The 55,155-nt window shown below is 76.1% G+C and carries 58 protein-coding genes and 1 tRNA gene (1 of these 59 only partly in view); 31 read left to right on the top strand and 28 right to left on the bottom strand.

Annotation, left to right across the window (positions count from 1 at the left end; genetic code table 11):
* Window positions 1-356: the end of an alpha/beta fold hydrolase gene (locus tag ACI78U_RS08955; RefSeq protein WP_456874950.1), read on the top strand. Its footprint begins 514 nt before the window's first position; 356 of the gene's 870 nt are visible here — the last part of the coding sequence; its start codon lies off the left edge, out of view; the stop codon is at window positions 354-356.
* Here ACI78U_RS08955 and ACI78U_RS08950 read toward each other — a convergent pair.
* A complete protein-coding gene (locus tag ACI78U_RS08950; protein WP_456874949.1) occupies window positions 292-621 on the bottom strand; it encodes a hypothetical protein in 330 nt (109 codons plus the stop codon). The genes ACI78U_RS08955 and ACI78U_RS08950 overlap by 65 nt on opposite strands.
* Window positions 622-714: 93 nt before the next feature.
* Here ACI78U_RS08950 and ACI78U_RS08945 point away from each other — a divergent pair.
* Window positions 715-790, top strand: a tRNA-Arg gene (locus tag ACI78U_RS08945).
* Window positions 791-885: 95 nt separating this feature from the next.
* Here the strand turns inward: ACI78U_RS08945 and ACI78U_RS08940 are convergent.
* Entirely contained in the window at window positions 886-1,335 is a 450-nt protein-coding gene (locus ACI78U_RS08940) for a hypothetical protein (RefSeq protein WP_456874948.1), read from the bottom strand.
* A 446-nt stretch (window positions 1,336-1,781) separates the two neighbouring features.
* Here ACI78U_RS08940 and ACI78U_RS08935 point away from each other — a divergent pair, with 446 nt between their 5' ends.
* The 4 genes from ACI78U_RS08935 (at window position 1,782) to ACI78U_RS08920 (ending at window position 4,753) form a co-directional block, all read left to right on the top strand.
* The gene (locus ACI78U_RS08935) at window positions 1,782-2,078 is read left to right on the top strand and encodes a hypothetical protein (RefSeq protein ID WP_456874947.1); all 297 of its coding nucleotides are present in this window, start codon (window positions 1,782-1,784) and stop codon (window positions 2,076-2,078) included.
* A 130-nt stretch (window positions 2,079-2,208) separates the two neighbouring features.
* Window positions 2,209-2,529, top strand: coding sequence for a GNAT family N-acetyltransferase (locus ACI78U_RS08930; RefSeq protein ID WP_456874946.1), 321 nt, complete (start codon window positions 2,209-2,211; stop codon window positions 2,527-2,529).
* A gap of 48 nt (window positions 2,530-2,577) precedes the next feature.
* A complete protein-coding gene (locus ACI78U_RS08925) occupies window positions 2,578-3,951 on the top strand; it encodes a cryptochrome/photolyase family protein (protein WP_456874945.1) in 1,374 nt (457 codons plus the stop codon).
* Entirely contained in the window at window positions 3,944-4,753 is an 810-nt protein-coding gene (locus tag ACI78U_RS08920) for an Fpg/Nei family DNA glycosylase (protein WP_456874944.1), read from the top strand. Before ACI78U_RS08925 ends, ACI78U_RS08920 begins: the two co-directional genes overlap by 8 nt.
* A gap of 83 nt (window positions 4,754-4,836) precedes the next feature.
* Here the strand turns inward: ACI78U_RS08920 and ACI78U_RS08915 are convergent, their stop codons facing one another.
* Window positions 4,837-5,148: a putative quinol monooxygenase gene (locus tag ACI78U_RS08915; protein WP_456874943.1), complete on the bottom strand. Its 312-nt coding sequence runs from the start codon at window positions 5,146-5,148 to the stop codon at window positions 4,837-4,839.
* A gap of 80 nt (window positions 5,149-5,228) precedes the next feature.
* Between ACI78U_RS08915 and ACI78U_RS08910 the strand changes: the two genes are divergently transcribed.
* A complete protein-coding gene (locus ACI78U_RS08910; RefSeq protein WP_456874942.1) occupies window positions 5,229-6,620 on the top strand; it encodes an FAD-dependent oxidoreductase in 1,392 nt (463 codons plus the stop codon).
* Here the strand turns inward: ACI78U_RS08910 and ACI78U_RS08905 are convergent.
* A complete protein-coding gene (locus ACI78U_RS08905; protein ID WP_456874941.1) occupies window positions 6,617-7,681 on the bottom strand; it encodes an inositol monophosphatase family protein in 1,065 nt (354 codons plus the stop codon). The two genes, ACI78U_RS08910 and ACI78U_RS08905, sit on opposite strands and share 4 nt — an antisense overlap.
* 68 nt (window positions 7,682-7,749) lie before the next feature.
* On the opposite strand from ACI78U_RS08905, the gene ACI78U_RS08900 reads away from it, so the two are divergent.
* Window positions 7,750-8,682 (top strand): glycosyltransferase, encoded by a 933-nt coding sequence (locus ACI78U_RS08900; RefSeq protein ID WP_456874940.1) that lies wholly within the window; start codon window positions 7,750-7,752, stop codon window positions 8,680-8,682.
* Here the strand turns inward: ACI78U_RS08900 and ppc are convergent.
* Window positions 8,679-11,486, bottom strand: a complete 2,808-nt coding sequence (gene ppc / locus ACI78U_RS08895; protein ID WP_456874939.1) for a phosphoenolpyruvate carboxylase — start codon at window positions 11,484-11,486, stop codon at window positions 8,679-8,681. The two genes, ACI78U_RS08900 and ppc, sit on opposite strands and share 4 nt — an antisense overlap.
* 56 nt (window positions 11,487-11,542) lie before the next feature.
* Here ppc and ACI78U_RS08890 point away from each other — a divergent pair, with 56 nt between their 5' ends.
* Window positions 11,543-12,442 (top strand): SMP-30/gluconolactonase/LRE family protein, encoded by a 900-nt coding sequence (locus ACI78U_RS08890; protein ID WP_456874938.1) that lies wholly within the window; start codon window positions 11,543-11,545, stop codon window positions 12,440-12,442.
* Window positions 12,443-12,450: 8 nt separating this feature from the next.
* Here ACI78U_RS08890 and ACI78U_RS08885 read toward each other — a convergent pair whose 3' ends face one another.
* The 3 genes from ACI78U_RS08885 to ACI78U_RS08875 all read right to left on the bottom strand — a co-directional run bounded on the left by ACI78U_RS08885 (window position 12,451) and on the right by ACI78U_RS08875 (window position 15,528).
* Window positions 12,451-13,311, bottom strand: a complete 861-nt coding sequence (locus ACI78U_RS08885) for a tetratricopeptide repeat protein (protein ID WP_456874937.1) — start codon at window positions 13,309-13,311, stop codon at window positions 12,451-12,453.
* A 115-nt stretch (window positions 13,312-13,426) separates the two neighbouring features.
* A complete protein-coding gene (locus ACI78U_RS08880; protein WP_456874936.1) occupies window positions 13,427-14,605 on the bottom strand; it encodes an ABC transporter permease in 1,179 nt (392 codons plus the stop codon).
* Window positions 14,602-15,528, bottom strand: coding sequence for an ABC transporter ATP-binding protein (locus tag ACI78U_RS08875; RefSeq protein ID WP_456874935.1), 927 nt, complete (start codon window positions 15,526-15,528; stop codon window positions 14,602-14,604). Before ACI78U_RS08875 ends, ACI78U_RS08880 begins: the two co-directional genes overlap by 4 nt.
* On the opposite strand from ACI78U_RS08875, the gene ACI78U_RS08870 reads away from it, so the two are divergent.
* Window positions 15,484-16,344: a UdgX family uracil-DNA binding protein gene (locus ACI78U_RS08870; protein WP_456874934.1), complete on the top strand. Its 861-nt coding sequence runs from the start codon at window positions 15,484-15,486 to the stop codon at window positions 16,342-16,344. The two genes, ACI78U_RS08875 and ACI78U_RS08870, sit on opposite strands and share 45 nt — an antisense overlap.
* Before the next feature lie 115 nt (window positions 16,345-16,459).
* Here the strand turns inward: ACI78U_RS08870 and ACI78U_RS08865 are convergent, their stop codons facing one another.
* Together ACI78U_RS08865 and pdxH are read right to left on the bottom strand one after the other, a co-directional pair.
* Entirely contained in the window at window positions 16,460-17,719 is a 1,260-nt protein-coding gene (locus ACI78U_RS08865; RefSeq protein WP_456874933.1) for an MFS transporter, read from the bottom strand.
* Window positions 17,716-18,363 (bottom strand): pyridoxamine 5'-phosphate oxidase, encoded by a 648-nt coding sequence (gene pdxH / locus ACI78U_RS08860; protein WP_456874932.1) that lies wholly within the window; start codon window positions 18,361-18,363, stop codon window positions 17,716-17,718. Before pdxH ends, ACI78U_RS08865 begins: the two co-directional genes overlap by 4 nt.
* Window positions 18,364-18,522: 159 nt before the next feature.
* Here pdxH and ACI78U_RS08855 point away from each other — a divergent pair, with 159 nt between their 5' ends.
* Both ACI78U_RS08855 and serC read left to right on the top strand, forming a co-directional pair.
* Window positions 18,523-19,653, top strand: coding sequence for a citrate synthase 2 (locus ACI78U_RS08855; RefSeq protein ID WP_456874931.1), 1,131 nt, complete (start codon window positions 18,523-18,525; stop codon window positions 19,651-19,653).
* 13 nt (window positions 19,654-19,666) lie between these two features.
* Complete coding sequence (gene serC, locus ACI78U_RS08850; protein ID WP_456874930.1) at window positions 19,667-20,782, top strand: phosphoserine transaminase; 1,116 nt, start codon at window positions 19,667-19,669, stop codon at window positions 20,780-20,782.
* Window positions 20,783-20,785: 3 nt separating this feature from the next.
* Here serC and ACI78U_RS08845 read toward each other — a convergent pair whose 3' ends face one another.
* A complete protein-coding gene (locus tag ACI78U_RS08845; protein ID WP_456874929.1) occupies window positions 20,786-22,039 on the bottom strand; it encodes an osmoprotectant NAGGN system M42 family peptidase in 1,254 nt (417 codons plus the stop codon).
* Between the two features lie 200 nt (window positions 22,040-22,239).
* Here ACI78U_RS08845 and sepH point away from each other — a divergent pair, with 200 nt between their 5' ends.
* Both sepH and ACI78U_RS08835 read left to right on the top strand, forming a co-directional pair.
* Window positions 22,240-23,121 (top strand): septation protein SepH, encoded by an 882-nt coding sequence (sepH, locus tag ACI78U_RS08840; protein ID WP_456874928.1) that lies wholly within the window; start codon window positions 22,240-22,242, stop codon window positions 23,119-23,121.
* A 92-nt stretch (window positions 23,122-23,213) separates the two neighbouring features.
* Window positions 23,214-23,687 carry a general stress protein gene (locus tag ACI78U_RS08835; RefSeq protein ID WP_456874927.1) on the top strand — a complete coding sequence of 158 codons (474 nt, stop codon included), beginning with the start codon at window positions 23,214-23,216 and terminating at the stop codon, window positions 23,685-23,687.
* 91 nt (window positions 23,688-23,778) lie between these two features.
* Here the strand turns inward: ACI78U_RS08835 and ACI78U_RS08830 are convergent, their stop codons facing one another.
* Window positions 23,779-24,579, bottom strand: coding sequence for a TrmH family RNA methyltransferase (locus tag ACI78U_RS08830; RefSeq protein ID WP_456874926.1), 801 nt, complete (start codon window positions 24,577-24,579; stop codon window positions 23,779-23,781).
* Between the two features lie 50 nt (window positions 24,580-24,629).
* Here ACI78U_RS08830 and ACI78U_RS08825 point away from each other — a divergent pair, with 50 nt between their 5' ends.
* From ACI78U_RS08825 to ACI78U_RS08805, 5 genes are all read left to right on the top strand, one after another.
* Complete coding sequence (locus ACI78U_RS08825) at window positions 24,630-25,586, top strand: NAD(P)/FAD-dependent oxidoreductase (protein ID WP_456874925.1); 957 nt, start codon at window positions 24,630-24,632, stop codon at window positions 25,584-25,586.
* 97 nt (window positions 25,587-25,683) lie between these two features.
* Window positions 25,684-27,084, top strand: coding sequence for an MFS transporter (locus ACI78U_RS08820; protein ID WP_456874924.1), 1,401 nt, complete (start codon window positions 25,684-25,686; stop codon window positions 27,082-27,084).
* Window positions 27,085-27,242: 158 nt separating this feature from the next.
* Window positions 27,243-27,965, top strand: coding sequence for an ABC transporter ATP-binding protein (locus tag ACI78U_RS08815; protein WP_456874923.1), 723 nt, complete (start codon window positions 27,243-27,245; stop codon window positions 27,963-27,965).
* Window positions 27,962-28,738 carry an ABC transporter permease gene (locus ACI78U_RS08810; protein ID WP_456874922.1) on the top strand — a complete coding sequence of 259 codons (777 nt, stop codon included), beginning with the start codon at window positions 27,962-27,964 and terminating at the stop codon, window positions 28,736-28,738. Before ACI78U_RS08815 ends, ACI78U_RS08810 begins: the two co-directional genes overlap by 4 nt.
* A gap of 56 nt (window positions 28,739-28,794) precedes the next feature.
* Entirely contained in the window at window positions 28,795-29,355 is a 561-nt protein-coding gene (locus ACI78U_RS08805) for a TetR/AcrR family transcriptional regulator (protein ID WP_456874921.1), read from the top strand.
* Here the strand turns inward: ACI78U_RS08805 and ACI78U_RS08800 are convergent.
* Window positions 29,352-30,164, bottom strand: coding sequence for a thioesterase family protein (locus ACI78U_RS08800; RefSeq protein ID WP_456874920.1), 813 nt, complete (start codon window positions 30,162-30,164; stop codon window positions 29,352-29,354). The genes ACI78U_RS08805 and ACI78U_RS08800 overlap by 4 nt on opposite strands.
* A gap of 28 nt (window positions 30,165-30,192) precedes the next feature.
* On the opposite strand from ACI78U_RS08800, the gene ACI78U_RS08795 reads away from it, so the two are divergent.
* Window positions 30,193-31,161: an aldo/keto reductase gene (locus ACI78U_RS08795; RefSeq protein ID WP_456874919.1), complete on the top strand. Its 969-nt coding sequence runs from the start codon at window positions 30,193-30,195 to the stop codon at window positions 31,159-31,161.
* On the opposite strand, the gene thpR is transcribed toward ACI78U_RS08795, so the two are convergent.
* The 5 genes from thpR to ACI78U_RS08770 all read right to left on the bottom strand — a co-directional run bounded on the left by thpR (window position 31,130) and on the right by ACI78U_RS08770 (window position 35,478).
* On the bottom strand, window positions 31,130-31,678 hold the full coding sequence (thpR, locus tag ACI78U_RS08790) for an RNA 2',3'-cyclic phosphodiesterase (protein ID WP_456874918.1): 549 nt from the start codon (window positions 31,676-31,678) through the stop codon (window positions 31,130-31,132). The genes ACI78U_RS08795 and thpR overlap by 32 nt on opposite strands.
* Before the next feature lie 23 nt (window positions 31,679-31,701).
* The gene (locus ACI78U_RS08785; RefSeq protein WP_456874917.1) at window positions 31,702-32,109 is read right to left on the bottom strand and encodes a hypothetical protein; all 408 of its coding nucleotides are present in this window, start codon (window positions 32,107-32,109) and stop codon (window positions 31,702-31,704) included.
* Between the two features lie 65 nt (window positions 32,110-32,174).
* Window positions 32,175-33,461 carry an MFS transporter gene (locus ACI78U_RS08780; protein WP_456874916.1) on the bottom strand — a complete coding sequence of 429 codons (1,287 nt, stop codon included), beginning with the start codon at window positions 33,459-33,461 and terminating at the stop codon, window positions 32,175-32,177.
* Complete coding sequence (locus ACI78U_RS08775; protein ID WP_456874915.1) at window positions 33,458-33,892, bottom strand: MarR family winged helix-turn-helix transcriptional regulator; 435 nt, start codon at window positions 33,890-33,892, stop codon at window positions 33,458-33,460. The genes ACI78U_RS08780 and ACI78U_RS08775 overlap by 4 nt, the downstream gene beginning before the upstream one ends.
* A 32-nt stretch (window positions 33,893-33,924) precedes the next feature.
* Entirely contained in the window at window positions 33,925-35,478 is a 1,554-nt protein-coding gene (locus ACI78U_RS08770) for an NCS2 family permease (RefSeq protein WP_456874914.1), read from the bottom strand.
* 108 nt (window positions 35,479-35,586) lie between these two features.
* Here ACI78U_RS08770 and ACI78U_RS08765 point away from each other — a divergent pair, with 108 nt between their 5' ends.
* Window positions 35,587-35,820, top strand: coding sequence for a DUF2530 domain-containing protein (locus ACI78U_RS08765; protein ID WP_456874913.1), 234 nt, complete (start codon window positions 35,587-35,589; stop codon window positions 35,818-35,820).
* Between the two features lie 3 nt (window positions 35,821-35,823).
* Here the strand turns inward: ACI78U_RS08765 and ACI78U_RS08760 are convergent, their stop codons facing one another.
* Window positions 35,824-37,140 (bottom strand): ArgE/DapE family deacylase, encoded by a 1,317-nt coding sequence (locus ACI78U_RS08760; RefSeq protein ID WP_456874912.1) that lies wholly within the window; start codon window positions 37,138-37,140, stop codon window positions 35,824-35,826.
* Window positions 37,141-37,271: 131 nt separating this feature from the next.
* Here ACI78U_RS08760 and ACI78U_RS08755 point away from each other — a divergent pair, with 131 nt between their 5' ends.
* Entirely contained in the window at window positions 37,272-37,709 is a 438-nt protein-coding gene (locus tag ACI78U_RS08755) for an Lrp/AsnC family transcriptional regulator (protein WP_456874911.1), read from the top strand.
* A gap of 15 nt (window positions 37,710-37,724) precedes the next feature.
* On the opposite strand, the gene ACI78U_RS08750 is transcribed toward ACI78U_RS08755, so the two are convergent.
* Both ACI78U_RS08750 and ACI78U_RS08745 read right to left on the bottom strand, forming a co-directional pair.
* Window positions 37,725-38,714, bottom strand: a complete 990-nt coding sequence (locus tag ACI78U_RS08750) for an IS481 family transposase (protein WP_456875006.1) — start codon at window positions 38,712-38,714, stop codon at window positions 37,725-37,727.
* A gap of 131 nt (window positions 38,715-38,845) precedes the next feature.
* Entirely contained in the window at window positions 38,846-39,658 is an 813-nt protein-coding gene (locus ACI78U_RS08745; RefSeq protein WP_456874910.1) for a DUF3027 domain-containing protein, read from the bottom strand.
* Window positions 39,659-39,755: 97 nt separating this feature from the next.
* Here ACI78U_RS08745 and ACI78U_RS08740 point away from each other — a divergent pair, with 97 nt between their 5' ends.
* Window positions 39,756-41,456, top strand: coding sequence for an MFS transporter (locus tag ACI78U_RS08740; protein WP_456874909.1), 1,701 nt, complete (start codon window positions 39,756-39,758; stop codon window positions 41,454-41,456).
* Window positions 41,453-41,959, top strand: a complete 507-nt coding sequence (locus tag ACI78U_RS08735) for a DUF2771 family protein (protein WP_456874908.1) — start codon at window positions 41,453-41,455, stop codon at window positions 41,957-41,959. The genes ACI78U_RS08740 and ACI78U_RS08735 overlap by 4 nt, the downstream gene beginning before the upstream one ends.
* 8 nt (window positions 41,960-41,967) lie before the next feature.
* Here ACI78U_RS08735 and ACI78U_RS08730 read toward each other — a convergent pair whose 3' ends face one another.
* Window positions 41,968-42,363, bottom strand: a complete 396-nt coding sequence (locus tag ACI78U_RS08730) for a cold-shock protein (protein WP_456872889.1) — start codon at window positions 42,361-42,363, stop codon at window positions 41,968-41,970.
* Between the two features lie 101 nt (window positions 42,364-42,464).
* On the opposite strand from ACI78U_RS08730, the gene ACI78U_RS08725 reads away from it, so the two are divergent.
* Window positions 42,465-42,824: a YidH family protein gene (locus tag ACI78U_RS08725; protein WP_456874907.1), complete on the top strand. Its 360-nt coding sequence runs from the start codon at window positions 42,465-42,467 to the stop codon at window positions 42,822-42,824.
* Complete coding sequence (locus ACI78U_RS08720; RefSeq protein ID WP_456874906.1) at window positions 42,821-43,120, top strand: DUF202 domain-containing protein; 300 nt, start codon at window positions 42,821-42,823, stop codon at window positions 43,118-43,120. Before ACI78U_RS08725 ends, ACI78U_RS08720 begins: the two co-directional genes overlap by 4 nt.
* Here the strand turns inward: ACI78U_RS08720 and ACI78U_RS08715 are convergent.
* Window positions 43,110-43,679 (bottom strand): nucleotidyltransferase family protein, encoded by a 570-nt coding sequence (locus ACI78U_RS08715; protein ID WP_456874905.1) that lies wholly within the window; start codon window positions 43,677-43,679, stop codon window positions 43,110-43,112. The genes ACI78U_RS08720 and ACI78U_RS08715 overlap by 11 nt on opposite strands.
* Window positions 43,680-43,705: 26 nt before the next feature.
* Here ACI78U_RS08715 and ACI78U_RS08710 point away from each other — a divergent pair, with 26 nt between their 5' ends.
* Window positions 43,706-44,485 (top strand): endonuclease/exonuclease/phosphatase family protein, encoded by a 780-nt coding sequence (locus ACI78U_RS08710; RefSeq protein ID WP_456874904.1) that lies wholly within the window; start codon window positions 43,706-43,708, stop codon window positions 44,483-44,485.
* A gap of 52 nt (window positions 44,486-44,537) precedes the next feature.
* Here the strand turns inward: ACI78U_RS08710 and ACI78U_RS08705 are convergent, their stop codons facing one another.
* Both ACI78U_RS08705 and ACI78U_RS08700 read right to left on the bottom strand, forming a co-directional pair.
* Window positions 44,538-44,765 (bottom strand): hypothetical protein, encoded by a 228-nt coding sequence (locus ACI78U_RS08705; protein WP_456874903.1) that lies wholly within the window; start codon window positions 44,763-44,765, stop codon window positions 44,538-44,540.
* 97 nt (window positions 44,766-44,862) lie between these two features.
* Window positions 44,863-45,402 (bottom strand): hypothetical protein, encoded by a 540-nt coding sequence (locus ACI78U_RS08700; RefSeq protein WP_456874902.1) that lies wholly within the window; start codon window positions 45,400-45,402, stop codon window positions 44,863-44,865.
* A 56-nt stretch (window positions 45,403-45,458) separates the two neighbouring features.
* Between ACI78U_RS08700 and ACI78U_RS08695 the strand changes: the two genes are divergently transcribed.
* Window positions 45,459-47,720, top strand: a complete 2,262-nt coding sequence (locus tag ACI78U_RS08695) for a helicase-associated domain-containing protein (protein ID WP_456874901.1) — start codon at window positions 45,459-45,461, stop codon at window positions 47,718-47,720.
* A 37-nt stretch (window positions 47,721-47,757) separates the two neighbouring features.
* Window positions 47,758-49,443: a DNA repair helicase XPB gene (locus ACI78U_RS08690; protein ID WP_456874900.1), complete on the top strand. Its 1,686-nt coding sequence runs from the start codon at window positions 47,758-47,760 to the stop codon at window positions 49,441-49,443.
* Between the two features lie 470 nt (window positions 49,444-49,913).
* Here the strand turns inward: ACI78U_RS08690 and ACI78U_RS08685 are convergent, their stop codons facing one another.
* From ACI78U_RS08685 to ACI78U_RS08675, 3 genes are read right to left on the bottom strand one after another with little or no spacing between them, the layout of a single operon-like run.
* Window positions 49,914-50,174 (bottom strand): hypothetical protein, encoded by a 261-nt coding sequence (locus ACI78U_RS08685; protein WP_456874899.1) that lies wholly within the window; start codon window positions 50,172-50,174, stop codon window positions 49,914-49,916.
* Window positions 50,175-50,218: 44 nt separating this feature from the next.
* Window positions 50,219-50,578, bottom strand: coding sequence for a hypothetical protein (locus ACI78U_RS08680; protein WP_456874898.1), 360 nt, complete (start codon window positions 50,576-50,578; stop codon window positions 50,219-50,221).
* 47 nt (window positions 50,579-50,625) lie between these two features.
* The gene (locus tag ACI78U_RS08675) at window positions 50,626-52,542 is read right to left on the bottom strand and encodes a DUF222 domain-containing protein (RefSeq protein ID WP_456874897.1); all 1,917 of its coding nucleotides are present in this window, start codon (window positions 52,540-52,542) and stop codon (window positions 50,626-50,628) included.
* Window positions 52,543-52,765: 223 nt separating this feature from the next.
* On the opposite strand from ACI78U_RS08675, the gene ACI78U_RS08670 reads away from it, so the two are divergent.
* Together ACI78U_RS08670 and ACI78U_RS08665 are read left to right on the top strand one after the other, a co-directional pair.
* A complete protein-coding gene (locus ACI78U_RS08670; protein ID WP_456874896.1) occupies window positions 52,766-53,071 on the top strand; it encodes a hypothetical protein in 306 nt (101 codons plus the stop codon).
* A gap of 188 nt (window positions 53,072-53,259) precedes the next feature.
* A complete protein-coding gene (locus tag ACI78U_RS08665; RefSeq protein WP_456874895.1) occupies window positions 53,260-55,047 on the top strand; it encodes a DEAD/DEAH box helicase in 1,788 nt (595 codons plus the stop codon).
* Window positions 55,048-55,155: the final 108 nt, after the last annotated feature.

The raw sequence follows: 55,155 nt of genomic DNA, 5'->3' as shown, positions 1-55,155 counted from the left end.
CGCGGGAGGGTTTCGCCGACTCCCGTGACTACTGGCGGACGCTGCTGTGGGCCCTGCTGGTGGACGTCCCGCGGGGCATGGACCGCATCGACTGCCCGGTCACCCTCGTCCAGGGCGTGGCCGACTGGATCGCCTCGGGGCAGACGGTGCGCTACCTGCCGCTGGTGCCGGGCTCCCGGTTCGTCCCGCTGCTGTGGGCCGGCCACGCGCCCCAGTCCGACCGGCCGCGGACGATCGTGCGCCTGGTCGAGGAGGCGGCCCGGCAGGCGGACGCCGACCTGCTGGCGGAGGTCAGCGCTGCTCCTCGGCGTTCAGGTACCCGCACCGGAACCGGGCGTCGGCCATCGCCTCGGTGAAGCGGGTCTCCCAGGCGGGGTCGTCGGCCGGGAAGGTGGTGAACACCCGGTCCTCGAGCACGACCGGCAGCCCGTCGGGGCCGAGGCGGGCGCGCCGCAGCAGCACCCGGGTCCGGCCGTCGACCTCGTCGTGCGCCGGCGCCCAGGCCGCCCGGGCCGGGGTCGGTCGCCGGTCCCGCGGCTCCGTGGACAGCACGCCGAGCCGGGACAGCAGCAGGCCGAGCACCACCAGCAGCACCACGATCTCGACCACCGCGAGCAGCACGCTCCGACGGTAGCCACCGGGGACGCCGCGTGGAGCCCCTCCGGTCGCCCGGTAGCCTCGATCGGCACCCCCGCCCGGCCGCCCGGCCGGCGAGCCCCCGTAGCTCAGGGGATAGAGCATCGGTTTCCTAAACCGTGTGTCGCAGGTTCGAATCCTGCCGGGGGCACCATCGGACCATTCCGTCGAGCGGTGCGGGAAACCGGGCAGAATGGCGCCGCCCCGGTCCCGTGGGGGTCGGGGACGGCGGTCAGGATCCGCCGGGGATCAGCGCGCTCCCCATCCGCGTCCGTGGCCCCCGTGGTGGTGCCACGCATTCCCGCGGTCGAACCAGCGGCACAGGTCGACGATCCGCGCGTCCAGTCGCACCCATTCCTCGGACACCGGGACACCCTCGGCGTCCACGTCGACCCGGACCTCCACTTCGCCCTTCTCCACGTAGGCGAGGTTCCCCGCCGGCAGTCCCGCGGCGTCCCACGCGGCCTGCTGGACCTCGTCGACCGGGAAGATGATGGACGGGGCCTCCAGGACGATCGTCGCGCCGGTGGGACCGGAGACCTCGACGCCGGGCCCGGAGATGTCCAGCTCGTCGATCACCGCTCGGTCACTGGCCCGGGTGAGGTCGACCGTGGCAGCGCCCCGGATCTCCACGGTCGTCGTGCCGTCGGGGTGCTCGGTGACCCGCGCCTCGACCTCGCGCACGTCACCGGGTTCCATCGTGACCTCGCTGCCGCACGCCGGGAACGTGATCGCCGTGTCGTAGTCGGGCCGGATCTCCTCGATCGGGACGAATCCGACGTCACCGGCTTCGTCGGCACCGTCGTGCGCCAGTGCGGGAGCCGCACCCGATCCGACGAATACAGCCGCCAGGACACCGATCGTGAATGCGCGTCACATCCCCATCCCCGTTCTCCCCGTTTCCCCCGTGACAGCGACTCCGTTTGTGTCCCATGCGTGTCAACAGGGTCCTTGGTCCCGATCGACCATTCCCGTCACGACGGGTCACTCGTCGGTCCCGCCACGCAATTGCGATCTCGTCGGACCATTGTCTGGTCGACACGCCATTCGGAGGACCGGGTCACCGTCCGTCGCCCGCACGGTCGTCCGGCAGGTGCTCCACGGCGTCCGCACGACCCCGGCCCCCGCGCGGGTATGGACCGTCCATGGCGACGCGCAACGCGGCGGTCGCGGCCGCCGGTCAGTGGACCGACCCCGACGACGGCATCCGCTACCCCTCGGGCGAGGTCCACGCGTGGGAGCGGGGACGCAACGAGACCGTCTGCGGGCTGTCCCTGTCGCGGTCCCGGCTCACCCGCTTCCCGCACGTGAGCTGGGCCGACGTGCAGCCGGAGTCGGGCCGGCACGCGGAGGAGGTGCAGGCGGTCTGCCGGCGCTGCCGCGCCGGGCTGGGCGGCCGCCGGGACGAGCGCAGGTGGACGCGCACCGACCCCCGGCCCTGACCGCCAGAGGCGACCCGCCGGCGGGACACCCCGACGAGGGAGACCCTGGCGGCTCCGAGGCGTTACCGTTCCAGATGCACGACGGAACCCCGGCAACGGCGCCGGGGCGATGCGGAGGTGGCACAGCACGATGGAGACCACGGTGGTCGACGTCCCGGAACGGGGACGCTTCGAGGTGCGGGTCGGCGAGCGCGTCGTCGGGCTGGCCAGCTACCACGTCGAGAACGGCACGATGGCCCTGCCGCACACCGAGGTGGACCCGGCGATGGGTGGCCAGGGGCTCGGCAAGGCCCTGGTGCGGGGCGTCCTCGACGCCGCCCGCGAGCGGGGGCTGACCGTCCTCCCCTACTGCTCCTTCGTGCGCCACTACATCCAGCAGCACCCGGAGGCGCTGGACCTGGTCGCCGACGAGGACAAGCCCCAGTTCGGGCTGGCCACCGCCGACCGCTGACCGGGCGCTGACCTGCGGTCCCGCGCCGGGAGACATAACCTGGCGCGGGTGCCGACAGCACTGCTCTGGTTCCGCCGCGACCTCCGGCTCACCGACCACCCGGCGCTGCTGGCCGCGATCGACGCCGCGGGCGCCGGCGGGACCGTGGTGCCCGCCTTCGTCGTCGACCCGCGGCTGTGGGAGACCTCGGGCCGGCCGCGGCGGGAGTTCCTGCGCGGCTGTCTGGCCGACCTGCGCGAGCAGACCGGCGGGGCGCTGGTCGTCCGCCCGGGCGACCCGGCGCGGGTGCTGCCCGACCTGGTCCGCGAGACCGGCGCCGCCAGTGTGCACGTGTCCGCGGACGCCGGCGTCTACGGCCGCGCCCGCGACGCCGCCGTCGAGGAGGCGCTCGGCGCGGTCCCGTTCGTGCGCACCGGCTCGCCCTACGGCGTCACCCCCGGCCGGCTGACCAAGGACGACGGCACGCCGTTCAAGGTCTACTCGCCCTTCGCCCGCGCCTGGCGCGCCCGCGGGCTGCACTCCCCCGCGCCCCGGCCGGACGGCGTCGCCTGGGCCGACGGCGTCCCCACCGGCGACCTGCCGCCCGCGCAGGACCTCGGCGGCACCGTGCTGCCCCCGGCCGGGGAGCGGGCCGGCCTCGACGCGTGGGCGCTGTTCCGCGACCAGCGGCTGCTCGGCTACGCCGCCGGCCGCAACACCCCCGGCTCCGACGGCACCAGCCGGCTCTCGGCGCACCTGAAGTACGGCACCGTGCACCCGCGCACGCTGGTCGCCGAGGCGCAGCAGCTCGGGGAGGAGCACGCCGAGGCCGTGGACAAGTTCGTCGGCGAGCTGATCTGGCGGGACTTCTACGCCGACGTCCTCTGGCAGCGCCCCGAGACCGCCCGCGAGCCGTTCAACCCCGAGATGAGCCGGATGCAGTACGACACCGGCCCGGTGGCCGAGGAGCACTTCGCCGCCTGGGCGCAGGGCCGCACCGGCTACCCGATCGTCGACGCCGGGATGCGGCAGCTGCACGGCGAGGCCTACGTGCACAACCGGGTGCGGATGGTCGTGGCGTCGTTCCTGGTCAAGGACCTGCACATCGACTGGCGGCGCGGCGCCCGCCACTTCCTCGACCACCTCGTCGACGGCGACCTCGCGAGCAACCACCACGGCTGGCAGTGGGTGGCCGGCACCGGCACCGACCCCTCGCCGTACTACCGGGTGTTCAACCCGACCCGGCAGGGCCAGCAGTTCGACCCCGACGGCGTCTACGTGCGGCGCTGGGTGCCCGAGCTGCGGGAGGTCCCCGACCGGTACGTGCACGAGCCGTGGACCATGCCCGGCGGGCCCCCCGAGGGCTATCCCGCGCCGGTCGTCGACCACGCCGAGGAGCGCCAGGTGGCGCTGGCCCGGTACCAGGCGGTGCGCGGTGCCTGAGGGCCACACCCTGTTCCGGCTGGCGCGGGAGCAGTCGGAGCTGTTCGCCGGCCGCCCGGTGCACGTGACCAGCCCGCAGGGCCGCTTCGCCGCCGGGGCCGCGCTGCTCGACGGCCGCGTGCTCGAGGAGGTCACCAGCTACGGCAAGCACCTGTTCGCCGACTTCGGCGGGCACGTCCTGCACGTGCACCTGGGCCTGTACGGCACCTACACCACCGGGCCCGGTGACCCGCCGCCCCCGCGCGGGGCGCTGCGCATGCGCTGGACGGCCGACGGGCCGAAGGGCGAGGGCGTGTGGACCGACCTGCGCGGCGCCACGACCTGCGACGTCCTCACCCAGCCCGAGGTCGACTCGATCCTGGACCGGCTCGGCCCCGACCCGCTGCGCACCCGCCGCGGCGGGCCGCTGTCCCACGCGCGGGTGGGCCGCAGCCGGACGGCGGTCGGCGCGCTGCTGATGGACCAGTCGGTGCTGGCCGGGGTCGGCAACGTCTACCGCGCCGAGATCCTCTTCCGGCACCGCATCTCACCGTTCCGGCCCGGCCGCGACGTCGGCGAGCAGGAGTGGCAGGCGCTCTGGGACGACCTGGTCGTGCTCATGCGCGCCGGCGTCCGGATGGGCCGGATCGTCACGACGCACCCGGCCGACCGCTCCCGCCGGTCGGGCGCGGTGCGCCGCGAGGACGCGCACTACGTGTACCGGCGCACCGGGCTGCCCTGCCGGATCTGCGCCACCGAGGTGCGGACCGAGGAGATGGTCGGCCGCAACCTCTACTGGTGCCCCGTCTGCCAGGCCGTGTGAGCGCCGGCCGAGATCACGTGATCTCGGCGCCCAGGACGGCTCACAGCGTCGAGATCACGTGATCTCGACGGAGGGGGCAGGCGTCAGAGGGCGCCCTTGGCGGGGTCGCCGGCGGGCACCGCGTCGAGGACGGTGACCGACGGCCGCTCGGTCAGCTTGCCCTCGAGCCGCCCCGACAGTGCGCTGAGCGGCTCGGCCTTCCCGTGCGCGGCCAGCGCCTCCGGGCTCTCCCACTTCTCCACCATCACCAGCGCGCCGTCGCGGCCCTGGTGCAGCGAGTAGCGCTCGCAGCCGGGCTCCTCGTGCACCCGCGGCACGGTGTCGAGGACGGCCTGGCGGACCTCGTCGGCGTGCTCGGGCTTGGGGCTGATGGTGGCGACGACGACGACGGACACGGGCGGTCCCCTCCGGCGGTGCGGTGTGTTGTGGACGGTGATCTGGCGCACCACTACCCCACCGGGCCAGGATCCCAGTCGTGGCGGACGAGAGTGCTCCGGAAGTCGACCGGCCGCTGCGGGTCGCCGTGGTGGGCGCCGGCCCGGCCGGCATCTACACCGCGGAGGCCCTGACCCGCCGCGCGCCGGTCCCGGTGACCGTCGACCTGCTCGACCGGCTGCCCACCCCCTTCGGCCTGGTCCGGCACGGCATCGCGCCCGACCACCCGAAGATGCGCGCCATCCGCGACACCCTGCACCGGGCGCTCGACGACCCCGGCGTGCGCTTCGTCGGCAACGTGGAGGTGGGCACCGACATCACCCTCGACGACCTGCGCGCGCACGTCGACGCCGTCGTCTACACCTATGGCGCGGCGCTGGACCGCCCGCTGTCCATCGACGGCGAGGACCTGCCCGGCAGTCTCGCCGCCACCGACCTGGTCGCCTGGTACTGCGGCCACCCCGACGCCGAACGCGGGAAGGTCGAGGCGGCGCTCGCCGGGGTGCGCCGCGCCGTCGTCGTCGGCGTCGGCAACGTCGCCCTCGACGTCGCCCGCGTGCTCGCCCGCGCCCCGCAGGAGCTCGAGCCCACCGACATGCCCCAGCACGTGCTCGACACCCTCGCCGCGGCCCCGGTCGAGGAGGTCACCGTGCTCGGCCGGCGCGGCCCCGCGCACGCCAGCTTCACCACCATGGAGCTGCGCGAGCTCGACGGGCTGGACCGGGCCACGGTGCTGGTCGACCCGGCCGACCTCGAGCTCACCCCGGCGGCCGAGGAGCGGATCGCCGGCGACCGCAACGCCAGCCGCAACCTCGCCGTCCTGCGCGAGTGGGCCGCCCACCGCCCCGAGCCCGGCCGGGTCCGGCTGCGGTTGCGCTTCTACCGCCGTCCGGTGCGCCTGCTCGGCGCCGACCGGGTCACCGGCGTGGAGGTCGAGCGGACGACGGTCGGCGACGACGGCCGCGCGGCCGGCACCGGCGAGTACGAGGTGCTGCCCGCCGACCTGGTGGTGCGCTCGGTCGGCTACCGCGGGGAGGGCCTGCCCGGGCTGCCGGTCGACCAGCGCACCGGCACCGTGCCCAACGAGGACGGCCGGGTGGTCCGCGGCGGCGCCCCCTCGACCGGCGAGTACGTGGCCGGCTGGATCAAGCGCGGCCCCACCGGCGTGGTCGGCACCAACAAGCACGACGCTCGCGAGACCGTCGCGTCCCTGCTGGCCGACGCGGAGGCCGGCGTCATCCGCCCCTCGGGCGACCGCGACGACCTGGTGCAGACGCTGCGGGCCCGCGGCGCCGAGCCGGTGCTGCTGGAGGACTGGCGGGCGATCGACGCCGCCGAGGTGGCGCTGGGCGCCACCCGGGGCCGGGCGCGCACCACGCTGCACGAGCGGGAGTCGCTGCTGTCGGCGGTGCGGGCCGCAGCCGGACGCTAGGCCCGCACCGCGGCGATCAGGGCCCGCGCGGCCCGGTCGGACGCCGCGGCGACGAAGCGGATCAGCGTCCCGGTGTCCGGCCGCAGCCGCAGCGGGGCGCCGTCGGCGGTCAGCGCCACCCCGCCGGCCCCGGCCAGCACGGCCAGGGCGCCGGCGACGTCGTGCACGTGCGTGCCGCTGCGGTCGAGGTCGTGCCACGCGCCGGCCGACCCGTCGGCGACCAGGCACAGGTCGACGGCGGTGCAGCCGGTGATCCGCACCCGCGCGGCGGTCGCCGGCACCCGCACCACCCGGCCCGACGGTGCGACGACGGTGCTGCCCTCCCGCACCCGCGCCGGGACCCCGTCGCGCCAGGCGCCCGCGCCCGCGGTCCCGGACCAGCGCCGTCCCGACGACAGGTCGACCACCAGCCCCGCCACCGCCTCGCCGCGGTGCACCAGCGCGGCGGAGAACGCCCACGGCGGCAGCCCGGCGCGGAAGTTGCCGGTGCCGTCGAGCGGGTCGAGCACGATCCACGGCTGGTCCTCGCGCACCGACGGGTCGGCCCGCTCCTCCGACAGCACCGGCACGCCCAGCGGGGCCAGCACCCCGGCCGCGGCGGCGTGCGCGGCCTCGTCGGCAGCGATCGACCAGCTGCCGTCGTCCTTGCGGTGGTCGCGCCCGGTGTCGCGGGCGAGCGCCACCGCCATCTCCACGCGGGTGGCGGCGAGCGCGGCCGCGTGCGCGAAGCGCTCGGTCAGCGGCGCGTCCTCCGGCGGGGCCGCGACCTCGAGCACCCGACCGGTGCCGGCGTCGCGGACCGACGAGCACCCCCAGGCGGAGGCGACGGCGAGCAGCGCGGCCCGGCCGGTCACCGCGGTGGACCGGTGCAGGACGACGGCCTCGGTGGTGCCCTCGTCGGTCCAGCGCCGGCGCAGGTGCGCGGCGGACGAGTCGGCGACCAGGAGGCGGGCCCCCGGGTCGAGCAGCTCGGCGGCCAGCGCCGCGGGGCTCACGCCGAGCAGCGCCGCGGCGGCCCGCAGGTCGGCCCCCGAGGCCGCCGTCCGCATCGTGTCCGTCACGGTCCCCCCGCCGTCCGACCCCTGACCGGCACGGTAGGCCACCGGGGCCCGCCGGGTAGGGCGCCCCGGTGACCGTCTCCCCGCCCCGGCCGGCGCGCACCGGCATCGACGACGTCGACGTCGTCCTCCTCGTGCACCGCGAGCCGCCCGAGCTGCTCGCCCGCCACCACGCGGCGCTGGTGGCGGCCACCGGCCCGGGCTGGTGCGGCCGCGCGGTGCTGGTGGAGAACGACCCCGCGCCGGAGACCTCCGCCGCCGCCCGCCGGCACCTGCGCGAGGACCACCCCGGCGCCGAGCGGCGGGTGCTCCGCGCGCCGCGCAACCTCGGCTTCGCCCGTGCCATGGACCTCGCGCTCGACGCCTGCCGCGGCCGCTACGTCGCGCTGCTCAACTCCGACGGCGAGCCGGAGCCGGGCATGCTGCACCGGCTGGCCGAGGTCCTCGACGCCGAGCCCCGGGCGATCTGGGCGGCTCCCGCCGTCGAGGGCCCCGGCGAGGACGACGACCCGCCCGGCCCGCCGTTCCCCGCCGACGACCTGCCGGGCACCGCGCTGCTGGTCCGCCGCGAGGAGTTCCTGGCCGCCGGCGGGTTCGACCCGCTGTACTTCTTCTACAACGAGGACCGCGACGCCTCGTTGCGGCTGCGCGCCGCCGGGCACCTGCTGCTGCGCGTCCCCGGCACCCGCTTCCGGCACGGCAAGGACGGGCCGCGCGCCGGGCTGCTGCGCGAGTGGCACTACGCCCGCACGGCGCAGGTGCTGGTGCCCCTGCACGCCCGCCGGCCGGTCCGTGAGACGGCGGCCTTCCTCGCCCGGCGGCCCCGGGCGGTCGCGGAACACCTGCGCGGGGGCGACCCGGCCGGCGCCGCCGGCATCGCGCTGGCCCTCCTCGAGCTCCCCCGTGCACTGGTCCTCGCCGCCGCCCGGCGCCGCCGGCCGTGGGACGCCGACCGGCTGGCCGCCTGGCTCGACCGCCACCGCGTGCCGGTGACCGGACTCTAGCCCGAGTTCCGCAGCGCCGTCGCGATCCCGTTGATCGTCAGCTGGATGTTGCGGCGCACCAGCTCGTCGTCGTCGCCGGTGCGGCGGCGGCGCAGCATCTCCACCTGCAGGTGGTGCAGCGGCTCCAGGTAGGGGAACCGATTGCGGATCGAGCGCACCAGCGACGGGTTGTCGGCCAGCAGGTGGTCGTCGCCGGTGACGGCCAGCAGCACCCGGCAGGTGCGCTCGTGCTCGGCGGTGATCTGGTCGAACACCCGCGCCCGCAGCTCCTCGTCGGGCACCAGCCCGGCGTAGCGGGCGGCGAGGTCGAGGTCGGTCTTGGCCAGCACCATGCCCATGTTCGACAGGACCGTGCGCAGGAACGGCCAGCGCCGGTGCAGCTCCTGCAGCCGGGCCAGGCGCGCCGGGTCGCCGTCGATCCACGACTCCAGCGCCGTCCCGGTGCCGTACCAGCCGGGCAGCATGATCCGCGCCTGCGACCAGCTGAACACCCACGGGATGGCCCGCAGGTCGGCGATCCGGTCGCCCGCCTTGCGCGAGGGCGGGCGGCTGCCGATGTTGAGCTCGGCCAGCTCGCGGATCGGCGTCGCGGCGCGGAACCAGTCCACGAAGCCGGGGGTCTCGTGCACCAGCGCCCGGTAGGCGGCCTGCGCGCGTGCGGCGAGGTCGTCGAGCAGCGCGTAGGCCTCCTCGGCGTCGTCGCCGAGCCCCTCGACGTCGAGCAGCGTGGCCTCCAGGGTGGCCGCGACCAGCGCCTCGAGGTTGCGCCGCGCGAGGTCGGGCTCCCCGTACTTGGCCGCGATGACCTCGCCCTGCTCGGTGATCCGCAGCGCGCCGGCCACCGCGCCGGGCGGCTGGGCGCGGATGGCCTCGTAGCTGGGCCCGCCGCCGCGGCCGACCGTGCCGCCGCGGCCGTGGAACAGCCGGATCCGCACGCCCTCCCGCCGCGCCACCTCCACCAGCGCGAGCTCGGCCCGGTACAGCGCCCAGTTGGCCGCGAGGTAGCCGCCGTCCTTGTTGCTGTCGGAGTAGCCGAGCATGACCTCCTGCGCGTCGCCGCGGGCGGCCACCAGCGCCCGGTACAGCGGCTGGGCGAGCACGGCGGTCATCGTCTCGCCCGCGCCCTGCAGGTCGGCGATCGTCTCGAACAGCGGCGAGATGCCGACCGGGCAGCTGGGCCCGTCCTCGCCGTCGGGGTCGAGCAGGCCGACCTCCTTGAGCAGGACGGCGACCTCGAGCACGTCGCTGACCGACTCGCACATGCTGATCACGTAGTTCGGGATCGCCCGCGGACCCAGCAGCGCCACCTGCTCGGCCGCGGCGACCAGCAGGTCGAGCTCGCCGCGGGCGAGCTCGGAGAGCTGGGCGTCCGGGCGCACCAGCGGCCGCCGCATCCGCAGCTCACCGGCGAGCAGCTCCACCCGCGCCGCCTCGTCGAGCGCGGCGTAGTCGGCGCACACCCCGGCCCAGGCCAGCAGCTCCGCGACGACCTCCTCGTGGACCGCGGAGTTCTGCCGCATGTCGAGCCCGGCGAGGTGGAACCCGAAGACCTCGACGGCGTCGCGCAGCCGGGCCAGCCGGTCGTCGGCCAGCGCCCCGGCGCCGTGGCTGCGCAGCGAGGCGTCGACGACGGCGAGGTCGGCGAGCAGCTCGTCCGGGTCGTCGTAGGGCGGCAGGTCGGCGATCGGCGGGACGCCCGGCACCCGCCCGAGGACCCGCCGCGCGGTGGCCGCCAGCCGGGCGTGGATGCCGTTGACCGCGCGCCGGTAGGGCTCGTCGGCGCGGAACGGCGAGTCGTCGCGCGAGGCCTCGGCCAGGTGCGCCAGCTGCGGCGTCGGCGTCACCAGCCGGTCGGACATCGACAGCTCGCGGTAGAGCTCGACGAGCTCGGCGAGGTGGTGGGACAGCGCCGTCTCGGCGTGCCGGGTGCTGGCCCGGCGGACGGCGTCGGCGGTGACGAACGGGTTGCCGTCGCGGTCGCCGCCGATCCACGAGCCCGGCTGCAGCACCGGCCGGGTGGGCAGGCCGCTGCCGGGCCAGCGCGCGCCCAGCTCCCGGCGCAGGTCGGCGTTGATCTCCGGCACCACCCGGAACAGCGACAGGTCGTAGTAGCGCAGCGCCTCGTCGATCTCGTCGGTCAGCCGCAGCCGCGACAGCCGCAGCAGCGCCGTCTGCCAGAGCGTGAGCACCGAGCGCTCCAGCGCCCCGGACCAGGCGGCCTCGTCGACCTCGCCCGGCGCCATCCGGTCGCGCTGCCGGATCAGCTCGGTGACCTGGTGCTGCACCTGGGAGATCGTCTTGCGCCGCACCTCGGTGGGGTGGGCGGTGACCACCGGGACCACCAGCGCGCCGGCCAGCTCGCGCGCGACGACGTCGGGGTCGAGGCCGGCGCGGTCGAGCAGCGCGAAGGTGGCCGCCAGGCTGCCGGGCTGGGGCGGCGACCCGGCGCGGCGGTGGTGCCGGCGGCGGCGCTCGTGGTGCAGGTCCTCGGCGAGGTTGGCCAGCAGCGAGAAGTGGCTGAACGCGCGGATGACGTGGTTGGCGGCCCGCACGTCGAGGTCGCCCAGGCGGTGCGCGAGGCCGGCGCGGTCGGCCTCCGAGCGGCGCACCGCGAACGCCTGCAGCCGGGTGGACTCGACCAGGTCCAGCACGTCGTCGCCGGACTGCTCGCGGATGACCTCGCCGAGCACCCGGCCCAGCAACCGGATGTCCTCGCGCAGCGGGGCGTCGTCGGCCCGGCCGTTCCCCTCGGGGACGCGCCCGGGCAGGCGGAGGTCGGCGACGTCGACGGTGGCTTCCGACATGGCCGCAGTATCGACCGCCCGTGTGACGGGCAGGTGTCGCGGGCACCCCGGCGACCGTGCTGACGCTGCGCGCCACCCCCGCCTCCCCCGCGCCCGCCGACCACGGCGAGGGCCCCACCTGGGACGACGCCCGTGGCGAGCTGCTGTGGGTCGACATCTCGGCCGGCACGGTGCACCGCGGCGTCGTCGACGGCGACGACGTGCGCGCCACCGGCTCGCTGCACGCCGGAGACACCGTGGGCGTCGCCGTCCCCGCCACGTCCGGGGGCTGGCTGGCCGGCGCCGGCGGCGGGTTCACCCACCTGGCCGAGGACGGCACCGCGCGGGTGCTGGTGGACCTGGCCGGCGAGGGCGGCGGCGAGACCGACGGCGGGACGCGCATGAACGACGGCAAGTGCGACCGCGCCGGGCGCTTCTACGCCGGCACGATGGCCTTCGACCACCGGCCCGGCGCCGGCACCCTGTACCGGCTCGACACCGACGGCACCGTCACCACCGTGCGCGACGGGCTGACCGTCTCCAACGGCCTGGGCTGGTCGCCCGACGGCCGCACGGTCTACCTCGCCGACTCCGGCCCAGGCCTGGTGCACGCCTTCGCCTACGACCCCGGCACCGGCGCGTTCGGCGAGGGCCGGGTGCTGCTGGAGACCGGGGGTCCCGACGGCGTCGCCGACGGGCTGACCGTCGACGACGAGGGCTGCCTGTGGACGGCGATGTGGGGCGGCGGGCAGGTGCGCCGCTGGTCCCCCGAGGGCGACCTGCTCGCCGTCGTGGAGGTGGGGGTGGCCCACACGTCGAGCTGCGCGTTCGCCGGGGACCTGCTGGTGGTGAGCACCGCGCGGGGCGAGGAGGACGAGCCCGACGCCGGCCGGCTGTTCACCGTCCGGCCGGGGGTCTCCGGCCCGCCCGCGCAGCCCTACCGCGGCCCGCTGGCGGGCCTCCGCCAGGTGGTGTAGACCCGGGGTCAGCTGTCCTGGAGCAGCGCCAGCGCGGCGGCGGCCAGCTGGTCGCCGGCGTCGGCGCCGCGCCGGAACTCCTCGGCGGCGCCGGTGAGGTCGCCGCGGTCGGCCAGCAGCACGCCCAGGTTGTGGTGGCAGTAGGCGTCACCGGCCTGGATGCCGGCGCGGTAGGCCTCCTCGGCCGCCTCGTCGTCGGCGAGCTCCTCGCGGTAGAGGTTGCCCAGCGGCAGCCAGGCCACCTGCTCGCCGAGCTTGGCCCCGCGCTCGAGCACCGAGCGGGCCTCGGCGGCGCGGCCGGTCTGCAGCAGCAGCGCGGCGAGGTCGGCCCGGGCCGCGGCGAAGTGGGCGGCACCGGCGCGCAGCCGGTCCTCCAGCGCCGGGTCGAGGGTGGCGCACCACTGCCAGCAGGCCGCGACGGCGTCGGCCTCCTCGTCGCCGGCCTCGGCCAGCTCCCGGGCCACCGCCAGCGCCTCCTCCCGCTCGCCCTGCTCGCGCAGGAGGAACGCCAGCTGCAGGCCGCCCTCGGTGTCGCCGGCCTCGGCGGCGCCCCGGTAGGCGGCCATGGCGCCGGCGAGGTCGCCGAGCTGCTCGAGCACCAGGCCGAGGTTGCGCCAGGCGTCGTCCTCGCCGCCGGACAGCGCCACCTGGTAGGCCTCCGCGGCCTCGGTCCAGCGCTCCTGCGCGGCGAGGCTGTTGCCCAGGTCGTAGTAGCCGGTGACGTCGCCGAGGGCCGCCGCGCGGCGGAAGCACCACTCGGCGTCGGTCTGCCGGCCGGCCTCGGCGAGGTCGCAGCCCAGCTCGATGAGCTCGTCGGCGTCCTCGGAGGCCTGCAGCCGCCAGAGGCGCGCGTCCAGGTCCTCCGTCATGACGCCGATGATGTCGGCCCTGACCTGGGCGCACGCCCTCCCTGGGGGTGAGGTCACCCCAACGTGTCCGGCGCTCGTCCCCGCGGGTGTCCCCCGCCCGCGACGGGCCCGCGGCTCACGCCCCGCCGGCCCGCAGGGCCTCCTTCAGCTTGGTCTTCCCGCTGGTCCGCAGCAGGGCGCCGGAGTAGACCCGCCCACCCAGCCGGACGACCAGCGCGATGGCCACGAGCATGAGCGCGACGGCGAGACCGACCTCCCACAGCGCCACGTCCCCCGCGGCCTGCCGCACCGGCATGACCATCGGCGAGAGGCCCGGCACGTAGGAGGTCACCACGGCCAGCGTGCCGGCCGGGTCGCCGGCGGCCTGGACGGCGATGAAGAAGCCGACGATGAGCACCAGCGACGCCGGGGTGAGCACGCTGCCGAGGTCCTCCTGCCGGCTGACCAGCGAGGCGGCGACGGCGAACAGCGAGGCGTAGAGCGCGTAGCCGAGGACGAACCAGAACAACAGCCACAGCACCGTGCCGACCAGCTCCCCGGGCAGGTCCACGACGTCGAAGGCCAGCGCGCCGGTGACACCGACGGCCGCGATGACCGCGATCTGCCCGAGGCCCAGCACGCCGAGGCCGAGGATCTTCCCGGCCAGCAGCTGCCACGGCCGCATCGTGGCCAGCAGCAGCTCGACCACCCGGCTGGCCTTCTCCTCCACCACGCCCTGCGCGACGAACTGGCCGAAGAGGATCAGCAGGCTGTAGAGCACCACCACGCCGATGATCGCGACGACGGTGCGCTGGCCGTCCCCCTCGGCGTCGTCGAGGGCGGTCACCGTGACCTGCGGCAGGTCGGCGGGGTCGACCCCGGCCTCGGCCAGCACGGCGCCCAGCGCCACGCTCGACACCGCACCGGACACCACCGCCTCGAGCGTCGGGTCGGGCTCGCGCACCACCAGCTCGGTGCCGGCGCCGGCGCCGCCGAGCACGGCGGCGTCGACGGTCTCGTCCTCGACGGCGGCGCGGGCGGCGGCGTCGTCGCCGAACGGCTCGACGGTGACGTCGACGTCGAGCGCGGTCGCCTGCGCCTCGATGGCGGCAGCGACCTGCCCGTCGTCGCCGGCGACGCCGATCCGGGCCGTGTCCCCCCCGGAGTTGACGACCACCTGGAACACCAGGATGCCGACGATGAGCAGGACCATCACCGCCGAGCTGACGATGAAGGTCTTGTCGCGCAGCCGGGTGGAGACCTCGCGGGCGGCGACCAGCCGGACCAGCCGGCCGCTCGACAGCGGCGCGCTCACGCGGCCACCTCCTCGCGGCCCCGCTGCTGCGCCGGGTCGGCGACGGCCTCGCGGAACAGCTCGACCAGGGTGGCCTGGCGCCAGGCGAAGTGGCCGACCCGGCCGGTGCGCAGCGCGGCGGCGAGCACGGCCTGGTCGTCGGCGCCGTCGGTGAGCTCGAGGAGGGTGTCGCCGGCCTGCTCGGAGACGACGCGGACGCCGGGGAGCGCGGCGGCCCAGCCCGGCGCGGCGTCCGGGACGACGACCCGCAGCACCCGGCCGGCCTCGCGCCGGCGCAGCTCCTCGACGGTGCCGGTGGCGACCATGCGGCCGCGGGCGAGGATGCCGACCGCGTCGCACAGCCGCTCGACCAGGTCGAGCTGGTGGCTGGAGAACACGACCGGCACGCCGGCGCGGCACTGCTCGAGCAGCGCGTCGGCCAGGGCGTCGACGCCGACCGGGTCCAGCCCGCTGAACGGCTCGTCGAGGATGAGCACCTCGGGCCGGCTGACCAGCGCGGCGGCCAGCTGCACGCGCTGCTGGTTGCCCAGCGACAGCTCCTCGACCCGGGACCGGCGGCGCTCGCCCAGCCCCAGCCGGCCGGCCCACTCCTCGGCGGCGCGGGCGGCCGCGGCGGCGTCGAGCCCGTGCAGCCGGGCGAAGTAGGTCAGCTGCTCGCCGACGCGCATCTTCGGGTAGAGGCCGCGCTCCTCGGGCATGTACCCGACGCGGCGACGCGTCTCCTCGTCCAGTGGCCGCCCGCGCCAGCGGACCTCGCCGGCGTCGGCCCGGGCCAGACCCATCGCGATCCGCATGGTCGTCGTCTTCCCGGCCCCGTTGGACCCGCAGAAGCCGAACATCGAGCCGGGGGCGACGGTGAAGCCGACGCCCTCCAGCACGTGGTGGTCCCCGTAGCGCTTGTGGAGCCCGTCGAACTCGAGCACCGCTCCTCATCCCGTCGTCAGCCCCGTGCGCCGCCGACGCTATCGGGGCCCGCGCCGCCGCTGACAGGTTCCGGCCCGAGGCGGGATCGGAACGTGATCCGCCTCGCGCGACTGCCGGACCTGCGGTGTCATCGGTCCATGAGCCAGGAGAACCACCCCGCACACCCACCGTCGGGTGTCGGGCTCGAGGGGTTGCGCGCCGCGGCGGCCGGCTGCCGCGCCTGCGAGCTGTGGGAGCCGGCCACCCAGACGGTGTTCGGCGAGGGCCCGGAGACGGCGCGGATCGTGTTCGTCGGCGAGCAGCCCGGTGACCAGGAGGACCGCAAGGGCGAGCCGTTCGTCGGCCCGGCCGGCCGGCTGCTCGACCGGGCGCTGACCGAGGCCGGGATCGAGCGCCGGGACGCCTACGTCACCAACGCGGTCAAGCACTTCCGGTTCACCCCGACGGCCAAGCGGCGGATCCACCAGTCGCCCGGCGCCGAGCACATCCGCGCCTGCCGCCCGTGGCTGGAGGCCGAGTTCGAGGTGCTCAAGCCCGAGGTCGTCGTCTGCCTGGGGGCGACCGCGGCCAAGGCGCTGATCTCGCCGTCGTTCCGGATCACCAAGGAGCGGGGCAAGCTCATGCCCTGGACGCCGCCGGGCGTCGCGCGGGCCGAGGACGGCGTCGACGAGCCCGACGAGGACGCGCCGCACCAGACCTGGATGCTGGCCACCGCGCACCCCTCGGCGGTGCTGCGGGTACCCGAGGAGGACCGGCCGAAGGCCTACGACGCGCTCGTGGCCGACCTGCGCGTGGTGGCCGGGGCGCTCGCGTAGTCGCGCCCCGCCGCCGCGCCTGCCGCCGGTCGAGTGGGCAGTCGTGGTCGGAGACGCGCGACGACACGCCGGGTGCGGCGACCGCCAGTGCTCACTCGCCCCGGGAAGCCGACGGCTACGGGACCGCGCGCGAGGCGCGGAAGTGCAGGAACGAGGGCACGAGCAGCGCCACGACCGCCATCGCCACCACCACGACGACGCCGCCGGACACCATCGCCGCGCTGACACCCGCTGCGCTGGCCACCGCCCCGGCGCGCAGGTCGCCCAGCCGCGGGCCGCCCGCGACCACCACGAGGAAGACGCCCTGCATGCGCCCGCGCATCTCGTCGGGCGCGGCCGTCTGCAGCATCGACGAGCGCAGCACGGCGCTGACCATGTCCCCGGCGCCCGCGACCGCGAGGAACAGCACGGCCAGCCACAGCGTGGGCGCGAGCCCGAACCCGATGATCGCGATGCCCCACACGACGATGGCGGCCAGCACGACGGCGCCCTGCCGGTCGACCCGCGAGACCCAGCCCGAGGTCAGCCCCATGAGCAGCGCGCCGATGGAGACGCCGGCGAACAGCCAGCCCAGGCTGTTGGGCGACCCCTCGAACCGCGTCTGCGACAGCTCCGGGAACACCGCCTGCGGCCAGGCGAAGAGCATCGCGACGACGTCGACGACGAAGGTCATCAGCAGCACCGGCTGGGTGCGCAGGAAGGCGAACCCCTCCCCCACCCCGCGGACGGCGGCCCCCAGCCGCAGCGGCCCGGTGCGTCCGCCCGGCGGCAGCGCCGGCAGGCCGCGCAGCAGCAGGACGGCGACCAGGAACCCGAGCGCGTCGACGGCGTAGGCGAGGAACAGGTCCCCGACGCCGATGAGCACGCCGGCCAGCAGCGGCCCGGCGATGACCCCGACCTGCCGCACGGTCATCGCCAGCGCGTTGGCCGCCGGCACCTGCCCGGGGCCGACCAGCGCGGGGATGACCGCGCTGCGGGTGGGCTGGTTGACGGCGCTGAAGCCCGAGACCGCGGCCACCAGCACCCACAGCAGGACGAGGTTCCCGCCGCCGGGCAGCAGGGCCTGGACCGCCAGCAGCGCGCTGGTGACCGCCGACCCCGCGCCGGTGACGAGCAGGAGCCGGCGGCGGTCCATCGCGTCGGCGATCGCGCCCCCGAGCAGCCCGAAGACGACCAGCGGCACGAGCGCGACGACCGAGGTGACCCCCACCAGCAGCGAGGAGCCGGTGAGGTCGTAGACCTGGAAGGGGACGGCGACCAGCGTCATCTGCTGGCCGAGCATGGTGGCGGCGACGCCCCAGAACAGCCGCCGGTAGCCGGGGTCGCGCAGCGGCGAGGTGTCGATCGCCCAGGAGCGCCGGGGTGGCGCCGTCACGGGGCCAGCCGCTGGAGCACCCAGCCGCCGCCCTCCTCGTCGTCGCGGACGAAGCGCAGCCGGTCGTGCAGCCGGCCCGCGCCGCCCTGCCAGAACTCCACCCGCTCGGGCACCACCCGGTAGCCGCCCCACACCGGCGGCCGCGGCACCTTCTCCGTCGTCGTCCCCTCGTCGAGCAGCCGCACCCGCGCCTCGAGCTCCTCCCGGGAGTCGACGACGGTGGACTGCACCGAGGCGACGGCGGACAGCTGGGCCTCGCGCGGGCGGGGGTCCCACAGGTCGTCGGAGGCGGTGTCGCCGATCCGCTCGACCCGGCCGGTCACCCGGACCTGCCGCTGCAGCGCGTGCCACGGGAAGACCAGCGCCGCGCGCGGGTTGGCCGCCAGCTGCGCGCCCTTGGCCGAGGCGTAGCTGGTGCCGAAGACGAACCCGGCCTCGTCGTAGCCCTTGAGCAGCACGATGCGGGCGTCCGGGGCGCCGTCGGCGTCGGCGGTGGCCACCACGACCGCGTTGGGCTCGGGGACCCCGGCGGCGACGACGTCGCGGAACCAGCGGTCGAACTGCTCGACCCAGGTGGGTGCGAGGTCCTCCTCGCGCAGTCCGGGGCGGTCGTAGTCCCTGCGCATGCGGGAGAGGTCGGCCACCCCGCCATGCTGACACCGGGCCCGGGAGCCGGTGCCCGGCGCCTCCCGCTGGGCGGCAGCCCCCCGTGGAGCGCAGCCGCGGGCGGGGCCTAGGGTCGCGGTGCAGTCGTGCGGCATGGCCTGTGCGCGCACGCGGTCCGCACCAGGGAGGCACGCGAGATGGCCGACGACTTCGTACCCGGCCTGGAGGGCGTCATCGCCTTCGAGACCACGATCGCCGAGCCCGACAAGGACGGCGGGTCCCTGCGCTACCGCGGGGTCGACATCGAGGACCTGGTCGGCAAGATCACCTTCGGCAACGTGTGGGCGCTGCTGGTCGACGGCAAGTTCGGCCCGGGGCTGCCCCCGGCCGAGCCGTTCCCGATCCCGGTGCACAGCGGCGACGTGCGCGTCGACGTGCAGGCCGCGCTGGCGATGCTGGCGCCGTTCTGGGGCTACCGCCCGCTGCTGGACATCAGCGACGAGGAGGCCCGCGACCAGCTCGCCCGGGCCGCGGTCATGGCACTGTCCTACGTCGCCCAGTCCGCGCGCGGCATCGGCGTCCCGGCCGTGCCGCAGAGCCGGATCGACGAGGCCTCGACCATCGTCGAGCGGTTCATGGTCCGCTGGCGCGGCGAGCCCGACCCCCGCCACGTCGCCGCCGTCGACGCCTACTGGACCTCGGCCGCCGAGCACGGCATGAACGCCTCCACGTTCACCGCCCGCGTCATCGCCTCCACCGGCGCCGACGTCGCCGCGGCGATGTCCGGCGCGATCGGCGCCATGTCCGGCCCGCTGCACGGCGGCGCCCCCTCCCGGGTGCTGCACATGCTCGACGGCGTCGAGCAGGCCGGTGACGCGGAGAAGTACGTGAAGGACCTGCTCGACCGCAAGGAGCGGCTGATGGGCTTCGGGCACCGGGTGTACCGGGCCGAGGACCCCCGCGCCCGCACGCTGCGCAAGGCCGCCAGGGAGCTCGGCGCCCCGCGCTTCGAGGCCGCGCTGGCGCTGGAGAACGCCGCGCTCAAGGAGCTGCGCGAGCGCCGTCCCGACCGGCCGATCGAGACCAACGTCGAGTTCTGGGCGGCGATCGTCCTCGACTTCGCCGAGGTCCCGAGCCACATGTTCACGTCGATGTTCACCTGTGCCCGCACCGCCGGCTGGTGCGCGCACATCCTCGAGCAGAAGCAGACCGGCCGCCTCGTGCGCCCGTCGGCCCGCTACGTCGGCCCCCCGGCGCGCCGGCCCGAGGAGGTCGACGGCTTCGACACCATCCAGGTCAAGTCCGTCAGCCAGGCCACCCCGGCCTAGTCGGAGGGCGCCCGTGAGCATCCAGGTCCCCGCCGACCTCCTCCCTGCCGACGGCCGGTTCGGCTGCGGCCCGTCGAAGGTCCGCCCGGACGCGCTGCGGGCGCTCGCCTCCGACGGCGCCGGGATCATGGGCACCTCGCACCGCCAGGCACCGGTCCGGGGTCTGGTCCGGCAGGTGCGCGAGGGGCTGGCCGAGCTGTTCGGCCTGCCCGACGGCTACGAGGTGGTGCTCGGCAACGGCGGCAGCACCGCGTTCTGGGACGTCGCGACGTTCGGCCTCATCCGGGAGCGCAGCGCGCACGGCAGCTACGGCGAGTTCTCCGCCAAGTTCGCCGCCGGGGTGGCCGGGGCGCCGTTCCTCGCCGAGCCGGTCGTCGTGACGGCCGCGCCGGGCTCGCTCGCGCTGCCCGAGGGGCAGCCCGGCGTCGACGCCTACGCCTGGGCGCACAACGAGACCTCGACCGGGGTCATGGCGCCGGTGGTGCGCCCGGCCGGGGCCGACGTCGACGCGCTGGTGCTCGTCGACGCGACCAGCGGCGCCGGCGGCCTGCCGGTCGACGTCTCGCAGGCCGACGTCTACTACTTCGCCCCGCAGAAGTCCTTCGCCTCCGACGGCGGGCTCTGGATCGCGCTGATGAGCCCGGCCGCCCTGCAGCGGGTCGGCGAGGTCAAGGCGTCGGGCCGGTGGATCCCCGGGTTCCTCGACCTGTCGACGGCCGTCGAGAACTCCGTCAAGGACCAGACCTACAACACCCCCGCCGTCGCCACGCTGTTCCTGCTGGCCGACCAGGTGCGCTGGATGCTCGGCCTCGGCGGGCTCCGCGGCGCCGTCGCACGCAGCCAGGAGTCCTCGGGCCGGCTCTACGGCTGGGCGGAGAAGGCGCCGTACGCGACGCCGTTCGTGACCGAGCCCGACCAGCGCAGCCTGGTCGTGGGCACGATCGACTTCGACGAGTCGGTCGACGCCGCGGCCCTGGCCTCGACACTGCGGGCCAACGGCGTCGTCGACGTCGAGCCCTACCGCAAGCTCGGCCGCAACCAGCTGCGGGTGGGCATGTTCCCCGCCGTCGACCCCGACGACGTCAGCGCGCTGACCGCCTGCATCGACTACGTGGTCGAGCGGCTCTAGGCGTCAGCGGGCCTGCTCGCCGTCGGCGGGCTGGACGGCGGTGCTCGGGAAGTCGCGCAGGTCGCCGGTGGGCGTGCGGTCCCAGCTGCGGAACGTGAGGTCGGTCTGCAGGTACAGCGCGACCAGCTCGGCGGTGGCGCGGATGCCGTCGAGGTGGGTGCGCTCGTTGCCGTGGCTGCCGTCGATGCCGAAGCCGATCAGCGCCGCGCGGGTGTTGGCCCCGGCCTCCAGCGCGGAGGCGGCGTCGGAGCGGTAGTACTTGTAGACGTCGCGGCGGTGCGGCACGTCGTGCACCCGGCACAGGTCGATCAGGTGGCGCGTCAGGTGGTAGTCGAACGGCCCGGTCGAGTCCTGCATCGCGACGTTGACGCAGTGCTCGGACGAGGACTGCCCCGGCGCGACCACCGAGGTGTCGATGGACACCAGCTCGGCGACGTCGGCGTCCAGGCCGTGGCTGGCGCCCAGGCCCACCTCCTCGGCGATGGTGACCAGGAGGTGCGCGGTGACCGGGACCTCGATGCCGTGGTCGAGGATCGCCTTGAACGCACCGAGCGCGGCCGCGATGCCGGCCTTGTCGTCGAGGTGACGGGAGTTGACGAACCCGCTGGAGGTGATCACCGGCTGGGCGTCGATGGCGACGAAGTCGCCCACCTGGATGCCCCGGCGCTCGAGGTCGGCCTGGCTGTGCACCACCTCGTCGACGCGGACCTCCACGTGGTCCCAGCCCACGCCCTGCTCGTCGACCTCGTCGCCGAAGCGGTGCCCGCTGGCCTTGATCGGCAGGATCGTGCCGGTGTGCCAGTAGTCGCCGGAGACGTCGTCGCTGAAGATCGTCACCCGCGCGCCCTCGGCGAAGCGGGCGCTGTGCGTGCCCACCGGCACGATCGCCAGCCGGCCGTTGTCCTTGAGCCCGCTGACCATGCAGCCGATCGTGTCGGCGTGCACGACCACGGTCCGGTCGGCGCCGGGCGAGCGGCTGGGCAGCTCGGCGATCAGCGCGCCGCGGCGCGTGACCTCGAAGTCCAGGCCGAGGTCGCGCAGCTCACCGCCGATCAGCTGCATCGCGTGGTCGGTGCGCCCCGACGGGCTGGGGATGGTGAGCAGCTCCACCATCACGCGCTGGACGTAGTCCATGTCGATGGGCAGGCGCTTCTGGCCGGCGTCGACGGGCGAGGGCAGGAAGCGCTCGTTGGGCTCGGCGTCGTCACGTGTCTCGTCACGGACGAGGCCGGCGTCGTCCCGGGGACCGGTCAGCATGGAGCCCGAGTCTAGGGGCGGGCCGATCCGGGCACGGCGGAGCGGGCCGCTCCGGGGCGGTGCCGCCCCGCGCCCGCGGAGGTGATCTCGGTCCGCCACGCCGGACGTCCTTCCGGCGCACGGGCGCGTCCGCGGATAGCCTCGCCCGTGGCTCCGGTGCACCCCGGGCCCCCGCCACCGCCGCCCGAGGGAGGTCTCCCGTGCGCACGCTGCGCCTCGTGGGGCTGTCCGAGGACGGCCGGAGCCTGGTGCTCACCGTCGACGGCGGCGACGGCAGCGACGACGGCGAGCGCTTCGAGCTGCCGATCGACGACCGGCTGCGCGCCGCGGCCCGCGGGGACACCCGGCGGCTGGGCCAGATCGAGTCCGACGGCGGGCTCTCCCCCCGGGTGATCCAGGCCCGCATCCGTGCCGGGGAGACCCCCGAGCAGGTCGCGGCCGCCTCGGGCACCCGGGTCGAGCGGATCATGCGCTTCGCCCACACGGTGCTGCAGGAGCGCTCGCGCCTGGCCGAGCAGGCCCGCGAGGCGCGGGTCCGGCTGTCGGAGGGCGTGCCGGGCGCGCCGCTGCAGCAGTTCATGGCCGAGCGGCTGCGGCTGCTGGGCGCCGACCTCGACGCCGTCCGCTGGGACGCCGCCCGCTCCGAGGACGGCACGTGGGTGGTCACCGCCGCCTGGCGCGCCGGCACCAAGGAGGGCACCACGAACTGGGTCTACGACGTCCCGGCCCGCACGGTCGCCCCGCTCGACGCGGCCACCCGCGACTTCGCCGAGGGGACCCGCCTGGTCCGCGTCGTCCCCGGGGTGCCCGCCGAGCGCCCGGTCCTGCCGGTGCACCGCGCCGCCGCCGTGCCCGAGCGGCCGGTCCCCGAGCGGCCCGTGCCGCCGGCCGACGAGCCGCGTCCCGCCCCGGCCGAGCGCCGCACCGACCCCGCGGCCACCGACGCCGCCGACGACGAGGACGTCTCGGAGCACGACACGGTCGTGCTGCGCACCGGCGAGACCGACGGCGAGGACGAGGACCCGCGGGCCCGCGTGCCCGCCTGGGAGGACATCGTGTTCGGGGTCCGCCGCAACCGCTGAGCAGTACGCTCGCCGCACCGGACCGACGTGTCCGTCCGGGGGCTCGCGGGTACGTCGTCCACAACCGAACGAGTGCGGGAGTGGAGCCACACATGTCGATGTCCGTGTCGATGCCCCTGGGCGGTGTCCAGGTCGGGTCCTACGACACCTACCAGCAGGCCCAGGCCGCGGTCGACCACCTGTCCGACGAGAAGTTCCCGGTGCAGAACGTCACGATCATCGGCTCGGACCTGCGGATGGTGGAGCGGGTCACCGGCCGGCTGACCTGGGGCCGCGCGATCGGCGCGGGTGCCGCCGGCGGCGCCTGGTGGGGCCTGTTCGTGGGCCTGCTGCTCGGCATCTTCGCGCCCACCGGCACGAGCTGGATCACCTCCGTGCTCACCGGCCTCCTGATCGGCATCCTGTTCGGCGCGCTGTTCGGGGCGGTGGGCTACGCGGCCACCGGTGGCCGTCGGGACTTCACCAGCACCTCGCAGATCACCGCCAGCCGCTACGACGTGATGTGCGACCCCTCGCGGGCCGAGGAGGCGCGGGCGATCCTGGCCCGCTGGTCGCTGCGGCAGTAGTCGAAGGACCCCTCGCCCCCCCACGGCTCGCACGCTCGCCGCGGGCCCCTGCGAGGGGGCCGGACCACCAGCGGACCCGGAGGGGCCCAGCTCACCTCAGCGTCGCGAAGGCCACGGCGGCTGCTGCCGCGACACCCAGGGAGTCGACGCCGGCCCGCATCGGGATGCGGGCCCGCACCCGCGCCGCGGCCTGCGCCTCCGGCGTGAGGCCCGGGCCCTCGGCGCCCAGCAGCACGGCGGTGCGCGGGTGCGCCCGCGGGTCGACGTCGGCGAGGTCGACCGCGTCGGGGGCCGGGGTGAGCGCCACGGTGAGGTAGCCGGCCTCGTGCAGCCGGGCCAGCCCGGCCGGCCAGTCGGGCAGCACGGCGAACGGCAGCGCCAGCACGTGGCCCATCGAGACCCGCACCGCCCGGCGGTAGAGCGGGTCGGCGCAGCGCGGGTCCAGCAGCAGCCCGTCGACGCCGAGGGCCACCGCCGAGCGGGCGATCGAGCCGAGGTTCTCCGCGTCGTTGAGCGCCTCGAGCACCGCCAGCCGGCGCGGCGCGGCCGGGTCCGGGCCGGCCAGCAGCTCCCCGACGTCGGCCGGCGGGCGGCGGTCGGCCGAGGCGAGCACGCCGCGGGTGAGGCGGAACCCGATCAGGTCCGAGAGGGCCCACTTGTCCATCTCGTAGGCCGGCACGCCCTCGGGCAGGTCCAGCGCGGCCAGCCGCCCGGGGACGCCGAGCACCGCCCGCACCCGGTACGGGGAGGCCAGCAGCCGCTGCACGGCGGGCACGCCCTCGACGACCACCGGGCCGGTGCCCCGCTCTCGGCCGGCCGGCCGGTCGCCGGCGTGCAGGTCGCGGAAGTCGGCGACCCGCGGGTCGACGGGGTCGGTGATCGGCTCGGGCACGACCCGATCCTCCCCGAGCGGCGGGGCCGCGCTGCCCGCAGGATCCAGTGGTGCCCAACGGAACGGTCGTCGTCGGGGCCGGCATCGCCGGCGTGGCCTGCGCCCGCGCGCTCGGGGAGGCCGGTGTGCCGGTGCGCGTCCTCGACCGCGGGCGCCGCCCCGGCGGGCGGATGGCATCCCGGACGCTGTCCGGGCGGGTCGCCGACACCGGCGCCAGCTACCTGACCGCCGCGGAGGGCTCGCCGTTCGCCGCCGTCGTCGCCGGCTGGGTCGAGCGTGGCCTGGCCCGGCCGTGGACCGACACGTTCGCCGTCGCGGGGCCCGACGGGATCCGCGACAGCCGCAGCGGGCCGGTGCGGTACGCCGCGCCGGGCGGCCTGCGCTCGCTGGTCGCCGACCTCGCCGCGGGGCTCGACGTCGCGCAGGAGCACACGGTGCACCGGGTCGAGCCCGGCCCGCGCGTCGACGGCGCGGAGGCGCCCGCGGTCGTCCTGGCCCTCCCCGACCCGCAGGCCCGCCGGCTGCTCCCGGAGGACCTCGCCGGCCGGCTGCTCCGCGGGGAGGACGCGCACGCCTGGCAGCCCGCCCTCGCCGTCGTCCTGGGCTTCGACCGGCGGCGCTGGCCGGCCGACCTGCACGGCGCGTTCGTGCACGACGACCCGGTGGTCGAGTGGATCGCCGACGACGGCGACCGGCGCGGCGACGGCGCGCCGGTCCTCGTCGCCCACACCACGCCCGGCACCGCCGCCGCGCACCTCGACGACCCCGACCGGTCGGTCCCCGAGGTGACCACCGCGGTGCGCCGCGCGCTGGGCGTCGACGCCGCACCCGCGTGGAGCCACGTGCACCGGTGGACCTTCGCCCGGCCGGCGGCGCCGCGCGGGGAGCCCTTCGGCCTGGTCGACGGCGTCGGCGCGTGCGGGGACGGGTGGCGGGCGCCGTCGAAGGTGGAGAGCGCCTGGACCTCCGGGCACCTGCTGGGGAGCGCCCTGGCCGCCGCCCCCTGACGGATCCACGCCGTCCCGGGCGTTTGCGGGCGCCCGATCGGGTGAACACATCTCGGACGGGTCAGTTCCGCCCTACGCGACGTCCGGAGGGACGGCGATGTCCACCTCACCCCAGGAAGCACCCGCCCTCGACCGACGGTCCCTGCGCAAGCTGATGGCAGCGGGACTGATCGGCAGTTCGATCGAGTGGTACGACTTCTTCATCTACGCCACCGCGGCGGCGTTGGTGTTCGGCGACCTGTTCTTCCCGAACGCCTCCCCGCTCATCGGCACGTTGCTGGCCTTCAGCACCTTCTGGGCGGGGTTCATCGCCCGCCCCATCGGTGGCCTGGTCTTCGGTCACTTCGGGGACAAGGTCGGCCGCAAGCCCGCCCTCGTCACCTGCCTCGTGCTGATGGGGTCGGCGACCTTCCTCATCGGCCTGCTGCCCACGGCCGACTCGATCGGCGTACTCGCCCCCATCGCACTCGTCGCCCTCCGCTTCCTGCAGGGGATCGCGGTCGGCGGGCAGTGGGGCGGGGTCATCCTCCTGCTCACCGAGAACGCCGGGCGCGACCACCAGGGGCGCGCGGGGACCTTCGGGCAGATGGGCGTCCCCATCGGGGTCATCCTGGGCAACGTCGCCTTCCTGGCCGTGAGCGCGAGCGTCAGCCCCGAGGCCTTCGTCTCGTGGGGCTGGCGCATCCCGTTCCTCGCCAGCGCCGTGCTGCTCCCCGTCGTGATGTTCATCCAGCTGCGCGTGGAGGACACCCCGGTCTTCCGCCGGCTCCAGGACCAGCACGAGCACGCCCCCGAGGCCCAGGTCGCGCAGGCTCCGCTCAAGGAGGTGGTGCGCAAGCACCGCCGGCCGGTGCTGCTCGGTGCGGGCCTGCTGTTCGGCACCAACGCGATCTTCTACATCAGCATCGCCGGGGTGCTCGACTACGCCACCCGCGACCTCGGCGTGGACCGCGACGCGCTGCTCACCGTCACGCTCATCACCTCGGCGCTCTCGGTCTTCGTCATCTACTTCAGCGGGTCGCTGTCGGACCGGATCGGTCGCCGGCCACCGATCCTGCTCGGCGCGGCGATCATCGCCCTGTGGGCCTTCCCCTTCTTCTGGCTCATCGACACGGGGTCGCTGCCGCTGATCTTCGTGGCCCTCACCGGAGGCCTGATCGGGTCGTCGCTCACCTACGGACCCCTGGCGGCCTACCTCGCCGAGCTGTTCGAGCCGCGGATCCGGTACTCAGGGGCCTCCTTGGCCTACCAGCTGGCCGCCATCCTGGTCAGCGGGGCCACGCCGTTCATCATGACCGCGCTGCTGGCGGCGACGGGCACCTCGGCGTGGGTCTCGGTGTACATCTGCCTCATGGGCGTCGTCACGTTCCTCGCCGCCCTGGCCCTGCGCGAGACCCGTCCGCGGTACGAGGTCCGCGGCAACGTCACCCGCGACACCACGGGGGACCCGGCGGCCGGGGTGTCCCCGGGCGACACACGACGCGGCACCCGCCGCTGACCTGCACCTCCCCTCCGCCGCCCCCGGCGCGCCGCCCCTGCGCGGCCGGGGGCGGCGCCCGGCGCCGACCCGGCGCGGGAGAACCCGTTGACGCTCCCGGACAACTCACCTAGCGTTGAGTTCATCAGGCGTTGAGTTCTCGCCACCGGGAGGCCGACATGACCGACGCCGTCACCGTCACCGACCTCGTCGTCGACCGCGGGCACCGCCGGGTGCTGCACGACCTGTCCTGCGCGGTCCCGGCCGGCCGGGTCACCGGCCTGCTGGGACCCAGCGGCAGCGGGAAGACGACGCTGATGCGCGCGCTGGTCGGCGTGCAGCGGGTCCGCTCGGGCACGGTCACCGTGCTCGGCGAGCCCGCCGGCTCCCCCGGCCTGCGGCGGCGGGTCGGGTACGTCACCCAGGCGCCGAGCGTCTACCCCGACCTCACCGTGCGCGAGAACGCACGCCACTTCGCCGCGCTCCACGGTCGCGACGCCCGGGCCGCCGACGACGCGCTGGCCGCCGTCGGACTGGCCGACGCCGCCGGGCAGCTGGTCCGCGACCTCTCCGGCGGCCAGCAGGGCCGGGCCTCGCTGGCCTGCGCACTGGTCGGCGAGCCCGAGCTGCTGGTCCTCGACGAGCCCACGGTGGGCCTGGACCCGGTGCTGCGGGTGGAGCTGTGGGAGCGCTTCCACGCCCTCGCCGCGGCCGGCACCACGCTGGTGGTCTCCAGCCACGTCATGGACGAGGCCGGCCGCTGCGACCGGCTGCTGCTGCTCCGGGAGGGCCGGCTGCTGGCCGACTCCACGCCCGCGCAACTGCGCGCCGCGTCGGGCACCGACGACCTCGAGGAGTCCTTCCTCCGCCTCGTGCGGGCACAGCAGGAGGTGGCGGCGTGAGCGCCCCGACGGCCGTCCTCAGCCCGCGGCTCACGGGCGTGACCACCGCCCGGGTGCTGCGCCAGCTGCGCCACGACCACCGCACCATCGCGATGATGCTGCTGCTGCCCAGCCTGCTGCTGGGCCTGCTGTACCTGCTGTGGCGCGACGTGCCGACCCTGCCCGGGCAACAGGGCGTCTTCGACCGGGTCGGGCTGACGATGCTCGGCGTCTTCCCGTTCGTCGTCATGTTCCTGGTCACCAGCATCGCGATGCTGCGCGAGCGCACCTCGGGCACGCTCGAGCGGCTGCTGACCACCCCGCTGTCCCGGCTGGACCTGCTGCTGGGCTACGGCGCCGCGTTCGGCCTGGCCGCGGCGGCGCAGGCTGTCGTCACGGTCACGGTGGCCACGACCCTCTACGACCTCGACATCGCCGGGGCGCCGTGGTTGGTGGTGCTGATCGCCGTCGCCAACGCCGTCCTCGGCGTCGCCCTGGGCCTGCTGGCCAGCGCGTTCGCCCGCAGCGAGTTCCAGGCGGTGCAGTTCATGCCGGTCGTCGTGCTGCCGCAGTTCTTCCTCTGCGGGCTGCTGGTGCCCCGCGAGCAGATGGCCGGCTGGCTGCAGGCGATCAGCGACGTCCTGCCGCTGACCTACGCCGTGGAGGCCCTGCAGGAGGTCGGGCGGTCGGCCGCGGAGACGGGCACGATGTGGCGGGACGTCGGCATCGTCGCCGGCGCCGCCGTCCTCGCCCTCGCGCTGGCGGCGGCCACCCTGCGGAGGAGGAGCAGCTGAGCACAGCACGGCGGCCGACCGGACGGCGGCCGGGCAACCCCGACACCCGCGAGGCGGTGCTGGCCGCGGCCCGCACCGCCTTCGCCGAGCGCGGGTTCGACGGCGCCTCCATCCGGGGCATCGCCGCCGCCGCCGGGGTCGACCCGGCGCTCGTGCACCACTACTTCGGCACCAAGGACGCGCTGTTCCTGGCGGCGGTGCAGGCACCGGCGGACCCGGACGAGTTCCTGCCCGAGGTGCTGGAGACCCCGCTGGACGAGCGGGGCGCCGCGGTCGTGCGCATGGTGCTGCGCGTCTGGGACGGGCCCGGCCGCCCGGCCGTGCTGGCGCTGGTCCGCTCCGCGGTGAACCACGAGTGGTCGGCCCGGCTGCTGCGCGAGTTCGTGCTGGCGAAGATCGTCCGCCGGGTGGTCGGCTCGGCGGACACGCCGGTCGAGGAGCGGGAGGCCCGGGGCGCGCTGGTCGCCTCCCAGGTGGCCGGGCTGGTCCTGATGCGCTACGTGCTGCGGCTGGAACCGCTGGCGTCGGCCTCCCACGAGGAGGTGGTGGCGGCGGTCGGCCCGACCCTGCAGCGCTACCTCACCGGCGACGTCCCCCTGCTCGGCCGGCGGGACTAGCGCGCCACCCGGGCGAGCTGCCGGGCCTGGGCGACCAGCCGGCCGGTGGCGTCCCAGATCCGGCACTCCTCGTCCGACCACCCGCCGGTCACCTCGGTGGAGCGGGACTCGACCAGGCACCAGCCCGGCGCCGGCAGCGCGCGCACCAGGACCTGCAGCTGCACGGTGGGCGCCCACCCGGGCCGGCCGACGGCGAACGCGGTCGGCGGCAGGGAGTCGGCGAACAGCAGCAGGGCCAGCACGTCGGGAACCCGGCCGTCGGCCAGCCGGATCCAGGCCCGCAGCAGCCGCGTGTCCGAGGGCCGGCCGGCCACCCAGCCCGCCGTCGCGGGGTCCAGCCGGGTGTCGAGGTGCCGGGCCAGCCCCACCGCCGGGCCGCCCTCGGTGGTGCGGGTGGCCACGCAGTCGTCGGGGGCGGGCAGCTCCGGCGCGGGGTTGACCGTGTAGTCGGCCCCGTCCCGGCCGAGGGTCGCCGTCGTGACCTGGACGGCGAGCGTGGGACCGGCCGCGCCGGTGAGCTGCACCGAGGAGTGCGCCAGCGTGCGCCCGGCCGGCCCCGCGGTGACGGCCAGGTCGGCCGGACCACCGGAGGTGGCGCGCAGGTAGCTCGCCGACAGCGCCACCGGGTGCGGGTGCGGACTGTCCAGCAGCGCCGCCCGGGCGACGACGGCCAGCAGGTAGCCGCCGTTGAGGACGCCGTTGCCGACGTCCCAGCCCGGGTCCAGCTCGGCGCGGACGCCGCCGCCCTCCGTGCGGTACACGGCGGTGGCCCGGTCGAAGGCGGACTGTCCGGTGTCGGTCTGCGGCACGGCCGCCAGGGTGCCAGGGTGGGCGGACGTGGAGTACACGCACCTCGGACGCAGCGGCCTGTCGGTCTCCCGGCTCTGTCTGGGCACCATGAACTTCGGCTGGCGGACGGAGGAGGCCGACGCGCACGCGGTGATGGACCGCGCGCTCGACGCCGGGATCAACTTCTTCGACACCGCCAACGTGTACGGCTTCGAGGCCGGCAAGGGCCGCACCGAGGAGGTGCTGGGGACCTGGTTCGCGCAGGGCGGCGAACGCCGGGAGCGCACGGTGCTGGCCACCAAGGTCTACGGGTCGATGACCGACTGGCCCAACGACACCTTCCTGTCCGCCCGCAACATCGTGCGCGCGTGCGACGCGTCGCTGCGCCGCATGCAGACCGACTGGATCGACCTCTACCAGTTCCACCACGTCGACCTGGCCACGCCGTGGGAGGAGATCTGGCAGGCCTGCGAGACGCTCGTCGCCCAGGGCAAGGTCCTCTACGTCGGCTCGTCCAACCACGCCGCCTGGCAGCTCGTCGCGGCCAACGAGGCCGCCGCGCGCCGGCACTTCCTCGGCCTGGTCAGCGAGCAGTCCCACTACAACCTGCTGACCCGGCACGTGGAGCTCGAGGTGCTGCCGGCCGCCCGGCACCTCGGCGTCGGCGTCATCCCGTGGAGCCCGCTGGCCCAGGGGCTGCTGGCCGGTGTGCTGGGCGAGCAGGAGGGCGACCGACGGCACCAGGAGCGCAACCGCAGGCGCATCGAGGAGCACCGCCCGGCGCTGCAGGCCTACGAGGACGCCTGCCGCGAGTGGGGACTGGCGCCTGCCGACGTCGCGCTGGCCTGGCTGCTGCACCAGGACGGCGTGACGGCGCCGATCGTCGGCCCGCGCACGGCCGACCAGCTCGAGGGCTCCCTGGCGGCACTCGACATCCGCCTGGAGCAGGCCCAGCTCGACCGGCTGGACGAGGTCTTCCCCGGCTTCAGGGCCGCTCCGATGGAGTACGCCTGGTGAGGTGGGAGGAGAGCGGCTCGTGCCGGCCGCCGGTGCTGCGCACGAGCGTCACCTCGCGCACCGGCCACTCCGGCCCGCGGTAGCCGGCCAGCCGGTCGGGCAGGTCCCCGTCGGCGGCCCGGCGCGGGTGCCACCGGCCGAGGGTGAGGTGCGGGCGGAAGGGCCGGTCCTCGACCGGGAGCCCCAGCCCCCGCGCCGCGGCGGCCAGCCGGCCGGCGAGCCCGGAGAGGACGGCGACGTCGCCGTCGACCCCGGCCCAGCACACCTGGGGCCGGCGCCGCGAGCCGAAGCGACCGGCACCGGCCAGCCGCAGCACCGCGGGCGGGGTCGCCGTGCTCGCCTCGCCCACCCCGGCGGTGAGGGCGGGAAGCAGCGACGGCGGCACCGCGCCGAGGAACAGCAGGGTCAGGTGCCAGCGGGCCGGGTCCCCCCAGCGCGGCGCGCCGGGGGCGTCCCGCAGCGGCGCGAGCGCGGCGGCGAGGTGGTCGCGGGCGTCCGCGGGCGGGGTCACGGCCACGAACAGCCGCAGCGGCGGCCCGCTCAGCGCACGACCATGCCGGCGTCGGTCAGGGCCGCCTGCACCCGCAGCCGCTCGACGTCGCGCGGGAAGCCCGGTGGCAGGCCGGCCAGCGTCGTCGGGACGGCGAACTGCCGGGCCGCCTCGCACAGGACGTCGTCGTAGGCGGCCTGGAACCCGCGCCGCCGCGCCTGCGGGGACCCGGCCGGGACGACCTCGAGCTGGCGGGCCAGCCGGCGCAGGTCGGCCGCGACCGCCTCGACCGGCCGGTGCACCGGCGCCAGGGGGACCTCCGGCTCCCGCGCCCGGCGGCGGGCCCGCAGGTCGAGCAGGAACTGCCCGGAGAACAGGCGGAAGGCCAGGCCCATCAGGGCGAAGGCGCCGACGAGCATCGCGGTGATGCCGGCGAGCTGCAGCAGGGAGGAGGTCATCGTCACTCCGGGGAGCCGGTGGGCGCGACGGTACGTGGGCGCGGCGGCGTCCGCCAGGTCACGGCTCAGGTGGCGGTCGACACCCGCCGGGCGGGGGCCGCCGCCGCCCGCACCCGCCGTCCGCGGACCAGCGCCAACGCGGCCACCGACGCGGCCAGGACCACCACCGCGCCACCGAGGACCAGGCCCCACCGCGCGCCGAGGTGCTCGGACACCCAGCCGATGAGCGGGGCGCCCAGCGGCGTGCCGCCGAGGAAGCAGGTGAAGTACAGCGCCATCACCCGGCCCCGCATCTGCGGGTCGGCGCCGAGCTGCACGAAGCTGTTGTTGGCGACGCTGAACACCAGGGCGGCCGCGCCGGTGGGCACCAGCAGGACGGCGAACGGCCAGGAGCCGGGCACCAGCCCGCAGGCCACGGTGAGCAGGCCGAACACCCCCGCGGAGACGAGCAGGAAGCGCTGTCGCGGCCGGGCGCTGCGGCGGGTCGACAGCAGCGCCCCGGCCAGCGAGCCCACCGCGAACAGCGTCGAGAGCAGGCCGAAGCCCTCCGCTCCCAGACCGAGGACCTCCCGGGCCATGAGCGCGATGGTCACCTGGAAGTTGAAGCCGAACGTGCCGATGACGAAGGCCAGGAGCATCGCCAGGCGCAGGTCGGGCCGGTGCCACGCGTAGGCCAGCCCCTCGCGGAGCTGGCCGCGGCCGCGCGCGACCGGGTCGCTGCGCCGCAGCTCGCCCGGCCGCATGGCCAGCAGCGCCGCGATCGTGAACGCGAAGGACGCCGCGTTGACGGCGAAGGCCGGCGCGGTGTCCCCGCCGGAGGCGCCGATGAGCAGGCCGGCGAGCGCGGGCCCGACCAGCCGGGCGCCGTTGAAGATCGTGGAGTTGAGCCCGACTGCGTTGGGCAGCAGCTCGCGGCCGACCATCTCCGACACGAACGCCTGGCGGACCGGGGCGTCGACGGCCGAGACCGACCCGAGGCCGGCCGCGAGCACGAACACGTGCCACAGCGCGACCGCGTCGGCGGCCACGAGGCCGGCCAGGACGAGCGCGAGCAGGCCCATCAGCACCTGGGTGAGGACCAGGACGCGGCGCTTGTCGTAGCGGTCGGCCAGGACCCCGCCGTAGAGGCTCAGCAGCAGCGTGGGCCCGAACTGCAGCGCCGTCACCAGGCCGAGGGCCACGCCGCTGTCGCCGGAGAGCTGCAGCACCAGCCAGTCCTGGCCGATCCGCTGCATCCACGTCCCGGTCAGGCTGACCAGGTTCGCCGACGCGTAGAGCCGGAAGTTGTGCACCCGCAGGGACCGGAAGGCGCCGCGCCCCGCCGCGGTCGGGTCAGCGGCCGTGGACCTCACCCACCGGCGAGCTCCTCCATGATCTCGGCGGCCTCGCGCAGCGTGGCCCGCTTCTCCGGCGTCAGCAGGTGCAGGCGGTTCGACAGCCACGCCTCGCGGGCCCGGGCCTCCTCGGTCAGCAGCTCCTCCGCGGCGTCGGTGAGGCCGATGACCACCTGCCGACCGTCGGTCGGGTGCGGGGTCCGGGTGACCAGGCCCCGGGCCTCGAGGGCGACGACGACGCGGGTCATCGACGGCGGCTGCACCCGCTCGTGCGCGGCGAGCTCCCCGGGGCTCATCGGCCCGTGCCGCTTGAGCGTGGACAGCGCCGCCAGGTGGGTGAGCGTGACGGAGGTGTCGACCCGCTGGTTGCGCAACCGTCGGGAGAACCGCATGACGGCCAGCCGGAGGTCGTGGGCGAGCGCCGCGGTGTCCAGCGTCGACCTCGTCACGCTCACCAGCGTACCCGGGTCGTTAGCAGTGCTCAGAACAGTTGCTGGAGCGGCTCCAGGGCGAAGTAGACGAGGAACAGCCCCGCGATGACCCACATCAGCGGGTGGATGCCGCGGGCCCGGCCGGTCACCGCCCGCAGCAGCACGTAGGTGACGACGCCGGCGCCGATGCCGTTGGTGATCGAGTAGGTGAACGGCATGAGCGCGATGGTGAGGAACGCCGGGATGACCAGGGTCATGTCGTCCCACTCGAGGGTGCGGATCTGGCTGATCATCAGCGCGCCGACGATCACCAGCGCCGGGGCCGCCGCCTCCGAGGGGACCACCTGGACCAGCGGCGTGAAGAACATGGCCACGAGGAACAGCGCGCCGGTGACGATGCTGGCCAGGCCCGTGCGGGCGCCGTCGGCCACCCCGGAGGCGGACTCGATGTAGGTCGTGTTCGACGAGACGCTGGCCGCGCCGCCGGCCGCGGCGGCCAGGGAGTCGACCAGCAGCACCGGCTGGGAGCCGGGCAGGTTGCGGTCCTCGTCGAGCAGCCCGCCCTCGGCGCCGACGGCGGTGACGGTGCCGACGGTGTCGAAGAAGTCCGCGATCATGATCGAGAACACGATGAGCAGCGCGGCGACGACGCCGATCCGCTCGAAGCCGCCGAACAGCGAGAACTGCCCGACGATCGACAGGTCGGGCGTGGCGACGACCGTGTCGGGCAGCGTGGGGACCTGCAGCGCCCAGCCCCGCGCGTTGGCCTCGGTGCCGTCGGGACCGATCCGCGGGCCGATGTCGGCCACCGCCTCCACGACGATCGCCAGCACGGTGGAGACGACGATGCCGATGAGCAGCGCCCCGCGGACCCGGCGGACGACCAGGACGGCGGTCAGCAGCAGCCCGATGACGAAGACCAGCAGCGGCCACCCGGCGAGCTGCCCGCCCACGCCGAAGCTGATCAGCGGCGCGCCCGGCCGGATCACGCCGGCGTCGGCCAGGCCGATGATGGTGAGGAAGAAGCCGATGCCGACCGCGATCGCGGTCTTCAGCTGCGGCGGGATCGCCTCGAACACCGCCCGCCGGAACCCGGTGAGCACCAGCACGGTGATGAGCAGGCCCTCGAGCACGACCAGGCCCATGATCTCCGGCCAGGACAGCTGGGTGGCGGCGAAGACGGCGACGATCGCGTTGATGCCCAGGCCGGTGGCCACCGCGAACGGGTAGCGGCCCACGACGCCCATGAGCACGGTGAGCGCGCCGGCGACCACCGCGGTGACCGCGGCGACGGCCCCGAAGGGCAGCGTGGCGCCGGTGACGTCGGCCCCCGACAGGATGATCGGGTTGAGCACCACGATGTAGGCCATCGTGAAGAAGGTGGTCAGCCCGCCGCGCACCTCGCGGCCGACCGTGCTGCGCCGGGCGCTGATGCCGAAGTAGCGGTCCAGCCCGTTGCGCGGCCGCAGCTGCGGGCCCTGGCTGCGCCGGGGCCGGGAGGGGGACGCCGCGACGTCGGCGGGCGTGTCGCCGGCGGTGCCGGACCTGGCGCCCGCCGCCGTGGTCGCGCCGGTGCTCCGGGACGGGCGGGACTTCTCGGGCATGCGGGCTCCTGCGGACTGCGGCTGCCGGGCGGTGAGCGGCGACAGCGTGCCACACGGCGGCGCGCGCTCCGCGCCGGTCGGCGTCGCGCGGCGCCTAGGGTCGGCGGCGTGCCCCGCCCGCTGAAGCCGGCCCCTCCCCCGCTGCGCGTCGACACCGCCCGCGTCGTCCTCGCCGGCACGGCGCTGTGGGCGGTCGCGCTCGTGGTCGTGCTGCTGCTCGGCGACCGGGTGGCGCGGGTGTGGACCTGGACCTGCGTGGCGGGGATCGTGCTGCCCTTCGTCGGGCTGGCGATCATGCGCTGGCAGGGCCAGCTCGGCCGGCGGGACCGCGACGAGCGGTAGCGCTCAGCCGGCCTGCAGCAGGCGCACCGTCGCCACGGCCAGCACCCGGGTGACCGCCGTCAGCTCGGTGAGGTCGACGTACTCCTCGTAGGAGTGCGCGTGCACGACGTCGCCGGGGCCGTAGTGCAGCGTCGGGACCCCCTCGGCGGCGTAGAGCCGCAGGTCGCTGCCGTAGGGCACGCCCCGCTCGCGGGGCGCGGTGCCGGTCAGGTCCTGCTGGGCCGAGGTCACGACGCGCCGCAGGGGCGCCCCGGCCGGGGTCCGCCCCGGCGCGAACTGCCCGCCGGGCCAGGTCACCTCCACCGGGTGGTCCCGCAGGAACGGGTGCCCGGCGCAGGCGGCGGCCAGGCGCTCCTCGACGGCGGCGCGCGCCTGCGCCGGGTCCTCGTCGAGGCGGACGCCCAGGCGTCCGGTGGCGGTGAGCGTGTCGGGCACGGTGCTCGCCCAGTCGCCGGCGACGACGGTGCCCACCGAGATGGTGTGCGCGATCGGGTACTCGGCCATCAGCGGGTCGACGGCGGCGTTGCGCTCGGCCTCCAGCTCGCGGAGCACGGCGTCGAGATGGGTGAAGTGCTCCACGGCGCTGCGGCCGGCCCAGCGGGCGCTGCCGTGCGCCGGCTCACCGGGGACGACCAGCTGGAAGGTCAGCGCCCCGCCGGCCGCGGTGGTGAGCGTGCCGCTCGTCGGCTCGGTGATGACGCACGCGTCGCCCCGGTGCCCGCGGGCCAGCGTCGCGAAGGCGCCCAGGCCGCCGTCCTCCTCGCCCCCGACCAGGTGCAGGGCCAGCCGGCCGGGCAGCCGCAGGCCACTGGCCAGCACCGCCTCGGCGACGGCGAGGTTCGCGGCCACCCCGGCCTTCATGTCGCACGCGCCGCGCCCGTACAGCCGCGGCCCGGCCACCCGCGGTGTCCAGGGGTCACCGGCCCACCGCCGCAGGTCGCCCGGGGGGACGACGTCGACGTGGCCCTGCAGCACCACCGTCGGCCCCGCGTCGTCCCCGGTGGCGGCCACCAACCCCCAGGACTCCCGCCGGGGCACCTCCGTGCCCGGGAACCCGGGCCGGGCGGCCAGTTCCGCGACGTCGATCCGCCAGTGGTCGACGGCCATCCCGGCGCGCGCGGTGCGGTCGGCCAGCAGGCCGAGCAGGTCGGACTCGGCGTCGCTGCCGGTGACGCTGGGCACGCGCATCAGGTCGGCCAGCGTGCGGTGCAGCGCCGGGACGTCGAGCACGTCGAGGACGGCCTGCTCGGCAGGGCCGAGCCCGCCCGGCCGCCCGGGCTCCGCGGCGGCGGCCTGCACCCAGGAACTCGTCAGCGTCACGGCCCCTCCTCTTCTCGAAGGTGCGAGATGCAGACGCTAGGGAGCCGCAACCGACGGTGGAAGGCCCTTCCGCTGCGTCGTGCCTACGATCCGTTGCGTCGATGCCCGTCTGGACGCAACGGAGGACCGCGGTGGACGACCTGGACCGGGCAATCGTGCAACGGCTCCTCCGGGACGCACGGGCCACCTACGGTCGCATCGGGGCGGAGGTGTCCCTGAGCGCGCCCGCCGTCAAGCGCCGGGTCGACCGGCTGGTGCGCAGCGGCGCCGTCCGGGGGTTCACCGCCGTGCTCGACCCCGCCGTCCTCGAGTGGGACGTCGAGGCCTACGTCTGGGTGTACTGCGAGGGCGCTCCCGACCCCGAGGAGGTGCGCCGCCAGCTCGAGGACGTGCCCGAGGTGGTCCAGGCGACGACGATCTCGGGCACCGCCGACGTCGTGGTGCGCCTGCAGGCACGCGACACCGGCGAGCTCGAGCGCGCCGTCCGCCGGCTGCGGGCGCTGCCCACCGTCGCGCGGACCGAGAGCGCGGTGGTCCTCTCGCGGCTCATCGACCGGCCGCGGACCTAGGGAGGCCGGGCGCCCCTAGTTGTACTGACCGGGAAGGTTGGTCAGGCGGCTCATGGGCGGGTGACCGCCAATGCCGGTGTGGGGCCGATGGTGGTTGTAGGTGTGCAGCCAACCAGGAAAGGCCGCCCGGCGGTCGGCCTCGCTGGTGAACAGTTGGGCGAAGGCCCACTCGGCGGTCATGGTGCGGTGAAAGCGTTCGACCTTGCCGTTGGTCTGCGGCCGGTAGGGCCGGGTGCGCTTGGGCGTGAGGTCTAGCTCGCTGCAGGCGATGGCCCAGTCGCGGCTGCGGTAGCAGCCGCCGTTGTCGGTGAGCACCCGGCGGGCGGTGATGCCGTGGGCGGCGAACCAGGCCACTGCTGGGCGCAGCACCGCGGTGGCGGTCGCGCCGGTCTCGTCGTCGTGGATCTCGGCGTAGGCGGTTCGGGAGTGGTCGTCGAGGACGACATGGACGAAGGCGTGGCGCATCAACGGCTGCCCGTGCCGGCTGCGCGCTCGGCCGCGGTCGGCGACCCGATTGCTCCAGCCCTGTTCCCGGCCGAGAAAGCGCCAGCCGCCGCCGGCGGGGATGTTGCCCAGCTTCTTCACATCGGCGTGCAGCAACTCGCCGGGTGCGGGGTGTTCGTAGCGGACCAGCTGCCGCGCGCGGCGCTCGAGCCGGGACAGCCGGCTGATGCCGCAGCGGCGTAACACCGCGCCGGCGGTGGCCGGCGCCACGCCGGTCTCGGCGGCCAGCCGGTGCGCGCCCCAGCGCTTGCGCAGCCGCAGCGACACGATCCGCTTCGTCCTCGTCGGGTCGGTCTTGGTCGGGCTGGTGTGGGGCCGGCTGGAGCGATCGGCCATGCCGGTGGCGCCCTCGGTGCGGTAGCGGTCGGCCCAGCGCCGGGCGGTGGTCGCCGAGACACCGAAGCGCTCGGCGGCCCGGGTCGCCGGCCACTTCTCCTCGACGATGAGTCGGGCCATCCGCAGCCGCTGGCGCGGGGTCAGCGCGGCATTAGCGTGGAGCACGAGGACCTCCGGTGTCGTGGCAGTGGTCGCCTTCAGCAGCTCCACTCCACGCCCGGAGGTCCTCCCTCACAAGATCCGTCAATCAGATCCCGTGATCGCACGCCCCCGACCAACGTCTCCGGTCAGTACACCTAGTCGGTGAGGACGTCGAAGTCGGCGGTGTCGTAGCGGGCCGACGTCACGACCTCCGCGGGCTCGCCGGCGGCGAGAGTGGCCTGGCTGTGCGCGCCGCAGCCGTAGTCGACGGCGACCACGCGCCCGTCGGCCGGGGAGTACTCGTTGCCGCAGGCGCCCAGCAGCGTGCGCAGCGAGCCGGCCAGCGGGAGGAAGAAGCCGCAGGTGCCGCAGGGTCCGGGCGCCTGCCGGGCCATGGGGGCACGGGGGCCGAAGTCGCCGCCCAGCCAGCGGGCGGCGGCCGTGGCGCGCCCCTCGGCCGACATCACCCGCTCGCGGCCCAGACCGATCTCGGCGGCCAGCGCCTGCCCCTCCGGGTCGCTCGCCGCGTCGTCCTCGGCGGTGTAGGAGGGCACCAGGCGGGGGTCGTCCTCGGTGGCCGGCAGCACGTCGCCGACCGACAGGTCGCCGGGGCGCAGCCGCTCGTGCCACGGCACCCACGCCGGGGCCAGCAGCGCGGCGTCGCCGGGCAGCAGCACGACCTCGTCGACGGTGACCCGGTCGCTGCCCGGGACGGCGGCCAGCGTGACCGCCCAGTGCCAGCCGACGTAGCCGGGCAGTCGGCTGGCGAAGGAGTGGGTGACCACGGCGCCGAGCGTGCCGGGGTCGACGCCCGCGGCCGGTGTGCCCAGCGGCTCCGCGGTGACGCCGAGGTGCTCGCCGACCAGGCCGGGGTCGCCGGCGGTCTCCTCGGCCGCGGCGCGGGCCGGGTCGACGGCGGCGGTCAGCACGTCGCTGCCCGCGGGGGCGGTCTCGGGGTCCGGGTGCACCGGGCCATCGTCCCAGACGGCGGGGCGCCGGCCGACCCGGCCGCCGGGGTGATCACGTGTGCCCCGGACTGCCAGGGAGGTACGGCACCATGGGGACGTGCCGTCCTCGCGCCCGCCCGGGTCCCGCCGGGGTCCGCTGCGCCGGGCGCGGTCCGGGGCGGTCCCGCCCGACCGCACCGACCCCGACCGGATGGACACCGCGCCGCTCGACCTGCCCGGGCCGGTGACGCAGCCGCCGGCCGGCTACGGCCCGCCGCCGTTGTACGGCCCCCCGCCCGGCTACGGCCCGCCGCCGTACCCGCCACCGCCCGGGTACGGCCCGCCACTGAACGGGTACGGGCAGCCGGCCCTGCCCCCGGCGCCGCCTCCGACCCCGGCGCCGCCGCCCGCGGCCGAGCCCGCCGCCGAGCCGCGGGTCACGGTCACCCGGGTCGCCGTGGCCCGCAGCCGCGAACTGACCCGTGCCGGGGTCGCCCGCGTGCGGGCCGCCAGCCGCGCCGACGGTGCCGGGGACAGCGGGCTGAGCCAGCTGCTCTGGGTCAACGCCCTGCACATGGCCGGCGACGCCCTGGTCGCGGTCTCGCTGGCCGGCACGCTGTTCTTCGCCGCCGCCTCCGACGCCCAGCGCGGCAACGTGGCCCTCTACCTGCTGGTGACGATGGCGCCGTTCGCCGTGGTCGCGCCGGTCATCGGCCCGCTGCTCGACCGGCTGCAGCGGGGCCGCCGCTGGGCACTCGGCGCGGCCTCCTTCGGCCGGGCGGCCCTGGCGCTGGTCATGGCCGCGCACCACGACGACCTGTGGCTCTACCCCGCGGCGCTCGGTGTCCTCGTGCTCTCGAAGGCGCACAACGTGCTGCGCGCCGCCGTCGTCCCCCGGGTGCTGCCCGGCGCGATGTCGCTGACCTCCGCCAACGCCCGGCTGTCGGTGTTCGGCCTGGTCACCGCGGGCGTCTTCGGTGCTCTCGGCGCGGGCATCGCGTGGGCGTTCGGCTTCCCGCCGCTGCTGTGGGTCATCGCCCTCGTGTTCACCGTCACCGGGGTGCTGGCGGTGCGGCTGCCCCGCCACGTCGACGTCCCCACCGGCGAGCAGCCCGCCGACGTGCTGAGCACCGGCGAGGTGCCGGTCACCGGCCGGCGGCGCCGCCCGGTCAACCCGCACGTGGTGCTGGCGCTGCGGGCCAACGCGGCGCTGCGCGGGCTGGGCGGCTTCCTGACCATCTTCTCGGCGTTCCTCGTGCAGGCCACCGTCGAGGGCGGCTGGGAGTCCACCCTGGCGCTCGGTGCCATCGCCGGGGCCGCCGGCGCCGGCAGCGTGCTGGGCACCGGCATCGGGTCCCGGCTGCACGCCGCCGACCCCGACCGGGTGGTGGTCTGGTCGGCCGGCGCGGCCGCGGCGGTCACCGTGCTCGCCGCGGTCTTCTTCGGCCTGGCGACGGCGGCCGCGGTCGCCGGTGTCGCGGCGGTCGCCAACGCGCTGGGCAAGTCGGCGCTCGACGCGATCATCCAGCGCGAGGTGCCCGAGAGCCTGCGCGCGTCGGCGTTCGCCCGCTCCGAGACGGTGCTGCAGCTGGCCTGGGTGGTCGGCGGCGCCATCGGCATCGCGCTGCCGCCCATCGGCTGGCTCGGCTTCACCGTCGCCGCGGCGCTGCTCGTGCTCGCCGTCGGCCTGGTGCTCTGGACCCCGCGCCGCCGCTGGGCCGCGGTCGACCCCGGGGCGCCCACCGTCCCCGGCGTGCCCACCGCCCCCGGCGCGCCCGCGCCCGACGCCCCGACCGTGCCGGAGGCACCCCGCCTGTGAGGACGTCCCCCCGCGCCGCCGCTGTCCTGCTCGCCGGCGCGCTCCCCGCCGTGCTGGCCGGGTGCGGCTCGTCGGCGGCCGGCGACCCGCCCGACGTCAGGGTCAGCGCCGGGCCGCAGGAGGTCGCCGTCCGGCCCACGCAGTACTGCGCCGAGGGCCAGGGCCAGGCCTACCGGGCGACGCCGCCGATCATCGAGGTCTCCCCCGACACCACGATCACCCTCACCGTGCCCGACGACGTCGCGGCCAACGGCTGGTCGGTGCAGGTCTTCGACCAGACGCTGGAGGAGAAGCTCGGCGAGGTCGACGTCGAGACCGGGACGACCGAGTTCGACGGCATCAACAGCTCCGACGTCGTCCCGCCGGCGTTCTACCTCGTCGTCGTCGAGGACCGGCACGGCGAGTGCCTGCTCACCGGGTCCTGGCCGATCGGCTTCCTGCGCGCCGGTGGGGACCTCGGGGAGCCGACCCCGACGACGCCGTCGGCGACGCCTGCGGGCTGACCCGCCGGTCAGGCCTCCAGGTCGCCGGCGACCGCCCGCAGCACCGCCGCGACCTTGCGCGACTCTGCGCGGTCGGGATGGCGGCCACGACGCAGGGAGTTCGAGACGTCGTCGAGCAGCTTGATGAGGTCCTCGATGATCGGGACCAGCTCGTCGGGCTTCTTCCGCCGCGACTCGGCCACCTTCGCCGCCACCGACGGCAGCGGGTCGAGGACGCGGACCTGCAGCGCCTGGTCGCCCCGGCGACCGGCGACGATGCCGAACTCCACCCGCTGGCCGGGCTTGAGCTCGGCCGTGCCGGCGGGCAGGGCGTCCTTGTGCACGAAGACGTCGGGCCCGTCCTCGCGCGAGAGGAAGCCGAACCCCTTCTCGGGGTTGAACCACTTGACTCTGCCGGTGGGCACGCTGGATCCCTCGGTCGCTCGGGGGTGGTCCGGCCGGGCGGCCGGCGGACGGCGTTGCTGCCTGTCCCAGGTTAGCCGCCCCGCGCCCCTAGCCTGGCCGGGTGCCACCCGCCGACGGTCCGCCCGGCCACCCGGACTACCGGTTCACCCTCGCCAACGAGCGCACGCTGCTGGCCTGGCTGCGCACCGGCCTGGCGCTGGTCGCCGGGGGCGTGGCGGTGGCCTCCTACGTGCCCTCCCTCGGCACGGCGTGGGGTGGCGGCGCGGTCGGCCTGGCGCTGGTCGCCACCGGGCTGGGCACCGCGCTGGCCGGCTACGCGCGCTGGCGCGGCAACGAGCGGGCCATCGCCGCGGACCGTCCGCTGCCGGCCGGACCGGCCACCACGGCCCTGACCGTCGGGGTGGTGCTGGTGGTGCTGGTCGTCGGCGTGCTGCTCGGGGTCGAGGTCACCGGCGGGTGAGCGGTCCGGAGACCCAGCCGCAGCGGGCCCGGCTGGCGTGGCAGCGCACCGGTCTGGGGCTGCTGGCGGTCGCGGGACTGCTCGGCCACCACGGGCTGCGGTCGGGCGCGGTGGTCCCCTTCGTGACGGCCGCGGTGGCCGGGCTCTGCGGGCTCGCCGTGCTGGTCGGCCTGGCGCCGTGGCGGGCCCAGGCGCTGGACCGGGCACCGGCGACGGCCCCGGTGCCCGTGGCCCTGGTCAGTGCGGCGGTGGTGGTCACGGCCCTGGCCGCCGCCGCGGGCGTGCTCAGCCGCTGACGACCTCCGGGTCGAGGACGCCGAGGCGGCCGAGCAGGTCGAGGAAGACGACGGCGAAGTCGTTGTCGGCGACCTCCTGCCGGACGGTGGTCCAGTCGACCTGCTCGCGCAGCGCCCGCGCCACCGGGAACAGCCGGGAGAAGTCGCAGTAGTGCTCGTCGAGCGTCATGAGCTTGGTGACCAGGATGTCGGTGGCCGCGAGCACCGGCATGTGCACGGACAGCACCGCCCGGTCCTCGGCGCGCTCGATGAGGTCGCTCTCCACCGGCCGGCCGCAGGTGCGCCACAGGACGTCGACGAACGACTGGCCCTGCACGACCTTGGTGAGCCAGTCCTCGGCCGGGTCCTGCACCTGCAGGCCGGCGTCGTGCAGGACCTTGGCCGTCCGCTCGGCCTCGGCGGCGGGGACGAGGAAGTCGGCGTCGTGGTCGGGCTCGGGGGCGCCGCGCACCCAGGCCGCGTAGCCGCCGCACAGGGCGAAGGGCACGCCGCCCTCCTTGAGGGCCACGGCGACGCGCTTGAGGAGGTCACGGATCTCGTCGCGGTCGGATGGCTGCACGCGCGTGCAGCTACCCGGGCGCGGGCATGGCACTCCTCGTGCGCATCGCCACCTTCAACATCCTGCACGGCCGCACCCCGGAGGACGACCGGGTCGACGTCGACCGGCTGGCCTCGGCCGTCAAGACGCTCGACGCCGACGTCCTCGGGCTGCAGGAGGTCGACCGCGACCAGCCCCGCTCGATGAACGCCGACCTCACGGCCGTGGCCGCCGAGGCGATGGGCGCCGTCGACTCGCAGTTCGTCGCCGCGCTGTCGGGCACGCCCGGCGGCACCTGGATGGCGGCGACCGGCGACGAGCAGCCGGGTGCCGCGAGCTACGGCATCGCGCTGCTCTCGCGCCACCCGGTGGTGTCGTGGCGGGTGGTGCGGCTGCCGGCGCTGCCCGGGCGGGTGCCGGTGTGGTTCCGCGGGGCGCGGCAGCCGAAGCTGGTCAGCGAGGAGCCGCGGGTGGCCGTCGCGGCCGTCCTCGACGGCCCGCACGGTCAGTTCACCGTCGCCTGCACGCACCTGTCGTTCGTGCCGTACTGGAACTCCGTGCAGCTGCGCCGGCTGGTGCGGGCGCTGCGGGGCACGCGGGAGCCGCTGGTCGTGATGGGCGACCTCAACATGGAGCCGCGCAAGGCCACCCTGGTGAGCGGGCTGCGGCCCCTCGCCCGGGGGTCGACCTTCCCGGCGGAGGAGCCGACCCGCCAGCTCGACCACGTGCTGGTCCGCGGCCGGCTGGCCGCCACCGGCCCGGCCGAGGCGGTGCGGCTGCCCCTGTCGGACCACCGGGCCCTCGTCGTCGACGTCGAGCCGACCTGACCCGGCCGGCGCCCGTGCCACCGGCCCGGGCGGCCGGTGACACGCGCCGCGGTCAGCGGCGCCGGTTCTCGGGGAGCTGCACCCCGGCGCGGTTGGGCTTGTCGGTGGGGTGCGCGTAGCGGATGCGCTCGGGCGGCAGCGGGAAGCTGTGGTCCTCGCCGAACGGGGACAGCGGACCGGCCATCTCGCCGAGGAACTCGGTCACCGGCGGGCCGGCGTTCTCCGACTGCCCCCAGGTCGGCTCGACCAGGTGGGCGTGCTTCTCCTTGCGCTTGGCCATCTCGCCTCCGTGCTCGGGCGCACCCCGGGGTGCGCGTTCGGCGCCATCCTCTCGCGCGCCTGCTCCTACCCGCACGAGGCCCGCCTGCGACACGGGTTCAGCGGGGACGGCGGGCGGCCCGGGCACCGTAGAGCGTCGGCAGCCCCTCCGCGGTGAGCACCCACTGCCCGCTGCCCACCGGCGCCGCCCGCACCTCCCCGCCGTCGAGGCCCTGCACCTGGCGGGTCCGCCACACCGAGGTGCTCACCAGGGTCAGCCGCACCGGCTCGTCGTCGGGGTCCCACTCGTCGTAGCCCTCCGGCTCGAAGGCGACGATCGCCGGGCCGGCGATGCGCAGCAGCCCCCGCTGCCACGGGACGGCGGCCAGCGCCCGCCGCCAGCGCAGCGCCCGGGCCAGCGCGCCCAGGCCCGCGGCGGCGGCGACGAGCCCGCCGAGGACCAGCCCGACCACCACGAGCCCGGCCAGCGGCAGCGGCCGGCCCCGGTCCTCGGCCAGGCTGACCGCCACCGCGCCGAGCAGGACGGCGAGGACGACGGCGATCACTCCCCCGGCCAGCCACCGCAGGGCGCCGGCGCGGTAGCCCTCGAGCGCGGCGCGGGTGTGCGGGTCGTCGGCGGCCGGTTGCACGCCTCCCATGCTGGCACCCGCGGCCTCGGGGGCGGCACCTGCGCGGCGGACGTAACGTGGTCCGGATGCCTGCCGACCGTCCCGCCACGCTGTCCGCGTGGCTGCGCACCCGCAGCGACGCCCAGCTGGCGGAGCTGCTGGCCGCCCGTCCCGACGTGGCCCGGCCCGCGCCGTCGGACGTCGTCGCCCTGGCCGGCCGGCTGGCGGTGCCGGTGTCGGTGGACCGGGCGCTCGACGACCTCGACGCCGCCACGCTGCAGGTGCTCGACGTCGTGCTGCTCGCGCCCACCGACGGGCTGGAGGCCGCGGAGGTCGCCGCGTCCCTGCCCGGGCTGCCCGAGGACGTCGTCGCCGCGGCGGTCGAGCGGCTGACCACGCGGGCGCTGCTGTGGGGCGACGAGGTCCTGCACGCCCCCGACCAGGTGCGCCGCGCCGTCCGGTATCCCGCCGGGCTCGGCCGTCGCGCCGCCGAGCTGCGGGTGTCGCTGCCGGCCGACCTGCCCGCCGCGGTGGGCGCGCTCGACCCCGCCGAGCGCCAGGTGCTCGAGCGGCTGGCCGGTGATCGCCCGGTGGGTCACCTGCCCGACACCGGCGGCGCCGCGGGCTCCCCCGCGCGGCGGCTGCTGCAGGCGGGGCTGCTGGCGCGCATCGACGCGCTCAACGTGGAGCTGCCGCGCGAGATCGGCCTGCTGCTGCGCGGCGACCTGCCCTACGGCCCGCCGCGCCTCGAGCCGCGGCCCGCCGTCGCCGAGCGGGACCGGGCCGCCGTCGACCGGCAGGCCGCCGGTGCCGCGCTGGAGGCGGTCGGGCGGGTCGGTGAGCTGCTGGCCGTGCTCGAGGAGGAGCCGGCCGGGCTGCTGCGCAGCGGTGGCGTCGCCGTCCGCGACCGCAAGCGGCTGGCCCGGGCCCTGTCGGTGTCCGAGTCCGACGCCGCCTGGCTGCTGGAGCTGGCCTTCGCCGCCGGCCTGCTCGACGTCGGCGGCCCGCACCGCGACGAGTGGCTCCCCACCCGCGGCTACGACGTCTGGCGCGAGCAGCCGCTCCCCGACCGGTGGGCGTCGCTGGCCGCGGGCTGGCTGGACAGCATGCGGCTGCCCTCGCTGGTCGGCCAGCGCGACGTGGCGGGCAAGGCGGTCAACCCGCTGTCCCCCGACCTGGTGCGGCACACCGCGCCGGCGATCCGCCGCGCGGCGCTGGCCGCGCTGGCCGCCTCCCCGCCGGGCTCGGGGCTGGCACCCGACGACCTGGTGGCGCTGCTGCGCTGGCGGACGCCGCGGCGCGCCGACCGGCTCGCGCCGGTACCGGACATGCTCGCCGAGGCGGCGCGGATCGGCGTGCTGGTGGGCGGGGTGCTCTCCTCGGGCGGCCGGGGGCTGCTGGCCGGCGGTGAGGAGGGGGCCGCCGACGGCGTGCAGGGCCTGCTGCCCGAGCCGGTCGACCACGTGCTCGCCCAGCCCGACCTCACGCTGGTCGCGCCCGGGCCGCTGGTGGCCGGGCTCGCCGACACGCTGTCGGTGGTCGCCGACGTCGAGTCCTCGGGCGGGGCGACGGTGTTCCGGGTGTCGGAGTCCTCGGTGCGGCGGGCGCTGGACGCCGGGTGGTCGGCCACCGACCTGCACGAGTTCTTCTCCCGCGCCTCCCGCACGCCGGTGCCGCAGGCGCTGGACTACCTGGTCGACGACGTCGCCCGGCAGCACGGCCGGCTGCGGGTGGGCTCGATCGAGTGCTACGTGCGCTCCGACGACCACGGCCTGCTCTCCCAGGTGCTCGGCGACCGGCGCACCGCGGCCGCGGAACTGCGCCGGCTGGCGCCGGGCGTGCTGGTCAGCGGGCTCGGCGCCGACGAGGTGCTCACCGTGCTGCGGGGCGCCGGGTACGCCCCCGCCGGGGAGTCGCCGGGCGGCGCGGTGCTCACCCGCCCGCCGGCCCGGCCCCGCGCGGCCGGCCGTCGTCCCGGACCGCCGCCGTCGGCCGCGGCCCGGCCCCTCACCGAGGCGGAGGCCGCGGCGACCGTGCGGGAGATCCGGGCCGGGGACGCCGCGCTGGCCGCCCGCCCGTCCGCGCCCGTGCGGCAGGTCCCGGGGGTCACCACCGCCGGGACGCTGGAGCTGCTCTCCCGCGCGATCCGCGACGGCGTGCCGGTGTGGCTGGGCTACGTCGACGCGCAGGGCAGCGGCAGCCAGCGCGTGGTCCAGCCGGTGTCACTGGCCGGTGGTTTCCTCCAGGGCTGGGACGAGCGCCGCCAGGAGAACCGCACCTTCGCGGTGCACCGGATCACCTCGGTGGCGCTGGCCGACGAGGAAGCAGCGGCCGCCGGCAACGGTTGACCAGACAGACGCCCGCCGAGGAGAGGCCCCCCATCCCGTGAACGACGGACCCCTCATCGTCCAGTCGGACAAGACCCTGCTGCTCGAGGTCGACCACCCGCAGGCCCGCGACTGCCGCGCGGCCATCGCGCCGTTCGCCGAGCTCGAGCGCTCCCCCGAGCACGTGCACACCTACCGGGTCACCCCGCTCGCGCTGTGGAACGCGCGCGCCGCCGGGCACGACGCCGAGCAGGTCGTCGACGCGCTGGTGCGCTTCTCGCGCTACCCGGTGCCGCACGCGCTGCTGGTCGACGTCGCCGACACGATGGACCGCTTCGGCCGGCTGACGCTGGTCAACAACCCGGTGCACGGCCTGGTGCTCACCACCACCGACCGCGCGGTGCTCGAGGAGGTCGTCCGCTCCAAGCGGGTGGCGCCGATGCTCGGGGCGCGGATCGACCCCGACACCGTCGTCGTGCACCCCTCCGAGCGCGGCCGGCTCAAGCAGGCGCTGCTCAAGGTGGGCTGGCCGGCCGAGGACCTCGCCGGCTACGTCGACGGGCAGGCGCACCCGATCGAGCTGGCCCAGGAGGGCTGGCACCTGCGCGACTACCAGCGGGAGGCCGTCGAGGGCTTCTGGGCCGGCGGCTCGGGCGTCGTCGTCCTGCCCTGTGGTGCGGGCAAGACGCTGGTCGGGGCCGCGGCGATGGCCGAGGCCAAGGCGACCACGCTGATCCTGGTGACCAACACCGTCTCGGGGCGGCAGTGGAAGCGCGAGCTGATCGCGCGCACGTCGCTCACCGAGGAGGAGATCGGCGAGTACTCCGGGGAGCGCAAGGAGATCCGCCCGGTCACCATCGCGACCTACCAGGTGATGACCACCCGCCGGAAGGGCGAGTACCGCCACCTGGACCTCTTCGACGCCCAGGACTGGGGCCTGATCGTCTACGACGAGGTGCACCTGCTGCCGGCGCCGATCTTCCGGCTGACCGCCGACCTGCAGTCCCGCCGGCGGTTGGGGCTGACGGCGACGCTGGTCCGCGAGGACGGCCGCGAGGACGACGTCTTCTCGCTCATCGGGCCCAAGCGCTACGACGCGCCGTGGAAGGACATCGAGTCGCAGGGCTACATCGCCCCGGCCGAGTGCGTCGAGGTGCGGGTCGGCCTCGACGACGAGGAGCGGATGACCTACGCGGTCGCCGAGCCCGAGGAGCGGTACCGGATCGCGGCCACCGCGTCGTCGAAGCTGCCGGTGATCCGGCGGGTGCTCGAGCGGCACCCCGACGAGCAGAAGCTGGTGATCGGGGCCTACCTCGACCAGCTCGAGGAGCTCGGCCGGGCACTCGACGCGCCGGTGATCCAGGGCTCGACCACCAACCGGGAGCGGGAGAAGCTCTTCGACGCCTTCCGGCGCGGGGAGGTCCGGACGCTGGTGGTCTCCAAGGTCGCCAACTTCTCCATCGACCTGCCCGAGGCCGCCGTCGCCGTGCAGGTGTCGGGGACGTTCGGCTCGCGGCAGGAGGAGGCCCAGCGGCTGGGCCGGGTGCTGCGCCCCAAGGCCGACGGCCGGCAGGCGCACTTCTACACGGTGGTCAGCCGCGACACCCTCGACGCCGAGTACGCCGCGCACCGGCAGCGGTTCCTCGCCGAGCAGGGCTACGCGTACACGATCGTCGACGCCGCCGACCTGGCCGGTCCGGGCGAGGTCAACGGCCCGGACTGGGTGGACGAGCCCGCCGACTAGCGCTGTTCCTCCCGCGGCCCCCTGGTCCTCGTGACCCGGGGGCCGCGGCCGTCTCAGCCGGCCGTGAGCCGGTCGACCGTGCCGACCGGGACGATGCCCTCCGCCCGGGCCCGCGCCGCGGCGTCGACGGAGACGAAGGCGTCGGCCTGCAGGCGGGTGACGGCCAGGTACTCGGCGACGGTGGTCGACTCGAGGCCGTGCTCGACGGCCAGGCGCCAGGCGACCCGGCGGGGCGGGACACCCGGTCGCCCAGCAGCCGGATGCGGATGCCGGTCATCGCCTCGTGGCGGTCGAGGGCGGTGGCCTCGTCGAGCTCGCCGCGCCGCACGGCGGCGAGGAGCAGGTCGAGGGCCTGCGAGCGCAGCACCTGCGGCGCCACCAACTGGTGTGCGAGTGCCAGGTCGAGGCGCTCGGTCACCAGGTGCAGCAGGGTGGGCGCGTCGATCACGAAGCGCGTCATGCCGGCCGCGTCAGTCCTCGGTCAGCTCGTGCAGGACGTCGGCGGCGTCGGCGTTGCCCTCCTCGGCCAGCCGCCGCACCTCGGCGAGGTCGCTCAGCTCGCTGGCCCGCTGCACCAGCTCGTCGACGGCGTCGCGGTTGCCGAGGTCGGCCAGCCGCCGCAGCTCCGCCAGGTCGCCCCGCTCGCCGGCGAGCTCGATGAGCTCGCCGGCCGCGTCGCGGTCCCCCATCGCCGCGCGCTCGCGGAGCGCGGCGTACTCGGGCTCGGTCATGGCGGGAGGATCCCACCGCGGCCGGCCCGGCGGGGGCCCTGACGTCAGTCCCCGCCCGGGAAGTGGTCGTCCATGATGTGGAGAGCGTCGAGGACCGGGTCGCGTTCGCTGCGGCGGTCCCGCTCCGGCCCCACCTCCTGCCAGAGAGCGGGCAGACGATCCCGGGACCGGGCGCGCCACCTACGGGGCCGGCGGCGTCCACCTCCGGTGAGCACCCGGACCGCGGCCGCCGACAGGAGCTCGTCGACCCGGTCGTGCAGCCACGACCCGGTGCCCGGGCGCGCGGCGACCTCCATGATGCGCCGGTACGTCGCGTCGTCCGTGTCCAGCACGGCGCGGGCCAGGTCCGGCTCGTCCCGGAGCCAGAGCATCTCGGCGATGTCCTCGCGGCTGGCGATGATCACGCTGTGGACCATCGGCTCGACCGCCCGGTCCTGAAGCCGGTCACCCGTCAGTAGGGCGGTGGGGTGGTGGCGGCGGTGAGGCCGGACGGGGTGGTGACGGTGAGGGTGCCGTCGGCGGCGAGGGTGTGTCGCCAGCCGGGGGCCTGGTGCTTGCCGCGGTGGTGGCCGGTGCAGTAGCCGGTGAGGTTGGCCGCGGTGGTGGGCCCGGCCGGCCAGGGAACGCTGTGGTCGAGGTCGCCGGCGCGGGGGACGGGGCGGCGGCAGCCGGGGAAGCGGCAGCGGCGGTCGCGGGCGCGGACGTGCCGGTCCAGCGCGGCGCTCGGCCGGTAGCCGGGGCTGGCGGCAGGGGCGGCCAGGCCGGTGCCGGTGCGGGCGGCGCGGTGCAGGGCGGGCAGGTCGGTGAGGGCCAGCAGCGCGCCGCCGGCCGCGTGGGTGAGCGCGAGGCGGGGCCGGTCGGCCAGCCCGCCCCCGCTGGTGGCGGCGAGCAGGGCGGCGAGGTCGGCGCGGGCGGTGTCGGTGGCCGCGGCCAGCTGGGTGAGGACGTCGGGTGCGGCGGTGATCCGGCCGGCGGAGCCGGCGGCCCAGGTGGCCTCGTCGGCGGCGTCGGCGCGCTGCGCGGTGGCCACCGTGCGGCGGGCGTGGCCCAGGGCCCGCTCGAGCCCCAGCAGGGCGGTGCTCGCCTGGTCGACGGCGTGGTCGGCGCGCGCCCACCAGCCATCGGGACTTGGGGTGTCGCCGGGGTCGGGAGACGTGTGGGGTGGCGGGTCGTCGCCGGAGTCCGGTGGCGGGCCGTAGAGGCAGTCAGGTGGCTCGTCGTCGACGTAGCAGGGTGGTGGTTCGGCGTCGAACTCCCCGGCCAGCACGCGGCGTTCCATCCGCGCCCACCAGGCCTCCAGCTCGGCCTGCTCGCGGGCCTCCCAGCCCAGGACGTCGTCCCCGCCGGAGGCCGGCTGCGGGTCGCTCACCTCGGCACCCTCCGACGCGGCCTGGGCGGGCTCGGTGTCAGTCGCGATGGCGTCGGTCCCGGCGGTGCCGGTGGTGGCGTCGGCCCGGTGGCCGGTGAGGGCGGCCAGCAGCGCCCGGACCAGCTCGGCCGGCACCACCTGCCCGTCGACCTCACAGGCGGCGTCCCCGCCCAGCAGCGCCCCCACCGGGGCGACCACGGTCAGGGTGACCTGCACCGGTGGCAGCCCGGTCTCCCCGGGGCGCAGCACCAGGTCCAGCAGGCAGTCGGCCATCTTCTGCCCGCGGGTGCGCCCATCGGCCGGATCGGCGGGCAGCGCGTCGGCACAGGCCCCCAGCGCGGCGAGCAGTGCGGCCGCCTCGGGGGTGGTCAGCAGCGCCGAGACCACGCTCATCCCGTCGGTGCGGTCGGGGCGGGCATCCACGCCACGCCGGCGCACTGCGCGGAGCAGGTCGTCGGCGGCGGTGCGGGCGGTGCGCTTGAGCAGCTCCCGGCGGGCCTTGTCGCCCAGCTGCGCCGGGGTGGTGTGCCGCTGCGCCGCCCAGGCGAGCAGATCCCGCTCCAGCTGCGTACGAACGGTGTCGTCGGTGATCGGGGCGACCTTGTCGATCAGCGGCCCCAGGTGCCCCACGTGCAGCGCCCCCGATTCCAGTGCGGTCAGCGTGCCCGGCAGTCGGTGCACCAGGATCAGCGACCGCTCCAGCAGCGCCTGCGCCGCCTGGGCCGACACCGCCAGCGCGACCGCCAGCTCGTCGGTGGCCCACTCGCTCACCGGCCGCAGCACCTCGGCCCGCGCCGCCCACCGGTCGGCGGCCATCGCCCCCGGCGAGCCCGGCGGCCGATCGGCCGACGCCGGCCGGGACGCGGCGAACGCGGCCACCGCCCGCGCCCGCAGCGCGGCCTGCCGGGCGATCTCCCGGTCGGCGGCCTGCACCGCGCCCAGCGGCCCCGACGCCCACCCCACCAGGGGTGGTTCGTCGACCGCCAGGACTCCCGCCACGTGATCGATCACATGTTCGATTAGGGGGTCGCACAAGGCGTAGAGCCGAGAACGTGCAGGTCAGCGCTTCGCGGCCAGGGAGCGATCGGCGCGGACCCCACCGCGACCGGCGGGCTCCAGAACCAGAACGGTCAGCCCGTCGCCGGACCAGGAACAGCCCTGACCAGCGCCGAGACGAACGACCAGCCTGCCGCCACCGGCCCCGTCGTCCTATCGTCCTCGGGTGACCACGAAGGACCTCCAGGAACTCGTCCGGCGACGGCTGTGGGAGCTGGGCGGGTCGGTGGTCGAGGCCTCCCGCCGGGCCCGCGGCGCCGTCGCGCCGGAGGTGCTCGAACGGATCGCGCACACCCGCGGCTGGGCCCTGATCAGCCCTTGGATGGCCGCCCACCTCGCCCGCGCGCTCGACGTCCCGGAGAACCGGGTGCGGCGCGCGGCCGGCCTGCCCGAGGTCCCCGACCCGCGGGCGGACGTGCCCACCGGACCGCACCTGCGGCTCGTCCACGGCGAGGGGCGCGCCTCCGGCTGACCGTGACCGCCACGACGGGACGGACCGGTCCGACCGGCGTGTGAGGCGCACCACCCCGCCGTCGGTCGCCACGACGAAGACGCAGGTCAGACGCGTACGGACCGGCCCGTATACGTGGTCGCACGGGAGGCGCGCGGGAGGCGGCCGGTTGGGCGTGTCTCCTCCGCCGCAGGCAGGATGAGCCCGAGATGGCGAGTGCAACACGGGTCGGGGCGGTCGCCCCGCAGACGACCAGCCGACCGCTCCGGGCGTGGCAGCAGGCCGCCCTCGAGCGCTACGAGGAGGCCGCCCCCAAGGACTTCCTCGTCACCGCGACGCCGGGCGCGGGGAAGACGACCTTCGCGCTCACGCTGGCCTCGCGGCTGCTGCAGCGGCGCGAGGTCGCCCGCGTGATCGTCGTCTGCCCGACCGACCACCTGCGGCTGCAGTGGGCCGACGCCGCCGACCGGATGGGCATCGTGCTCGACCCCGGTCTGACCAACGCCGTCGGCCCGGTGCGCGCCGGCACCCAGGGCTACGTGACGACGTACGCGCAGGTGGCCGGCAAGCCGATGCTGCACGCCGCCCGCGCCACCGCCGTCAAGACGCTGGTGATCCTCGACGAGGTCCACCACGCCGGCGACGGCCTGTCGTGGGGTGAGGCGATCGAGGAGGCCTACGGCTTCGCCGCCCGCCGGCTGTGCCTGACCGGGACGCCCTTCCGCACCAAGCCCGACGAGCGGATCCCCTTCGTGCGCTACGAGGAGGACGGCTTCGAGGGCGACGCCGGGGAGGCCGGCGCGGGGCTGGTCAGCCGCGCCGACTACACCTACGGCTACAAGGAGGCGCTGGCCGACAGCGTCGTCCGGCCGGTCGTCTTCGCCGCCTACACCGGCACCTCGCGCTGGCGGAACTCGGCCGGCGAGGTGGTCGCCGCCTCCCTGTCCGAGGCCGGCACCCGCTCGGTGGAGATGGCCGCCTGGCGCACCGCGCTCGACCCCAAGGGCCAGTGGGTGCCGCACGTCATCGCCGCGATGGACGAGCGGATCACCCACCTGCGCGAGAACGGCATGCCCGACGCCGCGGGGCTGGTGCTGGCCAGCGACCAGGACGACGCCCGCGCCTACGCCCGGATCGTCAAGCGGATCACCGGCAAGGCGCCCGAGCTGATCCTCTCCGACGACCCCAAGGCGTCGAAGAAGATCGAGCGGTTCGCGGCCGGCTCGGCGCGGATCGCCGTCTGCGTGCGGATGATCTCCGAGGGCGTCGACGTGCCGCGCGCCGCCGTCCTGGCGTGGATGACCTCCTACCGGACGCCGCTGTTCTTCGCCCAGGCCGTCGGCCGCGTCGTCCGCTCCCGGGCACCGCACGAGACCGCCACGGTCTTCCTGCCTGCCGTCCGGCCGCTGCTGGGGCTGGCGGCGTCGCTGGAGAAGGAGCGCAACCACGTCATGCCGCCGCCCAAGGCGGCCGATCCCGAGGCGCTCGACCTCGACCCGCTGCCGCCCAAGGAGCGCGAGGCGGTGGGCCTGAAGCAGTGGGAGGCGCTGGAGGCCGACGCCCGGTTCGCGCACGTCCTGCACGGGGGGACGGCGCACACCGGCGAGGCCGGCGGGCCGCTCGCGGTGGCCCCGGAGGACGAGGACTTCCTGGGCATCCCCGGCCTGCTCACCGCCGAGCAGACGGCGTCGCTGCTGGCCAAGCGCGACGACGAGCTGCGGCTGCGGATCGCGCAGCGGGTGCACGAGGAGGACACCGGGGAGCTGCCGATCGTCGAGGACCACCCCGACGAGGACGACGCCGGCCGGTCGTGGCGCGACGCCGCCGAGCTGCGGCGGGAGATCAACCGCCTGGTCAGCCGGGTGTCGGCGAAGACGTCGACGCCGCACGCCGTGGTGCACACCCAGCTGCGCCAGCACGTACCCGGCCCGCCGTCGGCCTCGGCGTCGGTGGACGTGCTGCGCGCCCGCCGCGAGCGCCTCCGCACGATGCTCTGAGGTCGGGGGCGTGCGCGGGCGGTGCCGGCCGCCGGGGGGGGGGGGGGGGGGCGGGGGGGGGGGGGCGGGCGCGCCGCGCCCAGCGGCGGGGCGGGGGGGCGGGGCCGG

This window comes from Geodermatophilus sp. SYSU D00710, from assembly GCF_054050195.1.
This window is presented reverse-complemented; position numbering and strand designations above follow the sequence as displayed.

What these genes read in the sequence shown, in the direction of transcription:
- ACI78U_RS08885 (WP_456874937.1), bottom strand. Translation starts at nt 13,311, where the DNA reads ATGACGGAGGACCTGGACGCGCGCCTCTGGCGGCTGCAGGCCTCCGAG.
- ACI78U_RS08685 (WP_456874899.1), bottom strand. Translation starts at nt 50,174, where the DNA reads ATGACCGAGCCCGAGTACGCCGCGCTCCGCGAGCGCGCGGCGATGGGG.
- ACI78U_RS08770 (WP_456874914.1), bottom strand. Translation starts at nt 35,478, where the DNA reads ATGCCCGAGAAGTCCCGCCCGTCCCGGAGCACCGGCGCGACCACGGCG.
- ACI78U_RS08785 (WP_456874917.1), bottom strand. Translation starts at nt 32,109, where the DNA reads ATGACCTCCTCCCTGCTGCAGCTCGCCGGCATCACCGCGATGCTCGTC.
- ACI78U_RS08695 (WP_456874901.1), top strand. Translation starts at nt 45,459, where the DNA reads ATGCCTGCCGACCGTCCCGCCACGCTGTCCGCGTGGCTGCGCACCCGC.
- ACI78U_RS08930 (WP_456874946.1), top strand. Translation starts at nt 2,209, where the DNA reads ATGGAGACCACGGTGGTCGACGTCCCGGAACGGGGACGCTTCGAGGTG.
- ACI78U_RS08935 (WP_456874947.1), top strand. Translation starts at nt 1,782, where the DNA reads ATGGCGACGCGCAACGCGGCGGTCGCGGCCGCCGGTCAGTGGACCGAC.
- ACI78U_RS08835 (WP_456874927.1), top strand. Translation starts at nt 23,214, where the DNA reads ATGTCGATGTCCGTGTCGATGCCCCTGGGCGGTGTCCAGGTCGGGTCC.
- ACI78U_RS08820 (WP_456874924.1), top strand. Translation starts at nt 25,684, where the DNA reads ATGTCCACCTCACCCCAGGAAGCACCCGCCCTCGACCGACGGTCCCTG.
- ACI78U_RS08940 (WP_456874948.1), bottom strand. Translation starts at nt 1,335, where the DNA reads ATGGAACCCGGTGACGTGCGCGAGGTCGAGGCGCGGGTCACCGAGCAC.
- ACI78U_RS08705 (WP_456874903.1), bottom strand. Translation starts at nt 44,765, where the DNA reads ATGGCCAAGCGCAAGGAGAAGCACGCCCACCTGGTCGAGCCGACCTGG.
- ACI78U_RS08710 (WP_456874904.1), top strand. Translation starts at nt 43,706, where the DNA reads ATGGCACTCCTCGTGCGCATCGCCACCTTCAACATCCTGCACGGCCGC.
- ppc (WP_456874939.1), bottom strand. Translation starts at nt 11,486, where the DNA reads ATGTCGGAAGCCACCGTCGACGTCGCCGACCTCCGCCTGCCCGGGCGC.
- ACI78U_RS08665 (WP_456874895.1), top strand. Translation starts at nt 53,260, where the DNA reads ATGGCGAGTGCAACACGGGTCGGGGCGGTCGCCCCGCAGACGACCAGC.
- ACI78U_RS08845 (WP_456874929.1), bottom strand. Translation starts at nt 22,039, where the DNA reads ATGCTGACCGGTCCCCGGGACGACGCCGGCCTCGTCCGTGACGAGACA.
- ACI78U_RS08700 (WP_456874902.1), bottom strand. Translation starts at nt 45,402, where the DNA reads ATGGGAGGCGTGCAACCGGCCGCCGACGACCCGCACACCCGCGCCGCG.
- ACI78U_RS08855 (WP_456874931.1), top strand. Translation starts at nt 18,523, where the DNA reads ATGGCCGACGACTTCGTACCCGGCCTGGAGGGCGTCATCGCCTTCGAG.
- ACI78U_RS08815 (WP_456874923.1), top strand. Translation starts at nt 27,243, where the DNA reads ATGACCGACGCCGTCACCGTCACCGACCTCGTCGTCGACCGCGGGCAC.